This is a genomic window from Nostoc sp., assembly GCF_036917095.1.
Lineage (GTDB): Bacteria > Cyanobacteriota > Cyanobacteriia > Cyanobacteriales > Nostocaceae > Nostoc.
The window spans coordinates 115,343-173,013 of record NZ_JBALFH010000044.1; the positions used below are offsets into that span (position 1 = coordinate 115,343).

The window sequence follows — 57,671 nt, forward strand, 5'->3', positions numbered from 1 at the left end:
GGAACTCTACCTTCCAATTTTTCCGGGCCACGCAGGGAATGAAAGATTCCTCCGAAACCCAAAAAGGCTGAAGAAATGAGATGCAAAGCTCCAATTACAAAGTAGGGATAAGTATCCACGACTGCACCATTTGCGCCAACACCCCAACCTTCAGTAGCTAAATGAGGTAGCAAAATTAAGCCTTGCGAGTACATCGGTTCTGCTGGATTAAAGTGGGCTAGCTCAAATAAAGTCATAGCTCCTGCCCAGAAAACGATCAGACCAGAATGAGCGACGTGAGCGCCTAGTAATTTGCCTGATAAGCTGGTGAGTCTGGCGTTACCAGCCCACCAAGGCGAGTCAGTAAGGTCTTGCTCTACCGACAGCGGACTTGTAGAAGTTGTCATTTTACATCTACCTTCTATTGAGAATATTATTCAATAACTCTTGAAAAAGAGTCTACACTAAAATTTCAATTAATGAAAGTAAATCTCATTAATAATTTTGATGCAAATGAAAAATTACTTACATCTCAATACGTTTGGTGTTGGTGATATTTGACTCTGGGAGATTCCCCTAACCTTATCAGTAACAAATAACATCATGGACAATTTGTCAATAAGTAATAGTGCTTAAACTGCCTATCGGATTATTTATTGGGTTGAGGAAGACAAGAAACAGGTAAGCATTGCAAGGTTCTGGCACACATCAAGATTCAGTCTTGAATTGTAATTGTAAACTTTTACAAAAAAGCGTATTGACATACGTAAATACATCTTGCCTAGACTATGAGGTATGGATGTGTTTTTCGTGCTTAATGGTGTCACCTTCCTTTGGAACGAGGAGAAAGCTCGGATTAATCCCAGCAATCATGACGGCATAACATTTCAGCAAGCCGTAGAAGCTTTCTTCGATCCGTTTCTAGTGGTGGTTGATGCAAGCCGCAATGATGAGGAGCGGGATGCTGTGATTGACTTGGACAGACGATGGAATCTTCTGTACGTCGTCTACATTGAGCGTGAAAACGACATGATTCGGATCGTCTCCGCTCGAAAAGCGACGCGCAAGGAACGTGAATACTATGAAAGCTGAAGACTTAAAAAAGCGGCTCGATAAAAGTCGTCCAATGACCACAATCACAATTCGCATTCCCGAAGATGTGATTGAAGATTTGAAGCGAGTAGCACCATTGTTAGGGTTTTCTGGTTATCAGCCATTAGTTCGCGCTTACATAGGACAAGGACTTAGAGCCGATCTCGATCGACTTGATGGTGATACTGTTTCTACATTGATTGCCAGCCTGAAACGGCATGGTGTGAGTGATGAGATAATTAGTGAAGCACTCAGCGAAGCGACTGGGCGACACAGCAACAGTTAGTAACGGCAGTATCAGGAGTTATCTACTTGTGTTTGAGGTTACTAGCATGGAATAACCTGCGATCTATTATTTAAAAGTGCATTGACCAGATTTGAGTTCATAGTAGATGGGCCACCAGTATCACAACAGGCTCGTAAGCGCGGTAAGGGCAATCGGCTTCAAGATTGGAAAAAGACAGTGCGACAAGAGGCTGAAAAATATTGGTCTTCGGAACAAAAAACAGCTACTGGGTTGGTTATGCTCCAGATAACCTATTTCTATGATTCCGATCAATATAGATGTAGACAATATAGTGAAGCCTATTCAAGATGCAATAAAAGGATTAGCCTACGTCGATGATAATCAAGTAAGCGATCTCCTAGTTAGAAAGAGGAATTTGTCAGGTAACTTTAGAATAGAAAATATGACCTCGACATTGGCGGAAGGTTTTGCCCGTGGCAATGAGTTCTTACATATTGTCGTAATTAATGCTCCTAACCAGGAGGTACTTACTTGATGGAAACTTCAACCGCAAACTTAGAAAGAGAGCGATTGCTAAAACTAGCAGAGGAGTATCGTGAAAAGGGTTACGAAGTTTTTTTTCATCCAAATCCAGAAGACTTGCCTGGCTTCCTTAATAACTATCGCCCTGACATGATAGTACGTCGGGGAGAAGAAAATGTAGTTATTGAAGTTAAGTCACGCTCCTCACTTAACTCTTCTTCTAATCAATACTTAGGTAATTTAGCTCAAGCGGTAGAAAAACATCCCGGTTGGAGATTTGAATTAGTAATGACCAACCCGGAGGATACAACGTATTCTCTGAAAGCAGAGGCTTCTCTTCAAGAGCATGAAATAGAATCACAGTTGCAAGCAGCAAGGCAACTTACAACGCAACATCCAGAATTAGCTATCTTATATTCCTGGTCTTTAGTAGAAGCAACTTTGAGACTTATTGCCCAAAAGGAAGAGCTAAGTTTACAAAGATTTGATCCACGCTACTTAGTAAAGGAATTAGCAACTGAAGGTGTAATTTCAAAATCTGAGTATCAGTTACTAATGAATGCACTCCCATTACGCAATTCTATTGCTCATGGCTTCAAAACTACACAAATTACACAAAATTATGTATCTGAATTAATCGAGCTTACAGAACAGCTATTGAGAACTCTACACACTGGCGATGAAGCAGGCTAACACTGTGTTGGTTGGAGCGGATGGTTAGACAAGCACTGATGGTGAATTTCAGGTCATGCTACCGAGCGATGTCTACGACAGGCTACGCCTACGCACCAACCATAAAATAGGGAGTGGTGAATTTCCTACTCCCTACTCCCTTCCTAAGCTTCGATAACTACCCGCAAATTACCGCGTTTTTTAGCAACGCGACAAGCAGTGGTAGTCCCAGAACGCTCGAATTCCAAATCGAGGATGGTAGGGCCGACTCGCAAATTATGAAATGACAGGCGATTAATCGATTCTGGCAAAGCGGGGTCGATTATTCGCAAGCAGTTATTTTGAGCGTCAGGCACCAAGTTAACCATCATTTGCAGCAGTTGGAAGACACTGCCAGTAGCCCAAGCTTGGGGAGTGCAGGCAACTGGATACTGCACAGGGGCATTATCACCGTTCCGTTCGTAGCCGCAGAAGAGTTCTGGAGGACGTTGATAAGGCTGCTGACTAGTCATATCGAATAAACCTTGGAAAAGTTCCAGGGCTTGATCGATCAGACCCAGCGATCGCAATCCCATTGCAATCAGAGCATTATCATGGGGCCAAACCGAACCAATGTGATACCCCATCGGATTGTAAGCGGGTGACAAACTACTCAGGGTACGAATGCCCCAGCCATTAAACATATCTGGTGCCCGCAAGCGTTCTGCTACACTATAGGCTTTTTCGTGGTTGAAGAGGCCCAATTGCAGACAATGACCGGGATTTGAGGTAATACTATCTACTGGCTTGCCATCTCCATCCAAAGCCAAAGCGCAGAAATCCTGGTCTTCTACCCAAAAATCTCGATTAAAACGAACTTTAAGACTTCTGGCCTCTTCTTGCCAACGATCTGCCAAATCAAGCCGCTTTTTCATCCTAGCTATTTCTGCTAGGCGCATTTTTGCAGCATAGACATAAGCTTGCACCTCACACAAGGCAATTGGGCCGTTGGCTAATTCTCCCTTGTGGTCTACGATACAGTCACCAGAATCTTTCCAACCTTGGTTAACAAGACCGCGTTTGGATTTACGGAAGTAACTGAGGTAGCTGGTTTCTTGCATATTGCGATCGATCCACTCCATTGCTGCTAAAGCATTCGGCCAAAGTTGCTCTAGGAGTTCTTGATCGTGAGTCCAAGCATAGTGTTCGGCATACAGCATCAGCCACAGGGGAGTGGCATCAACTGTACCGTAGTAGGGCGTATGGGGAATTTCTTGACAACGAGCCATTTCTCCCAAACGTAACTCGTGCAAAATCTTACCCGGTTCTTCTTCACGCCATTCGTCGTCGATTTTACCTTGATACGTCACAAGTAGTATTAGGGTTTCTTTGGCGATTTGCGAGTTTAACATCAGGGTTTGAGAAGCTGTAATCAGCGAATCTCGCCCAAATAATGTCGAAAACCACGGCACTCCAGCCGAAACTGTTTTATGCTTCCCAAAAGACTGGCGCAACAAATACATATCTTGCTCGGCCCGCTCAATCACTCGATTGAAGGTACTCTTATCTGAGCTAATGCGTGTAATTTGCTGTACCCAGTTTTGCTCCTCCATCAACTCAGCGGCTTTCGCCTGTCCTAAAGTGAAGGCGGCGCTCACGGTTGAACTAGACTGGTTGTTTTTCAACATGCTCACTCGGTAGCCCAGCTTTTGAGTTTCGTGAGAAGCTAACTCTAGCTGCCAAACCGCAGTGTAACCCTTGAAATAGTCTGGTTGGCGATGCTGGAATAGAATCCGGGATTCCATCACTGAGCTATCCAGACCTTGATAGGCAAGTGTTAAAGATTCTTCCCTAGAGGTGTGTGGCTCTTTGGGTACAGGTGAAACCCCATCGGCGAGAGAAGATGTACCTTCCTCAGCCGTCGGTTCTACTAGGCGTAAAAGCCGACCTCGTTTTTCTCTGTCATAGCCCCGGACTTCAAATAAATCAACAAAATCCGCATCAAAGCTGACGGTTAGTTCAAAATTGACGGTGGTTGTGCTGTAGTTAGATACTTCTATTTCTTCAAATAATGCTCCATTCAGCACCATTTCTCGGCGAATTCCTACAGTTTCGGCTCTTAGGCGTTCGTCGATTCTGGGGTTGGTACACAAAACGGAGAGTGAAAACCCTTTTTCAGCAGTACTACTGAGGAGTACAGGCGATCGCCCTTCAATTTGCAACTCTAAGCGATTGAGAAATCTTGTATCACAACAAAACAGTCCCATGCTGGGATTGCCATCGTTGAGGGAACAGCCAGAAATATTCCCGATAGTATCCGTCACAAAAAATAAATCATCATCTTTAACCGTCAGTGTCGGTTGTGGTCTTTCACTCACAACGCAAGGCCACTCCGGGATAGGTAATTGTTCAGCAGGAATAAAAGTTTTTCCATCCAGAAAAATTTTTTCCGGGGTCATTAGCGTATCCGGTGTCATTAGCCAAAGTTCCGTGTACAGGTCGTAGATTTTTGTGGTATTCCGAGTGGAGGTATTTGACCCTCACAACTTGCAGAAAAAACCCTCTCTAAAACTCGTTTGAGCCATTCAAACCAAAATAATCGTCACATACTGCTGACAAAATAGCAGCGCTCAAATCTATCCATGAATAGCAAATTTTTAGGATTTACGCACTTTACACATTGACCATCATGTAAATAGTAGGCTTTTAAGCTCAAAGTCTTGCCCTGCCTCGTTCCCAAGCAGAGTTAGAAATGCAATTAACAAGGCTTTGCCTCGTGGTTTGACGGGAGGCAGCAGCCCTGCTACAACAGCATTACAAGGCAGCAGCCGAGTAACGATAGGTAATTCACAGTTGGTTGTCTCTGTCAATGCGTAAGTCCTAATCTTGATAAATTTATATTTTAGAAGTATAAAGTCAAGACTGAAAACTGAGGATTTTTAGATAATTCCTTAGTCGTTGAACATTTTAAAGACACATAATTCGGAATTCCCCGTTTTGGTTGGGTAGAGAGCATTTGTTACCTAAACTATTATACGATTTTGTTTTAAATATCTTGGGCGTTTGATTAAACAAATTTATGCTAATTAATTGATTGATTAAAATTAATCACTAATTATGGATTAAATTATGTGAATGTAGCAGTAATGATTTTTGGGTAAAAAAATTTATTTAGTGAGCATCAATCAACGTAGGCAAAGTAGGCGATATCTACAACGGCTTACGCCAAAACGTGGACTATCAATCAATTAACACTGGTAATTAGCGGATGTGAAGATTAAAAATATACAGATAATAGTTGTGTAATACTTAGGATTGAAAGATTTTTAGTTGTACAAGCATATTTCAAAGTTGGTTGAGAATGTATATTGGGCGTAGTAGGTTGTCAATCAACAAATCAAGTTGTACCCACTCCTCCTAATTGGTAACAAAGTGTTGCGCCTGCTTTGGCAGAAAGTGCTTTTTAGCGTTCTTTACATATTGCAACTCTCTATTTAACTTGAGAGTACCTTGGAATTTGTACAATGCAGCTGTGACGTGGATCTTGTCGAGGTTGAGCGTTTAACAATAATTCATGAGCATTTCGACTTCTGTGCTGAGTGATCTGCTAAAGTCCCTACCATACTTGCGGCCCCAGCTATATTTTAAGGCTTCACTAACGGCGCTCTCCCATGCGATGGAAGATCAAGTTTTGGCTGCGACTTTAGCACAACCCCTTGTAATTGCTAGTTTCCAGCGAGAGCGATTCTACCGCCAAGAAGCTCATCGCTACCTGCGACTTGCCTTGCGGAGTAACCAAATATACGTACTATCTGCTCCAGAAACGGATTTTACTAACAGTTCAGAACACTATGAAAAGGTCGCTTTTGAGCCAACGGATGGCTTAAGTCAAGAGTGGCATTTGGTAGTGATTGCTGACAATTATGCGACTTGTCTGGTTTGCCGGGAAAGCCTTGGTTCTATTGCCAAAAATAAGCAAGTACCAGAACTAAGCCCTAATTTGGATATAGACACAGCGCGAAGATTTGAGGGAGTTTGGACATCGGAAAGGGGAGTTAGTCTCAAAGCAGCTGAATTGCTGTTAGATAGGATTTTAGTTTACAGACCAGAACTGGCAAGTAAAATTGAGGAGGCACGTCAGAGGTTTGGCATCGGCGAACCACGAAACAACTCTGGGACAGAACAGATCAACGAATATGCTTGTGACATCGATACAGATCCCTTTGTGCAGCGCTTAGTAACTTATTTGCAAGCTAGCCAGTACAAATTGCACAAAGCCTACCGTTCAATTGCTGCCCAAGCACGAAAAGAACGATTAGTCAACTCCATTAGCACTGCCATTCGGCGATCGCTCGATCCTCACGAAGTTCTCCAAGTGGCGGCACAAGAATTAGGGCAACACCTAGAAGCTTGTCGCTGTTTAATTTACCGCGCTCAAGCCACAGATAGCCAAGCTATAATTGAACACGAGTTTTTGAATCCCGGCGTTTTATCGCTTCGCGGGCAAACCTGGGAGTTAGAGAAAAATTCTCTATTTCTGGACGTAATCCAACAAGGCGAAGGGGTTTGTATTAGCGATACGCTGAGTGACCCTCGCGTTACCAATTCGCCAGCCCTTTCCACGATCGCCAAAAGGTTTGCCATTCGTTCTTGGCTGATGGAACCAGTGTTCTATCAGGGGCGATTATTGGGCATTGTAGAGTTACATTATTGCCGGATGCCACCGCACGAGTGCCAACCAGGGGAATTGGATTTGGTAGAAGCGATCGCTACCCAAGTGGGAGCAGCTCTTATCCAAGCGGAAGCTTACGCTAACTTAGAAGAACTTAACCAGCAGTTAGAAGCCCTAGACCGCACCCGCAGCAACCTTATAGCCATTACCGGACACGAACTGCGTACCCCCCTATCCACAATTCAAGTGTGCCTAGAAAGCCTCGCTAGTGAGCCGGATATGCCTTTGGAGTTGCAGCAAATCATGCTCAACACTGCTCTTTCCGATTCGGAACGGATGCGAAAATTGGTACAAGATTTCCTCACACTTTCCAACTTGGAAAGCGGTCGGGTGGAATGGCATCCAGAATCCCTCACCTTACAAGAGTGTGTGGATTTAGCACTCAGCCGAAATCGGACGCGTTCCTCAACGGAAAAACCGCCCCAAATCAAGACTCAAATTGCCGAAAACCTACCTCTGGTAAGAGCTGATGGTGATTGGCTAGTAGAGGTACTGGCAAAACTCATGGACAATGCTTTTAAATTTACGCCACCCCAAGGAGAAATTACCATTAAAGCGATTTACAACAGTCGTAAAATGGTCGAGGTCACCGTGGCTGACACTGGACGCGGCATTGAACCGAATCGTTTAGAAGTAGTATTTGACCGCTTCTATCAAGAAGAGGGAGCGCTGCGCCGCACTACTGGCGGGACTGGACTTGGTTTAGCAATTTGCCGTCAAATTGTTAATGGCTGGGGTGGGGAAATTTGGGCAGAGTCAACTGGCAAAGACCAGGGTAGTCAGTTTCACTTCACTATCCCAGTTGTTCAGAGTAGCCAAGAGGAAAAGCGGACAAAAGTCAAGAGTAAGTAGGCAGGGGGAGCAGGAGAGGCAGGGGAGGCAGAGGGAGCAGGGGAGGCAGAGGGGGCAGGGGGAGCAGGGGGGCAGAGGAGAATGACTAATGACCAATGACTAATGACCAATGACTAAAAACTGTTACAGTCTATGACGCGATCGCAATATGATCCTGGTTGCGGTGTTAGGATTCCCTAAAAACGTTGAGAGAACAGACTTATGGCAGAAACACTCTCTGGACAAACCCCGCTATACGGTGGCAGCACCGGTGGCTTGCTCACAAAAGCAGACCTAGAAGAAAAGTACGCTATTACTTGGACTAGCCCGAAAGAGCAAGTTTTTGAATTGCCTACAGGTGGTGCTGCTATTATGCGGAAAGGTGAAAACCTACTGTATATAGCTCGTAAAGAATATGGAATCTTTTTGGGCGGTCAGCAACTCCGGAAACTCAAAATTACAGATTACAAAGTTTACCGGATTTTACCCAACGGAGAAACCACTTTACTTCACCCAGCCGATGGTGTATTCCCTGAAAAGGTTAACCCAGGTCGTGACAAAGTGCGTTATGTAGACCGTCGTATCGGACAAAACCCCAGCCCCTCTAAAGTTAAGTTTAGCGGTGTTACTACCTACGACGCTCCGTAACTAGCTATTAGTAGCTAATGGGTAATTAGTAATGGGTAATTGGTAAATAAAAACCCATTACCCATTACCAATTACCAATTACTTTTAAAAAATAATGATGTTTCCGGATTTCTCCCAGTTTTGCACCCTAGCGCAACAAGGCAACTTCGTCCCGGTATATCAAGAATGGGTAGCAGACCTAGATACGCCCGTATCTGCTTGGTATAAAGTCTGTGCAGGTCAGCCCTATAGCTTTTTGTTGGAATCGATCGAAGGCGGGGAAAAACTGGGACGCTATAGTTTAGTGGGTTGCGATCCGCTTTGGGTTTTGGAAGCAAGAGGCAATAACACGATTCAGAAAAACCGTGATGGTTCGCAGGTCGTTTTTGAAGGTGACCCTTTTACAGCTTTAGCCGAATGTTTAGCACCTTTTCACCCAGTCAAGTTACCACAGCTACCGCCAGGAATTGGTGGTTTGTTTGGTTTTTGGGGCTATGAATTAATTCGCTGGATTGAGCCGCGTGTGCCAATTCATCCACAAGATGAGCGAAATATCCCTGATGGGTTGTGGATGCAGGTAGACCACCTATTGATTTTTGACCAGGTGAAGCGGAAAATTTGGGCGATCGCTTATGCTGATTTACGCGATCCGAAAGTAGATTTACACACAGCTTATCAACAAGCGGGCGATCGCGTCACCCAAATGCTCGAAAAGCTATCTCTACCGCTATCGCCGCAAAAAACCAGATTGGAATGGAAACCGCCTGGAAGCACAGTATCTGGAGAAGCAGAGGAATACACCAGCAACTTTACCCGCCCTGATTTTTGTGCCAGCGTCCAAAAGGCCAAAGACTACATTAAAGCAGGCGATATTTTCCAAGTAGTAATTTCCCAGCGACTATCAACAACATACACAGGCGATCCATTTGCCCTTTACCGCTCCCTACGCCAGATAAATCCTTCGCCTTACATGGCTTACTTTAACTTCCAAGATTGGCAAATCATCGGTTCCAGTCCTGAAGTGATGGTGAAAGCCGAAACAGATCCAGATGGTGGAGTAATCGCAACGGTACGACCAATTGCCGGCACGCGTCCACGTGGTAAAACCAGCCAGGAAGATGCAGCTCTGGCTCAGGATTTACTCGAAGATCCTAAAGAAATTGCCGAACATGTAATGCTCGTTGATTTAGGGCGGAATGATTTGGGGCGTGTTTCTCAAAGTGGTAGCGTCAAAGTTGATGAATTAATGGTAGTTGAGCGCTACTCTCATGTGATGCACATTGTTAGCAATGTTGTGGGTAAATTAGCACTTGGTAAAACAGCATGGGATTTACTGAAAGCTTGCTTCCCAGCAGGTACGGTAAGCGGCGCACCCAAGATTAAGGCAATGGAAATTATCCACGAGTTAGAGTCTAGTCGTCGAGGTGTTTATTCCGGTGTGTATGGATATTACGATTTTGAAGGACAATTAAATACTGCGATCGCAATTCGCACAATGGTAGTGCATGATAATACGGTGAGCGTACAAGCTGGTGCAGGTTTGGTAGCTGATTCTGAACCAGAGAAAGAATACGAAGAGACGCTTAATAAAGCTAGAGGTCTATTAGAGGCAATTCGTTGTTTGCGTTGAACTAGGTAACTAGTTGGCGTCAGTTTGCCTACCTTTAACCAGTTACTCAGAGCAACTTGTCTGGTTAATTGAGATAGTAGCTTGATTTATGCTGTGCTGTACTAGTGGTCTGTCCCATTAATTCTGACGACTAGATAAATTCTTCAATTTCTCTTCTTCTTTCTTCAATTTTTCTTCTTCCTTTGCGTACTTCGCGTCTTTGCGGTTCGTTCTCTTATTCCTGAAAATTAATGAGACAGATTGTTAGAAGTCCGTCAAGTTTAAATTGATGGATAAGCAAGTTTGTAGTAAGGAATAAAGTCCCTACTACAAACTCTTAAAACTAGCTTGAAAAATTACTAAAAACTGGAGACAAAAGAGAGACAAACAGAAGACTAATAACTCTTAACTTACCAGTCACCACTCTTTAAAAGAAGGTCTAATATCGTTATTTAATGCCTGTATAGTTCCTTTCACCTATAATTAATTGCACACTGGTTTTTGTTGCTTAATTGTATAACTGGGCTTGATATAAGTACAGTAACAGCTCGATTTGCTGTATGAGAATCCAGACCAGACTTTAAAAGTTGATATACCAATATGCTTCTATTTTGAATTACATAGGTTTTACTTTGAACTGCAAGATATTTGGAAACAATTTGTGCTACTTCTAAGCCTGCGTATCCACAATACCGCGACAAATTGGGAAGCCTTATAAATCCAATCAACATCAGAGTTTTTCCAAAGCTAAACAGAGTTTTTTAGACGTATGAAGTTACCAGGCGCTTGAAAGGAACAAACTTGCTCATCCCAATTGGCTGAAGTAAATTGCCCAAATAATTCCAGTTACCCCGATGGCAATTAAAAGGTTAGTGAAAAATCTACCGAACTCAATTTCTTGTCCCAGTCCCTTGTCGTCTTGACCGACAGTGAAAAACAATGACCAGGCTTGATTTGCATTGATAGTCTCAAAGTTGTTGAAATCAGGTCTAAAAACAACGGGCCCAATCAAATCTTTTTTGGGATAATCAAAATCAGTTTTCATAAGTTTCCCTCTAAATTGCTTTATTCGTCAAGTAAAGAAAATTCGTAAATGTTAAAGTGTCTTCTCTAAAGGCTGGTTAGCCATCCAATCAAACCGTGTCCGGTGAGAACTTCCAAAGCTACGAGTAAGACAAAACCACTCATTGCCAAACCGCTATTGAGTTTTTCGGCATATTCAGTGAAGCCTGTTCGTGGGGTTTCATCAACATAAACCTTGGGTGCAATCGCAAATCTGTTGAGTTAACCGCACGTTACTGGTAAAGCCTCTATTCGTCCTCTTTTACTCCCTATTTTTGTAATCCGTAAATAAATATTAACTATTGTAAATATTTTTTGCAACTACTTGACATAAAGATAGAAGTAGTAAAAGCCGTACTAAACAAGTAGGGTATTTTAGATTTGCGCGTAGCTTGCTTTACGCTATCGGTGACGCAATAACTTCAGTTAAAGATTATGAAAATTTGATGCTTGTAGAGATAGTGCGATCGCTCTTGAAAATGAATATGCACAAAGATACCAATTGTGCGTAATCTATCTTAAGTAAAACTTATGTTTACTATAAGCAGAACCTATGAAAATATAACTGAGAAAGTATTGCTTATTTGTAACGATATTGTTATGTTTCTTTACATAAAGATACAAAGCAGCTTAAATGCGTTGAACCACTGTTGATTAAGGCTTTCTAAATAAATATGCAGTTGAGCCTGCAATGTGCGTTGCCGAGTATCCAAACTCAATGGCAGCAGAATCTCTATGCCTTTGGTAGAGCGATGTCTACGAAGCGCTATCGGTGATGCCAAAACAGCTGAGTGCCTTTGTTAATAGCTAAACGCATTTGTCCTCCGTCTTTGCACATTTGATTTTTCACATTCGATAGAACTGTAATTTTCTTTTTGGAATTTCTGCTATGTCTTTTACCATCCAGTCGGCTCAAAGTATTTTTCCCGGCACCCTAGTTGCTGACGTTGTTCCAACCGTTGTCGAATCATTCTCTAAGCTCAATGCTGAAGATCAACTAGCATTACTTTGGTTTGCCTATACCGAGATGGGTAGAAGTATTACGGTTGCGGCTCCTGGGGCAGCCAACATGATCCTCGCACAAGGCTTACTCGAACAAATTAAGCAGATGCCTTTTGAGGCTCAAACGCAAGTCATGTACGATTTGGCTAACCGTGCTGACACTCCCCTTTGCCGTTCTTATGCATCCTTCACCGTGAACATCAAGTTGGGCTTCTGGTATCAGTTAGGAGAATGGATGGCTCAGGGAATCGTTGCTCCTATCCCAGAAGGCTACAAGCTTTCTCCTAAAGCAGCTGAAGTGTTGCAAGCCATCCGGAATGCTGATTCAGGTCAACAAATTACCATCCTACGCAATACCGTAATTAGCATGGGATTTGACCCGAATGCTCCTGGTAGTTACAAAAAAGTCTCAGAACCTGTGTCTCCTCCTACTGCACCAGCATTTCGGACTAAAGTTACCATCGATGGCGTTGACAATCCTACGGTGCTGGGCTATATCAACAACATGAATGCCAATGACTTTGATGCAGCAGTTGCTCTGTTTACCTCTGAAGGTGGCTTACAACCTCCTTTTGAAAGACCAATTATTGGTCAAGAGGCAATCCGCGCTTATATGCGTGAAGAATGCCAGGGACTAAAGATGATTCCAGAGCGCGGTGTCTCTGAGCCAGTAGAAGATGGCTATACACAAGTTAAAGTCACAGGTAAAGTTCAAACCCCTTGGTTCGGTGCCAGTGTGGGGATGAATATTGCATGGCGGTTTTTGATAGATCCTCAAGGAAAAATCTTCTTTGTAGCGATTGATTTGCTCGCTTCTCCGAAAGAACTGCTGAACCTAGTACGTAAATAGAGGGCTAGATTAGTTGCTGCTTAAGCGTGGATGAGTGAAGGAGCGACGCCGAATAGCCCGTCGTAGACATCGCCACGCTTAAGCAAAAGAAACTGATAGCGCTTTATTTAGTATTTTGATGTTGCGATCGCTATTGAAAACAACCGATTCCATCAGCGATTTTTTAGTTTTTAAAGTCTCAAAATATACTAAATTATAATAAGTAGTATTGACTTCTAGAACCTTTCTCGCTCAAGAACATCTCAACTATTCTTTACTTGTTTATATTTAAATAACAATATATCTTTGGATAGAGTAATAATTTATTCATCTACCAAGGGTAATAGATTATCAATGACTTTGTTCAATTCCTCTGAGCCGCTCCTGCGTGAAAAACAGCAAGAGCTAGATTTTCAAGATATTCAAGGTCTAGTCTGTCTCAACTACCAAATTGGAAATTTCATCCTCTTTTCAAAGTTTTATACTCGTGTCGATCAAGCATTTATTCTCTGGGGACTAATTTCATCTGGAATTTTCGTAACTGCCCAGTTTCTACCCATTAGCTGGAGTAGCCAAGCAATTTTGTGGTCAGTGCTTACCTTATTCGGTGCAGTTGGCATGGTAAGTTTAACTTGGTTTTGGGCAACTGTAGAACAGCTACGCTGGGTTGTTTATAGTTGGGCGATTTTAATCTTAATGGGTTTAATCTTGACCGATTTGAGCATTTTTTTGGGGTGGGGAGAGGTGTTGATCCGTTTGTGTCCACTGTGGTTAGGATTAAGTGCCATCGGCTACTTTTGCACCGGGGTAGGAATGCGTTCGCGCACATTTATTCTGACGGGGTTTATTCATTTGCTGGGAATTTTAGTTTTGCCATACTGCGGTGTTATGCAGTTTCTCTCAACGGGGCTAATTATGACCGTTAGTTTACTGTTACTAGCAGAATTACAATGGGATATGCAATCTTCAAGTGATTACAGCGAATTAACACTACAACAAAAGCAGTTTAACCAAGCACAGTCCCAACGGCGTCAAATGAGTAGCTAAAGTTATAATGAATTAAAATCTTACTTTAGACAAGTTTGTATAAACAATATAGCTATATCTCTTGACTAGGTAGTGTTTATACTTGAGAGAGAGAGTTTTTCACCCAACTGTTAGCTATTCTAGTTTATGAAAACAGACAGCACTGTATGGGTGTTATGCCGCTGTGGCCCAATATCAGACATCGAAGGAGAGCGATCGCAGATGTTTGAACAGTGTAAGTCAATAAAAATCCTTGACGGTGTGGAGTTTTTGTCGCTTCCTCCACTTTATTATCACTTAGGGAAGGTTAAATTCTTCATCAGAGCGGTCTGAGGTGATAGGCGTCTTGCGTTTTTTACATTACAAGTTAATTTTTGATACTCCAATATCCTTGATTCAAACTAAATTAAGGATATTGGAGTTTCACGGCTAATGTAACTATCTGTTAGTTGGCGTTTGTGTGTCAAAATATTCACGCCAACGACTAATTTGACTATCTTTGAAATCTACAACAATTACGTCATCAGCTTTATTACGACGACCTGTTGCCTTTTCTGTATCTTCGTAGTACCACTCTACTGCTGCCTGATTTGCTCCAATGATAATCCGCTGGATGTCTATTTTGACATCTGAATACTGTTGTTTAAAATTGGCAATTCCTTCTCGAATTTCTTCTTGTCCCCGCCAGTATTGACCAGGCACGATTAGTTCTCCATCAATCGTAAACAATTGTGCAAGGGCATCGACATCTTGAGCAACCCATGCATCTTTAGCTTTTTCTATTAATATCTGGATATCTTGTTGGTTCATAGACTGACTGGCAAATAAAGGTGTGCTAAAAGTTAAGCTAACAAATATAGTTCCTAACACTAGCCATTGAGATAACCAAAGCATCTAGATTTTTCTACCCTCTAAAGTATCAAGCTTATAGAGCATTAGTAAAATTTAACCAGAAGTTGTTTGCATTGCGATCGCTCTCCATCATCTCCTGGCAGCGATCGCACCCCACACACCACTAAACTAGAAAGTAAGATGCTCAGGATAGTTTATGGACGCTGTTACAACCACTTTCCCTTCTACACTTAAATTGAAAATCGACTTAACTGACGATCAATTTTTCCAAATATGCCAAAAAAACCGCGATTATCGATTTGAGCGTACAGCATCAGGGGAATTATTAATTATGTCACCGACAGGTACTGATACTGGCAAACGTAATGTTAAAATTACCACTCAATTAGATATTTGGAATTCTGAGACTAATTTAGGCGAAGTTTTTGACTCTTCAACTGGCTTCACGCTACCTAATGGTGCAGAACGTTCTCCCGATGCTTCTTGGGTGAAAATTGAGCGGTGGAATGCTTTAACCCCAGAACAACAAGAAAAATTTGCCCCAATTTGTCCTGATTTTGTAGTAGAGTTGCGTTCTCGTACTGATTCCTTAAAAGAATTGCAGGAGAAAATGCAGGAGTATATCGAGAATGGCGCTCAATTAGGCTGGTTAATTGACCGGAAAAACAAGCGAGTAGAAATTTATCGTCCAGGTAAACATGTAGAGATATTAGACAATCCTGCTAGTTTATCAGGAGAAAATATACTACCTGGATTTGTCTTGCATTTACAGCAAATTATGTAGCTTTATCGATTAGGATAAACATGGCGCATTTCAAAGCGACTTTGTTCCCAAAGTGGTAGCAAAGCCTGTTTAGCAGCATTTAATTGAGCTTGCGAGAAAGAAATTTTACCATTTTCTATAATCCAAATAAATGTCCGAGTTATTAAATCTGCCTTAAAACTATTCTCATATTCACTATTATTTATTCTTGCTACTTGTTCATCTAAACAATCTATAGCGTATTTAAAAGTCAAGTTCTTCCAGTCTTTGAAATTGCTAGAATTTTCTTCTTGCATATTTTTCCACTCGACCCTATGCAAATTTCCTATAATATAGTCTATGCCTGTTATGGATGAATCAGTATTACGCACCAAATTTGTATAGGCTTGGTAATATGGTTTCAAGACTGAAGCAGCAATATTTTCTACATATATATGTAGCCAAGATTGTATATCGCGAAGATAAGGTGCTAAGTCTCTGATATTATCGATTTCTTTAATCAGCACGCGATCGCTTGTATAATTGATTATTTTGGCTAGCAATTCAGCTTCAGATAGTTGAGTCTTTCCTGAATAATAATTAATAACCTTTGGAATATATTTCTCTAATAACCACTGTTTAGTATATCTAGCTGTCCATGTTCCTCGGACTCCAATATCTTGCTGCCATAAGGGAAACTTACCCCTCTCAATAGATTGTAAATTCACATCATTTAGCTCATAGATGATATGAATTTGATTATTAAATAAAAAATCAGAAGTTCTATCAACTCTAGGTAAGATAAATGTATGGTCGCGAATTCCTCTACTTACTCGGATTGATATATCTTTTTTATGGAATAGATGCCATTCTGACTTGCCTTTAGTATAATCAAATTCATTAGCAAACTGCTGCATTAACTCCCATAATTTTTGTTCTACAGAAAAAAGGATAAAACCTCGAACTTCGGAAAATTTTACTAATTCAAAATTCCATGTTTCTAAAGCAGTTTCAAATTCTATTATTGAATTTTTATATTCTTGACAAACCCCATCAATACACAAACACAAGTCTGCTGCTTCTAGCTCCGATAAAATAAGAGTCGTTTGACCTAAATATACCTCAAAAGTATTTTTATCTAACTGTTTAAAAAACCGACGACATCCCCAATTTGCTTGTGTGTGCAATCCAGTCATTAATTGACCTAAAATATCTTGATGATTTAAGTGAATTTTTAGTCCTCTTAAAATCATATTGCTGAACTCTATCTCACAACTACCCTCTCCAAAAGCTTTGGGTAAATTACATGCGATCGCTACTTTTGGTTTTACAACAACTAAATGGTAGCCTTCTCTCGTAGTGGAAGGCTCAAAATCACATTTTTCTAAAATATTCTGTAAATCTGGATAGCGGCTTATAAATTTCTCTATTAAGTTAGATTTAGTATGTATAAAAATACTTGCTGTATTTTTATCGATATCTCTAACCAAACCAAAGTTTAGCTGATTATAAAATTTTGAGGCAATATCATCATTTATAAACGTATCAATATTTATATCAAATATGGACTCTTCTCTATGGTATTGCAGGCGTTTAAAAACCTTTATTTCATATCCGTTAGTAACAACAAATAATAGTGTTTGAAAATGATTACTATAAAATTTAGATTGCTCAACAGCTTCATGTAATTGACTTTTATGCGGTTCTACTGTTTTAATCAAAATAAGTGACGTATCTATATTTTGTTGTTCAATATTATCTGTTGTATAATAAACATGAGCAACTTCTGGATTTATACCGTAATTTCCTGAGTTAGATGTTTCTAGAGGGTATTCACGATGACATTTATCTGGATAACAGAGATAGCGAAACATTGGTAAAATAAACTTTTCTTTGACATCATCTTCATTGCGTAAAAGACGATGGTCAAAACCTTGTATCCATGTGATGAATTGTTTAATTGGCTCTGAAATATTCATCAGATAATCACCTACTAGTATAAATTTGCTGTGCCTTATTTTGTTTGTGTAATTAGCAATTTATCAAGACAGTTCAGATAGTATAGTGATTGTGAATACTATAATGAAACCAGCAGCATCTCATTTTTGTAAAAATATGCCCACCCCTGGCGAATAGAATTTGTACGCCACTTACTTTAAATAGGTGGAGCCGGACGCTAGTCACCAAAAAAGGGAAACCCGTCTTCTAAGGAGACGCACTCGCGTTCATTGCTGGCTCTCTAACGCACTGGCTTGGATAGACAACAAAACCTCTGTTCAGTCTTCTCTTTACCTACGCAGGTTTCAAATTCCTTAAGTCCGCCTATGCTGACTACCTTGGGGGAAAGCTTAATTAATAACCCACGACTTGGATTCCTAACACTAACAATAACTGAATTATTTATATTTTAGCGAGATGCTTTTGCAGTATACATAAGCAATCGGGAAGTAGGTTTAAGGTAAAATTAAGGGCGTTATCAAAATCGAAAGATGATTCAGTAATGCCCTTAATTTAATTTATTAAGCCTCGACAATGTGAAGTCTAGCTACACAATTATGGTTGAAATTAGATCGGGAAAGGAGCCAGAAGGTAGGAAATTAGATGGAACTTTGAGTACTAAACAAAACACTAATTAAGCAAAGGCAAAAATTTGCGAATTAACCCAATTGTGACTGCTGGCAATTCCAACTGCGGTGTTAACCCCACATCTTCCAACTGTTGAAAATATCGAATTGCTTGGGGATTCATTTCGGCAAGGCGGCGACCAATTGAGGGCCCTGTAAATTCCGACTTTTGTCCCCAAATAATGGCGGTGGGAGTAGTCAACTGTTGAATGTAAAGGGATAAATCAAAGCATAAATCGCCACGGACAAAGGACAGTGCTGCATACTCAGCATTAGGCTGTTGAGCAGATTGTAAATAAGCATCTACAATTTCTTGGTAGACTCGATTAGACTGAGCAAATTGCCGTTGCTCTAAGAAACTGCGAATACCTCCACTGGTAGCTACTCCAGTGCTGTAAAGTAAACGGTCAACAAAGGGAACGCTGACTAACTGGGCAAAAAAACTACGAGAGTAGTCTTCGCCAAAGTCGGAAAGTCCAGCAGGGGTAGTGAGAATTAAAGACTTGAATAAATCAGGATAATCGGATGCTACTCGAATTGTAAATGCTGCGGTCAAAGAAGAAGCGATCGCTGTTACAGACCCAGTACAAGTCTGCTCGAAAAACTCCCGAATCCCGATTAAATAATCTTCAATCTTATAGCTCCGTGCTGGATGCTCAGACCTACCCCAACCGATTAAATCTGGCGCAATGACCCGATATTCAGCGGCAAAAGCCGGATAAACTTTCGACCACTCATAAGCAGAAGATCCACCACCAAAGCCGTGCAGGAACACTAAAGTTTCCCGATCGTCTTTGGCAGTCACATTGTCCACCCAAGGTGACCCAGCAGCAGTATAATATACCATTCTACCTAGTGAGGTATTTATGGAGCGTTGTTCAAATCCTAGTGGTTGAAACATAAGTATTTTTTGTTAACACAACTAACAGAATAGTCCTGTGGACGTAAAGAGAAGTCTGTAGCAAGATGCCGCAGGGTGCGCCACCTTCCGGCGATCGCGCAGCTTTTCGTAGAGAAGGGTACAAAACTTTGCCTAAGTATAGACGCGTAAAGGACGGAGCACAGGGAAAGAGGATTTGATAATTTCTTTGCGTCACCGCGTCTTCTTTAGTCACCCTAAAATACTTACCTATTTAGTTCACTCCCCACTGATTATTATCGGCGAACCAATCACTCTAGGACTTCTCGCTACCGTTAGATTAAGTAGATATAAAATTACCAGATTACTTATAAAGATTTGGTGATTTTTTTCACAATAAAAAGTCACTTAACGTTGTAATTACTGTTTTATAAGGGTTTTTTATAGTAGCGAGTATTACTAAAGCCTGAATCAAACATAAGTTTTTATGGTAGTCTATCAAGAAACTCATAAATAATTTTGAGCGTCAAAAATACTTAAAATGCTCATTTTAATAAGCTATTAATTCTACTTCTATATGTAGAAACAATAGTTTTATAAGTATAAATAATTAATTAATATCTAAGTAATAGTAAGGTGAAATGTCATGGTAAAGCAGGCTACTCTTCAATCAAATATACTACCACCGATTGAAGACGCTAAATTTGCGCTTGACAACTTTAATATACAAAACGAAATTACAGCTTCAGCTTGGCAAGGCGAGGTCGAGCCAGCTATTGACGCTGCCAGGGTGAGTGAATCTACTTGTATTTGTTTAGACTTAGGAGACTTGAAGTGTTTTGAAGCAGTAGAGCGCCAGTATGAACGCTGGGGAGTGATTTTTCACAATTGTCTAGCAATACAGCCATCAAACCCAGCATTTCCAACCTACTCAGGGCTAACAGTTTTAATGGGAGCGCCTAAAAGCGGGTTTTTAGAAGCTACTTTCTTGCGTCCGGTTAACTCGGTTAGCGCCTTTGTCACTAGTTCGCAACGGCTTGTGCTTTCCGCCTACGATCGCGATCGGCAACTGCTCGGTCAAACTGCACTACCCAGCGCTAATCTTGCCAATTCAGACTCGGCAATTTCCCCCAATACCTTATTATCTATATCAGTGAATAACATCTACAGCGTTACCTTCTGTGCTTTTGATGGTCAATTCACCCTTGATAACTTTCGTTTTTGTGTTTAAAAAGCCTTTATGCTCTTGCTCTGAGCCATTTAAAATGGTATCTTGATTTCCGCCGTGCTGTACTAATCTACTATACTGTCCTTGAAAACTGGGCATCTTGTGGATTGGGTCTTCACTCTTTTTTCATTCCTAGTAAAACTTATACAATAGTTAATTTCGTAATCAAGTAGGTAAACACTGTGGCACAGGCTTCGTCTTCTTGGCAGCAATTGATTAACCAGATCCCCAACTGGAACTGGCCGCTTCCAAAGTTCAAGACAAAGGGAGCCATAAAGCAGCAAACATTTAAGCGCTTCTCTGGCCCTGGGGGCTTTCTTGGGTTCCTGACAATCGTCGTTGCTATGTTGTTGTGGAACTGGATACTGCTATTGGCTCTCTTAATCGGCGTTGGGGTAATGGTATTGGTTTACTCAATGCAGGAGTGGGACTGGGAATTGCACTGGTCTAAGATACGTAAGTTCTTAAACAGTTCCAATCGTCGGTTAGCTTTAGCAGTCGTCAGTGGTGGTCTTGGTACTGTCAGCACTTACATGGCCGCAGCAATTTGGGTTGACTCTCACAGTCCGTGGATTGCCGCTGGTGCTATTGTGCAAGGTGTGGGAACCCTGTTAACTTTAATTTTATTGGTATGGCAAATTATCAACTTCTATGAAAATCGAGAAGAAGACTACCTCGATCGGTTGTTGGTCAATTTAACAGAAAAAGATCCATTAAAGCGGTTGATTGCCCTACGTCAACTAACTAAAGTTATCAACCGTAAGCGAGTTGATTCTTCAGTGCAACAAGATGTTGTCGAATGCTTGCAACTCCTACTCAGCCGAGAGCAAGAAGTTGTAATTCGAGAGGCAGCTTTTAAGAGTTTACAAGCCTGCGATCGCTTACAAGTTCTACCCCCAAAAACAGCAGCAACTTTCATACCCGTATCAGCAAAAGTCAAACACCACGTTTATTAGTCCTTTGTCCTCTGTCTTTTGCAAATGACCAATGACCAATGACTAATGACCAATGACCAATGACTAATGACTAATGACCAATGACTAATGACCAATGACCAATGACTAATGACCAATGACTAATGACCAATGACTAATGACCAATGACCAATGACTAATTTCGAGACAGATGTCCATTGCGAACTTGCACTACCGGATGATTGCATCGCCGCACCAGTTGTTCATCATGGGTGGTAACAATTACCGTAGCCCCAAAGGAATTTAACTTTTGGAGAATCTGGATCGTTTGCCAGGAATTATCTGGATCGAGATTTCCAGTAGGCTCATCCGCCAACAGCAGCGGTGGTGTACCAACGATCGCACGAGCAATACTTACCCGCTGTTGCTCTCCCCCAGAGAGTTGATCTGGGAAGCAGTCAGCTTTATTTAGCAAACCCACCAGCTTCAAAGTTGGTTCTAGGCGTCGTTGAATTTCTTTACGGGTATACCCTTGAGCTTGCAGTACAAAAGTTACATTTTCCGCTACTGTTCGTTGGGTAATCAATTTGTAGTCTTGAAACACAATGCCAATCCGTCGCCGTAATAATGACAAGCGATCGCCCCGTAAACCCGCTACATTACATTCATCAACAATTACTTCTCCCTGCGTCGCTAACTCCTGACCATACAGCAGTTTCAAGAGCGTTGATTTACCAGAACCACTTGGCCCCGTGATAAACAAAAATTCTCCCTTTTTTACCTCAAGGTTCGCATTCAACAAGGCGTGAGTGCCGTTATTATAGGTCTTGGTTACAGATTGCAATTGCACCTTTGCAATAGTATTGCTACCATGCTGTTGAATTTTATCGTCCTCTTTATGAATAGATTTGTCTGTCTTAACTTGAGTTGTTAATACTGGCATTGTTAAATTTTCCTCATCCCCACAACCAAATATTACGGGCTTAGATTTGATATTCTCCTCAAAATAAGGATTCCCAGGTTTCGCCTGGGAATTTGAAATTCAACAAAGAAAATTTAAAATTTTTTGAAGACTTTAATATTTACTAAGTAATAATACTCAGAAACCTTAACTAATTGCACCCCTTGCAGTCAAACGATAAACAAACGCTTTCACAGCAAACGCTGGCAAAGCCAACATTCGCCGCCAACGCCAAGGTTCTTGATAAAGTCGATACAACCATTCCAAATTATTATTTCCTAACCAGGCAGGAGCACGAGTTTTAGTTCCCGACCAAATATCAAAGCTGCCGCCAACGCCAATCCAAATTGCTTGAGGGCACAAATAGCGGTTTTCGGCAATCCATAACTCTTGACGTGGCACTCCCAAACCGACAAAAATCACTTGTGGCTGCAATTGAGCCAGAGTTTCTCGCAATTGTGCTTCTTCTTCTAGAGAATGGTAGCCTGAGTGAGTGCCAACTATATTCAAATCTGGAATTTGCTGCTGCCAAAAATTTGCTGCAATTGAGGCCACTCCAGGCCCTCCTCCATAGAAAAATACCTTTGCCCCTGTCTTCTGTTGCCCTATTTCTTGCAAAAGTTTTTCTGCTAGTTCAATCCCCGGAAAACGCTGCACTTTTTGCCATAACAGCCACCGCAAATACAGAACAACCCCGGCTCCATCTGGAATCACTAGTTCAGCATTTTTAATTACCTGAGCTAAGATTTGATTTTGCTCTGCCTGCATAGTCATTTCGGCATTGAGCGTTACGACATGAGTTCCTTTGCCTGCGTGCAGGCATTCTAACAACCAGCCTGGATAGTTAGCCATCACATGAACTGGTATTCCTAATACTGAAAATGCTTGATTGTCGTTAGACATAGCCTATTCTTGATTAATCCTCACACCAGATTTTACTTGAATGTTAAGTTTATCAAATTTTTTTATATTAGAACTTAGGCAGGAGAGATTCCCCATTGCCCTGCAACAAGAGAAAGCATAATTAAACTAATTAGTCTTGGGCGCTTGTACTTGGGCTGAACCAGTCCAAATTTTATTCTTAAGGTGTAATATTCACTCAGTAGAAACCGCTCAACTCGCAACTCTGGTTCCGGGAATATAAGCCCCCACTATACTGCTTGCAGTTAGTGTGGGAGTATGTCACGAAACTCCACTTGACGGTTAAGGTAGTGTAACGGGCTGAAGTTGGCTATGAGTAAAATTCGTATCGCTCTGATTGAAGATCATGACCTAACTCGTGTGGGTATTCGGACAGCACTAATGCAAAAGGATGAAATTGAAGTTGTAGGTGAAGCTGCCAATGCTGCTGAGGGATTAAAAATGTTAAAAATGGTACAACCAGATATTGCCATTGTAGATATTGGTTTACCAGATAAGGATGGCATTGAGCTTACACGGGAGGTAAAATCTACTGCTAATGGGCAGCAACTAGTCACAAAGGTGTTAATTTTAACGTTGCGGGATAACAAAGAAGCGGTTTTGGCAGCTTTTGCCGCTGGTGCAGACTCTTACTGTATGAAAGATATCAAATTTGATAATTTGCTGGAAGCAGTGCGAGTAACTTACAATGGCAACGCCTGGATCGATCCGGCGATCGCTCGGATTGTATTACAACAAGCGCAACAAAATCCCCAAAAGTTGGAATCGGCTTTTGGAGATAACAAGACTATTATCACTAACCCTGATTATGTCGAGAATCTGGAAGGAATTCAACCTTACACCCTGACAGAAAGGGAATTAGAAGTGTTACAGTTGATTGTCGAAGGTTGTAGTAATGCAGTAATTGCGGAAAGGCTTTACATCACTGTTGGGACTGTTAAAACTCACGTTCGCAATATTTTGAATAAACTATGTGCCGATGACCGTACTCAAGCAGCAGTCCGCGCCTTGCGTTCTGGGTTGGTTGGATAAAGTTCATTTTGGTGTGGAGCATTAAAGACGATCGAGGGAAACTCATAACTTTGAGAAAATTATATTTTCAAAGTGAATGGCTTTTCTGGTTTTTTGTTACTTATTCGGTGGGATAAACATCACACTATCTCGCTATTCAAATATGTGAAAACTAAAGTCAAATATGGCTGAGATCGGGGTGGACAAACTTAAGCTCATGGTGGTAGATGATGAGCCAGATAACTTAGATTTACTCTACCGCACTTTTAGGCGAGATTATCAAGTATATAAAGCCAATCATGCCTTTGGTGCTCTGGAAATCTTAGATCAATTTGGCGAAATGGCGGTGATTATTTCCGATCAAAGAATGCCAGAAATGAGTGGCACTGATTTTTTGAGTCGCACCGTAGAGCGCTTTCCAGATACGATTCGGATTTTATTAACTGGTTTTACTGATGTCGAAGATTTGGTGGATGCAATTAACTCCGGTCAGGTATTCAAGTACATTACCAAACCCTGGAATCCGGATCGGCTTAGAGCGTTAGTTGAGCAAGCCACTGATACATATCGCCTAGTTAAGAAGCGCACGCAAGAGTTACGTCGGGCCCTACGGCGAGAATCTTTGTTTAACGCGGTAACAACGGCAATTCGGGAATCTTTAGACTACGATAGTATGCTGCAAAAGATTGTAGCAACTCTTGGAGAAACATTTGAAGCTACCAGTTGCTTGCTCAGACCAGTAGAGGGCGATCGCCTTACACAAGACGAGTTCTTCTACCGCGATCCGAAATCTGATGTATTAGATTCCTTCTTCGACTCCAGTGTTTTAATAGAAAAGGTGCTGGAAACCCGTCATTATCAACTCGCTCAAGATGTATATAAGGGTAATCCTTCTCACCACTTGGTTGTGCCACTTAGCTATCAGCAGCATTTATTGGCTGTGCTGGCCCTCCACCAATGGGGACGCGATCGCCCTTGGCAAGACGAAGACATCCAACTGATTGCAGGTGTTGCCGAACAAGCAGCCTTAGCCCTCTCTCAAGCAAAATTCTACCAGCGCCTCCAAGAACAGCAACAGCAGATTCACAATGAGTTGGAGGTGGCTCGCCAAATTCAATACAATTTGCTACGCCAAACTTTACCTGACATCAAAGGTGTGAAGGTGCAAGCCTGCTGTTACCCAGCGCGGGAAGTCGGAGGCGATTTTTTTGAAGTATTTGTCCATCCCAAAGGCGACTTGTGGTTGGCAGTGGGTGACGTTTCTGGCAAGGGCGTCCCGGCTGCTTTATTTATGGCTAGTATTATTTCAGTTTTACGCCGGGAATTATCTCAAGAAACACCAGCCGAGCCAAATGTGGTCATGCAGAACCTCAACCACGCTCTTAGTGAAGACTTAATTAGCAACAATTATTTCATCACCCTTGTGTTAGCTTGTTATACCCCGCTCACAAAGGAACTCGTTTACACGAATGCCGGTCATATCTATCCACTGTTATGGTCACGTCAAGGTGCTTTAGCCGACAATCCCAATTACCTCAAAGTCCGCAGCGTTCCTTTGGGAATCTTGCCTAAGTGGCAGGCACAGTCTGGTCGTTTGGTTCTCGCGGCTGGAGACACACTGTTACTAGCCAGCGATGGAATTACAGAAGCAATGGTATCAAACAATACTGAATCAACAGTAAAAACTGGGACTGGCATTGAGCCAGTTAACCGTTCTATGCTGAATCAAGATGGTCTTTGGCAACTCTTACAACAAGAGCAACAACCGCTTTCTCTTAACCATTTACTAGCTCGCATCCAGGCAGATAACCACGTTCAAGAAGACGATCAAACTATACTTTCACTGGAGATTTTATAAGTAATGAAAAGTGAGCTTCATGTACCAAGTGACTTAAATTTCCTTAATATTGTCGAAAACTGGTTGCTGGGATGTTTGAAAATCCAGCTAGGAGAATCAGTAGATTGGTCGCGGCAATCAAGCCGTTTGAGACTGGCTTTAGTAGAAGCCTACTCAAATGCAGTCCGTCATGCCCACAAGGACAAACCAAATCTACCAATTTTACTGCGTTTGGAAGTGAAAGACCGGGATCTTGCCCTAGAAGTTTGGGACTATGGCGAAGGCTTTGATATGTCTAACTACTACGCTCCAAACCCTATGGAAAAGCAAGAAGGTGGTTATGGTTGGCTAATTATGAATCGTCTCATGGATAAAGTAGATTACCAGTTGCAGGTTAATGGTGCCAACTGTCTCAAGTTACAAGCTACTTTACCTGAATTAGTCCAATAGACAAAAGTTACTACTTTTTAAGTCATGTGATTTATACGAATTTCCAATGCCTAGATTTTGTTTTGGGTACGATCGAACATTGCCTAAGCTTTTATACTTATTTGCTAGTTTTCACGACGTAAAGAAAGTAACTCTTGGGGGGAAGCTAAAAGTTTGATTCTAGTATATGAAATTTGCCGTTCTGGGTTGAGGATAAATAGCCACAAGACATTCACGCTACACCATGAAGTTTCTGCTTTGCCTGTTACGTGGACTTGGATCGTAGCGTTTTCTAAAGTCTCGGCTATTCCGGTGTTGGGGTAAGCTTTAATATTTTGGCCTTCTTGTTTTAAGTAGGTTGCGATCGCATGTGTTCCCACAATATCAGATTCAAATGGTGGGCGCATTACACCATCTCTGGCAAATAAGGCGGCAGTTGCCTCAAATTCTCCTGCATTTAAGGTTTCAAAATAACGCAGTACACTTGTTTCTGTAATTCCCTCAATCTGGAATTCTTGTTTCAACTGCGTTGGGGATATAAATTCGGCAGAGGTCATAAAATTATCTGGATTATGCTAGCTAAATATTAATTTCAATACAAAAATAGATAAAAAGAAACCTGCTGTTGAGATAGATTGCCGCATTTATACAAATCTTCCTCACGATGGTAGTTTTGACTAGACAAATCTCAACGAAAATCGGCGTGAATCCCATCCCAACAACAGGGGTGTCCGAGATAGCCGCCTACCGATTTAGTCATTAGTCATTAGTACTAATGACTTCGGTTTCCCCACACTCCCCTCAATCCCCCAAGCCAATTGTTGCAGCGAGCGTAGGCGTAGCCCGTCGTAGACATAGTTGTTTACAAGGTTATCTTGAGGTAGGTACGGTGAAATCGGTCATAGGTTAATCTAAATCTAGATTTATATGCAGGTTTTGACGTTGAGTCAACCAGATCCCGCCTTGATAGTGATTAACTCATCCCACAGCTACGAAATCATCGCTTTGGTCGTTTTAATAAAAAGCCGTGGGGAAATCTAAGTCATTAGTACTAATGACGGCGGCAAGCTATCCCTCCCACCCTTTAAAGAGATGTGATTACCGCCGATTTTTTTTGAGTTTTGCCCGTAGGCTAAGTAAATTGCTCGGCGGTTTTTAACTCATAGATACTACTAAGCTTACTATATGTAATATAATATGTTACATGACTTTTGCTAGATGTCCTGCATCTGTGAACTTGGTGTTTTGGAGAGATGATGCTGCTCAATGCGATCGCCTACGGTGGGCGGTTACGCCATCGCAAGAAGTATTGCTAAATAATTGTAATAATATTTAATATGAGTCTAGGTTGTGTAATTTAGATTAACTATTGCAAAGAAATTCTCTCAGAGTGAGTAGAATGACAAATACAACGAGGCAACTCTTTTATGGATTAGTTACTCTAGAACTGTAGACGATGTTTTCAGTCCTGAGTTATTACCGTATTTTGCCTCTGAGGCATACCAATCAAGACCACACCAAATCCTTCATTAAGAGCTCCCACAAATCATAATGCCTGTGATTGAGAAGAAAAGAACTCGCGATCTGCCCCAAATTAACGAACGAATTCGCTTCCCGAAAATTCGGGTGATTGACACTGATGGTGCCCAACTGGGAATTATGCCCCCACATGAAGCACTACAAGTAGCAGAAGAAAAAGAGTTAGATTTGGTGCTAATAAGTGACAAAGCTGACCCGCCAGTTTGTCGGGTTATGGACTACGGGAAATACAAATTCGAGCAAGAGAAAAAGGCGCGGGAAGCCCGGAAAAAGCAGCACACGGCTGATGTCAAAGAAGTTAAAATGCGCTACAAAATAGAAGAACACGACTACAACGTGCGTGTTAAGCAAGCAGAGCGCTTTTTGAAAGATGGTGATAAAGTCAAAGCTACTGTGATGTTCCGGGGTCGAGAAATTCAACACAGCGACCTAGCAGAAGATTTGCTCAAGCGAATGGCAACGGATTTGGAGCCATTTGGTGAGCTTCAACAAGCGCCTAAAAAAGAAGGGCGAAACATGATGATGCTCATCTCCCCCAAAAAATAATTCTCTAACTGTATAAATAGACTAAGTTTGAAAATCCCCTGACTTCTAACCAGGGGATTTTTTGATGTTTCGCTTGGATGCAACATGCGCCCAAAGCTCTGAGTTCATTTAAATTTATCAAAAATCGATAGTCCTGAGGGCTGAGTGGGAAACATAATACTCAGTTGCTCAGGACTATTGCTATTTCCAGGGGATGGGGATGAGGGGCACAAGGAAGTATTTTCTTCCCCTACTTCCCCTGCTCCCCATTGCGCGGTGATACTACCAGAAAATAAAACTGCATGGAACTGAAAAATCACTGGTTGGCTGCAAATAAAGTTGCTTTACCACGGCTATTACAGTGGGTGAATCTCCGACCAGAGGAGAGCGAACGAACTCAGCTAATGTTCTTTTTTTACACAACCGTCTCTGTAGGATTGCGGTGGGCAGAGGACAGCACGGTGGCGCTGTTTTTGGATGAATATGGAACTCATCTACTGCCGTGGATGTATATTGCTAGTGCGGTAATGAGTGCCGGACTGGTTTTTTTATACTCTTGGCTGCAAAAGATTTTTCCCTTACGTCGGGTAATTGTGGCGATCGCACCTTGCATGTTGATGCCATTAGTTTTATTAGTTATATTACGTTGGGGATATCATTTTTCCTACCTGGCTGTTATTTCGGCATTTCTGCTGCGGTTGTGGGTAGATGCACTTTATGTGGTCAATGACCTCAACACTTCTATTGTCGCCAACCAAATATTTAATATTCGGGAGATTAAACGAACTTACCCACTGGTGAGTAGTGGTCTTTTGGTAGCAGATGTGATCAGTGGCTTTAGTTTGCCTTGGCTAGTGCAATACACCACGCTGAATAAGATTATCCTCATCGCCTGTATAGTGATTTTATTCGGATCGGCGATTCTATTCTATTTAACTAATCACTATCGAGCAGCTTTCCCTGAAACCCCACAAAGACTAGTTCCTGAACAACAAGCTTCACGAGAGCGTTTCATTAAAAGTCCGCTGAAGCGGTACGTCTGGCAGTTGTTTGCTTTTGTGGGACTGTTGCAAGTTATTGGGTTGTTAATAGATTTTCAGTATCTGCGCGAACTCCAATCCAATTTGAGCGACCGAGAACTTGCGAGCTTTTTGGGTCTTTTTGGTGGGATGTTGGGACTGTGTGAGTTGTTGTTGCAGTGGTTTTTTTCCAGCCGAATCATCGAACGTATGGGGGTATTTTTCACTGCAACGCTTTTACCAATTACCGTCGGCTTGTCACTCCCAGGAGTGCTGGTATTGCTGCATTTAATTCCAGCCATGCAATCGCAAAGCTTTTTCTGGGGTTTGATAATTGTCAAATTCTTTGATGAACTTCTGCGCTACACCTTTGTGATGAGTAGCGGCCCCATCCTGTACCAACCGATTCCAGAGGCAATTCGCAGTCGGATGCAGACTTTATCTGGTGGAACCGCCGAAGCGATCGCCACAGGTTTGACAGGAGCGCTAATTTTTGCGACTCTATTGTTTTGTGGGCGGTTTGTACCCGAATCACTGCAAAAATGGGTGTTGGTAGCAGAAACAATGCTGATAACTGGCACTTGTTTAACAGTAGTTTGGGAATTGCGATCGCGCTATGTGGAACTGTTAGTCTTGAGTGTGGCGCGGGGTCACTTGAGCGCAAGCAATGTCGGCTTACGATTTTTCAAACAGGGTGTAGTCAAAGCTTTAGCAGAAAAAGGCAGTGAGGCTGATAAGCGCTCTTGCATTGAACTTTTAGCCCAAATTGATTCCCAAGGAGCGGCGGAAGTTTTAGCCCCGCTACTAGTGAAGTTAACCCCAGATTTACAGCGCCAAAGTTTGGAAGTGATGCTGATGGGAGGTGTAAATCCGGTTTATTTAGCAGCCATCCGTCCTTTGTTAGAAGAATCTCAAGAAACTAACCCCGAAGTTTTTGCTTTAGCGCTGCGCTACGTTTGGCTGGCGGAACCAAATCCCAATTTAAGCCTCCTAGAAGAATACCTGAACCCCCGGCAAAACTCACTCATCCGCGCCACCGCCGCCGCTTTAGTCTTACGCCAGGGAACGCCCATGCAAAAGGTAGCAGCTACTCAAACCATGCGCCGGATGCTGACTCATAAGCAAGAACGGGAACGGGTAAATGGAGTCAGAGCGCTGAGAGAAGCAGTTTATTTGCAGGCATTGCGGATTCATATCCCGAATTTATTACAAGATGAATCGTTACGGGTGCGCTGTGCCGTATTAGAAATGATTTCAGCAACCCATTTAGAAGAGTACTATTCAGCACTGATTGCAGCACTTTATTACAAATCAACCCGCAGCACAGCCATGTCAGCCCTAGTGCGACTAGAAAATGAAGCTTTAGAAATGCTGTTGCGGTTGGCTACCAATATTTATAAACCAGAAGTAGTGCGGATGTATGCTTGGCGTACCATTGCTCAAGTCGGTACCCAGCAAGCATTGGAGACTTTATGGGAAAACTTGGAAATATCCTGGGGTACTACTAGGGATCATATTCTTCGCAGCTTACTAAAAATCCACAAACAACCAGGAATTAAAGGTTTAGTAGATCGGTTTTATGAAAGTCGGGTAGAAAATTTAATCAAACAGGAATTAAAGTTTTTAGGTGAGATTTACGCCGCATACATAGACTTTCAAACATTAGACCAAAAAGAAAATTATCAATCCAGTGAGAGGATTGTGATTGTCTCTGAGTTACTGCAACGCGCCCTTTTAGAATTAGAATTGGATGTCAAAGAGCGGCTGCTACTGCTACTAAAATTGCTTTACTCGCCAGAAAAGATGCAGGCAGCAGCATTCAATCTGCGATCGCTCTCAGTGGTAAACTTAGCGCGGGGGTTAGAAATCTTAGAGCATACCGTAACTTTGTCTTCAAAGTCTTTATTGCTGAATATTTTAGATAACCGACCACAGGCAGAAAAATTACAATATCTTGTTGAAGCCAAGATCGTAGAATATGAGAACATGATAGTTAGCGATCGCCTCCACAGATTGCTGATGTTGGGTAACTTTCTTTCTGACTGGTGCCTAGCTTGCTGTTTTCATTTTGCTCAAGTGACTCGCATCCGACTGACCAGTTCTGAGATATTAGTGAGTTTGCGTCATCCAACGGGCTTTGTTAGAGAAGCTGCGATCGCATACTTGCATATGGTTTCACATCGCGTTCTCTTGCAAATTTTACCCCAGTTACAAAAAGATCCACACCCTTTGGTGGCCGCTCAAGTTAAAGAGTTACTCGAAAAATACCAGGTTAAAAATTACAATTGAAAATATCTCTGCTGGAATAATTTTATTATTTCCATTGCTGCTAAGTCATACTATTTTCAAAAAGCTTGCAACAAATGAATCGTAGGGACGTACATCTGTACGCCCCTACGATTCATTTGTTTGTTACCCTGTAAATTTAAGTAAAAATTCAAAGAATATCAAGAACAGCTATGTACGTACTCATTGGTGGAGCCGGTTTAGTAGGGCTGAGTTTAGCGCAAAAACTGGTAGAACTGGGGCATACTGTTGCCGTAATTGACATCGATCCTAACGCTTGCCGCTATGCCCGCGAACAAGTGGGAGCAATGGCTTTTGAAGGCAGTGCTGTAAGTACAGAAGTATTGTTAGAAGCTGGGATACGCAAAGCCGGCTCCTTGGCAGCTGTTCTAAGAAGTGATGCCTTAAACTTGGCAATGGTAACTCTTGCGAAACACTACGGCGTCACCCATATTTTGAGCCGGATGCGCCACCCCGATTTTGCCGAACCACTGCGGATAGCTGGGGCCAATCATATCGTTAGTACTGTTGAATTATCAGTTTCAACAATGGTGAATGCGATTGAGTATCCCCAAGTGGAATCAATGATGCATTTTGAGCAAGGACAGATTGAGGTTCTGAAACTTGCCATCCCAAACAATTGCTATGTTGCTGGGCGTAGCGTTGCCGAAATTGCTCAGGATTCCCAATTTCCTACTGGTTCGCTAATTATTGGCTATCAATCCCATCCCCACGAAGATTTGATGATTCCTAACGGCAGTACAATACTGGAACCTCATTCAACTGTGCTGATTGTGACTAAACCAGGAAGTTTACATCAAGTTATTGATTTTATTGAACAAAGATGTTGAGCGCAATCCCTACCTAAAATCTTTATTAGGTGGGGTTAGCTACACATATATAAAATAATTGGTGTAAATAGTTTTGATGAAGCCGTATCTACATATTTATTTAGCGATCGCTGTTATTATTCTTGCATCTTGTGAATCAACACCCAAGTCACAACCCAATGCCATTCCAGCAACCCCATTGCAAAAAACAGTGACGCTGGATAAGAATTTTAAGATAGCCAGCGGTGAAACTCTTTATGTTCCTGTCTACTCTCATATCTATCATCACAATCGCCAAGAGATTTTTGAGTTAGCAGTTACGCTTAGTGTTCGGAATACAGATTTAACCAATCCGATCGTTATTACTTCTGTGCGCTACTATAACTCAGATGGGAAATTAGTTAAACAGTATTTAGAGCGCCCTATTCAAATTGATGCCCTAGCTTCTACAGATTTTTTTATAAATAGAAATGACACCACTGGAGGTTTAGGCGCAAACTTTATTGTCGAGTGGGTAGCTCAAACAGAAATATCTGAACCGATAGTGGAAGCAGTCATGATTGGTACTGACTTTCAACAAGGAATTTCTTTTATTAGTCCTGGTAGGGTAATTAAAAATCAAAATAACGATAAGCGATCGCCTTTAAAATAGGAATCTTAAAAAAGTGCATTTTTATCTGGATATAATTGTAGTAATTTTGCAGTATATATGTATTCAAATTATCTACAATTAATATTAGCAATGCTGCTGTCTATGTATTTGCTCTTTTAGTAGTTGCATTCCTTGCTTTGGAAAGGGTCGTTGCCACTTTTGCTCGAACCCGTGGCGGGTTTCGATATCGCGTAAAGCCCGCCAAAATGGGATAACCAACGATATTCTGGAGCCAGAAAAAGTGAAAACGACTTCCTTTGCGTTTTTAACTCGTAGTTGGTTAGTGTACTCAATTACTCTCAACATTGCTTGCTCATTACTTTCTGAGAAAAGAAACTCATAGTCTATTGGCTCTGCATTCCACCGAACAATTTTTGAATAACCTAATTGAAGAAATAAACTTAATGCCTCCACAAGTTCAGCGAGCGAGTCATAGGGTATATAAGAAGCTATGAATGAGAATTTTTGCTCATTCGTAATCAAGTTAACAGGCATCCATCCGTGATTTATATCACCGAAACGAACACGAAAATTTTCAGACATATTTGCAATAAGTTTTAGCGAAACCTCAACGCCAGAATGGGCACACCAGAGAATAAAAATATCTCTTTCTATCCCCTATGTCCCAATACAGTTTAGTTAAGCTTTTTTCTCTCCCCCTGCTCCCCCTGTCTGCCTTAATAGATAAATGTGCTTAACTGAACCGTATTGCCTTATGTCCCATACCCAACAACTACTTAATCATCTTCAAGTTTTAACAATTGTTCATCAAGAGTTTGTATCCGCCCGCGCACAATTTCTTCTGAGAGAATTCGCTTCCGCATTCCCTCATTGAGCGCTCCTTTTTCTGCCAACAGTAAACGTCGGCGAATGGCTTCAAGCTTACTGCTCTTGCCACTTCCACCTTCCACCCGATCGGGGCGACGATTATATAGTTCCCGCAGTGTTTTTTCTGCACCAGCAATTCGTACCTGATAAGCTGAACGCATCTCTTCATAAACGGCTTTTGGTAATACCCCTGATTTCAACAGGCTATCTAATTCATCTTGTGCCGCCTTACCCGTCATCAACTGGGCTTGCAACTCTTCAACCTGTTGTTGAACTTCGGAAAATTTAGATAACTTTAAGCGTTTTACCACCCAAGGCAAACTTAAACCCTGTCCCACTAACGACACCAGCACACAGCCGAAGACTATAGCTATCAAAACTTCTCGCCCTGGCAGTGTTGTAGGTAAACTTAATGCCAGAGCCATTGAGAGTGAGCCTTTGATGTTGCCTAAAAACAGTAAATGTTGCCAGCGCAGCGGAATTGGGCGGTCAATCCAACGAACTAATGCTAGCAGTGGATACACCGTAAGAACTCGCCCGATTTGATAAGCCAAAACTGCAAGTAGAATTGCAGGTAAAGTTTTCCAGAGTGTTACCAAGTTTATTTCTACACCAATTAACAGAAAAATAAAGGTATTGACAGTGAAACTAGCATATTCCCAGAAACTCAACAAAGTGATGCGGCTAGAAGCAGAAGTATTCTGAGAAAGCCCTAAATTCCCGAAAATTAATCCAGCAACAACTACAGCCACAGGGCCTGATACGCCGAGAAATTGCCCAACCTGAAAAGTTCCTAATGCAACTGCGACTGTTAGCAAAAGACTGCTAAGAGCATCATCTAAACGGGCGAATACAGGTATACTCAAGTAGCCCAAGACTAACCCCACAACGCAGCCTCCTAGAGAGATAAATAGCAGTTGTTGGATTCCCTCTACAAATGTGAGTGAGCCTGTTGAATATACTTGCACGATCAGGTTGAAGGAAACTAGGGCAGCAGCGTCATTGAATAAAGTTTCTCCTTCAACAATGGTGGAAAGCCGTGAGGGTACTGGTATATCCTTAAATACAGCAATCATGGAAACAGTATCAGTGTTTGCCAGAATTACTCCGACAAATAATGCAGGTATCCAATCCAGTCCCAAGACAAATTTCAACAGGACGGCAATAATCGCACTGGAAATCACAGCCCCTGGCCCAGCTAGTAGGGCAATTGGTTTAAAGGTGCTGCGTAGGCGGCTGACATCTGTATTAATACCAGCTTCAAAGATGAGAATTGGCAAGAAAAGATCCAAAACAAGGGTTGGACTTAAACCAATCCGACGAGACAATAGCTCAGTTATGGGCAAACCTGCTAATACTAAACCCGTAACATAAGGGATTCCCAACCGCCGGGACAGCAAAGCTACACCTGTAGCCACAACCAAGAGAATAATTGAAACTTTGACTAATTCGGTAACATCCACTATTGCGTTTTAAAGAGTTAGTTTGACTTGACTGATAGATTCTCTCCTCATTCATGCCAAATTAGCAAGTTCAGCGTGTGGGTTCAGAACTTCTAATTTCCTCCACTTGACCAACTTCAAAAATTAGAGTGAATGTTTGCCCCATCTCTCGCTTGATAAATTCTTCTAATAACTCTACTTGCCGAGGTGTGACAGTTTCTCTTGCCCGGACGCTCAAACGGACTTTGCAAAAATCTTAAAACTCTCTTTCCCTCTGCTTCCCGTCCCCAGCAAGAATTGCGGTCTTAATGATAAGTCTTTTACCTGACATGATATTAATCCCCCTGTGGATGCTCATCCCACAAGGTTGTCAGTTCCCGTAAACTTTGATGATTGCCATTACCTAAAATCAGATGATCTAGTACCGGAATGCCTAAAAGCTGCGCCCCTGCTAACAACTGACGCGTCAATTCTATATCTTCCTGGCTGGGTTCAAGGTTCCCAGAAGGATGGTTGTGGGCAACTATTACCCGCGTTGCGCCTTGGCGAATAACCTCGCGAAAAATATCACGGGGAGAAGCTAAGGTTTCGGTTGCAGTGCCAATGGTAATTACTTGCGTACCCAGCAAACGATTCTTGACATCTAATAGCACCACTGCAAAACGTTCTTGTATCTGCCACATCAAATCTTGGCTGAGGGTAGCAGCAGCAGCAAGTGGGCTATCAATTAATGTGCCATCGTTGGGTCGAGATTGAAAGGCGCGTTTGCCCAATTCAATTGCTGCTAAGATACTTGTCGCCTTCGCCGGGCCAACACCAGAAATTTGCATCAACTCAGCAGGGCTAACTTCTCGCAGAACTACCAAAGGATCGCGTTGGTGTTTGGCTAATTCGCTCAAGATATATTGTCCCAAACCCACAGCAGATAGTTTCCCTGGCCCTTGACCTGTGCCTAGAAGAATTGCAATTAACTCCGCTGTGGCTAAAATTTTGGCACCATGCGTCATTAATCGTTCGCGCGGACGCTCATTTGTAGGTAAGTCGGCAATTCTGAGGCAATAGGTCATATTAAACTAAGAGAATAGCACCACACATAGAACTATCCTTATTTATCCCTTGTTTGCTCTCAAAATCTTCCTTATTTGAGAAAATCTTTAATTTTAGAAAATTTTCTCTATTTCTATATATCTTGCTCTTATTGGAATCATGAACCCTATTCTCCTAAGCCACTGGCTGCCAATCTGCGATCGCGCTGGGCTTGCCTATATTCCAGCAACCTTTGGCCCAGAGGTAATAATCGATGAAATTTTCCGTTTCTTAGAAGGACTGGGAGATACTCCAACACTCGATCGTGCATACGCTTGGTTACGTCAATACTATCAGCCACGGTCTACTATGTGGCGTTGGGATTGTTGTAGTACTGAAATACTGAAGGCGACGATGGCTGAAAGTTATCCAACGGCTCTGCCGCTCTTAGAGTTTGATTTAGATGAACCTCGGTTTATGTCTGTATTAGAAGAGTTGGAGCGATCGCTACGGGGGGTTACGCCTACGCAACAGCCTACTGTCTCTGTTTTGATTAGACCTTGGGTTAATGCCAAAGTAGAGGCAAGTTATCCTGTGGAGTTTAGAGCTTTTACTTTTCCTTCAGGTATTGCTGCAAGCGCCTGTAAAGTAACAATCACTTGCCCGCCTTGCTCTTCGATTAAGTGCGCTGTTTCCTGATTGCCTTGCTCGGCAATGTCGGCGACCACCACCTTCCTGCTCCAGTGACGAACCAATGGATGTGTATTCGCCTCTGGGAGTGCGGTAAAAGTCATAAAACTCACGCTCAATGGCGGTGGAGTTCTCATTCAGTTCATGCACAGTCCCGCCTGTGTATTCGGTCTCGCCGCCCGTGAACTCCACATAGCGTTGTTCAGCCGCCTCTGCGATTGCTTTCTTTCTCTGTTCGAGGGTCGTAGAATGCCTAAGCCCGTTACGGTTAGCCGCACCCATATCGTACATGCTTACCGTCGCAATGGCCTTCATGCGCGGGTCAATCTTGGCGGCGCTGATGACGAAGCTTCCGCTGCCGCAAATCCCAAGAACGCCAATCCGGTTCTTGTCAACGAATGGCCGGGTGCCCAAAAAATCCACCGCAGCACTGAAATCCTCGGCATAAATATCCGGCGAAACAGCGTTGCGGGTCCGCCCCTCACTCTCGCCCCAGAAGGACAGATCGAGGGACAAGGTGACGAATCCCTGGTCTGCCAGTTTCTGGGCATACAGATTCGCGCTTTGTTCTTTCACTGCACCCATTGGGTGTCCCACAATGATTGCGGGATTCTTGGCGGTCTGATTCAAGGTTTTGGGAATGAAGAGAGTCCCGACAACTTGCATGTTGTATTGGTTTTTGAACGTAACCTTTTGCGCGATCGCTTTGTCGCTCTTATAGAAGTTGTCCGCCCCCTCGACCACAGAGGACTTCTGGGCGGGTGCTTGGGAGTTCTTATGCGAGGTGCGCGTTTTGTCGAGCGCAACTGCCGCCGTCGTCGCGCCGATCGCACTAATCAACAGGGGTAGTATAACGAGGTGTTTCATTGAGTTCTCCAAATGTGTGGATTGGTTAGCTGCGGTTCGACGCTTCGATTTCCGCTGTTGCTGTATTTTTCTGCTCCACACCGGCGTTGTTGAAGGCAAAGTCCAGGCGCCCGAAGGTCTCGATGGTCTTGGAAAGAGCTGCCTTCACGTCTTCAGCTTGCGTTACGTTGCACTTGACGGCGATCGCTCGTCCGCCGAGTTCTTCGATCTTGCGTGCCGTTTCTTGATTACCCTGTTCTGAAACGTCGGCGACCACTACATTAGCGCCCTCACGGGCAAATGCCAGTGCCGTAGCTCGACCGATGCCGTTCGCTGCTCCGGTTACAAACGCAACTTTTCCTGTGTACTTTCCATTCTCGTTCGTTGTCATGATTTTTTTCCTTTAATTCTTTACCTAACAAGGTCTTAAAACCACCAGATGCAGAGATCAGTTGGGATACTGCTCGTCGCTGACATGCTCCAGCCAGTCCACAGGCTTACCGTCGAGTTCTTCGTGAATGGCGATGTGCGTCATGGCTGTGGTGGCTGTAGCTCCATGCCAGTGCTTCAGTCCAGGCGCAATTCGGACAACATCACCCGGTCTGATTTCCTGAATTTGTCCGCCCCATTGCTGGACATAACCAGACCCAGCAGTCACAATCAGGGTCTGTCCCAGCGGATGGGTGTGCCATGCTGTACGCGCACCAGGCTCAAACGTGACACTGGCTCCAGATGTGCGTGCTGGATCGTGTGCCTCGAATAGGGGATCAATGCGGACAGTGCCGGTAAAATAATCAGCCTGCCCTTTGGCGGAAGGCTGTGAGCCACTTCTTTTAATGTCCATTTTCTTAATTCCTTCACTTGATGCAATTTTGGTAGCTAGGAGACAAGTCTCTTGCCCAATCAAAACTGAGTTTTCTATTAAATAAAAATCCAGAATGCTTATAAGAAGCCGAAATCATTTTTCATTGCTTTAGCTTCATTCTATGAATCTTGAAGAACAAGTAATAGGACGATCGTCTAAGATCGTTGTACAATTCTGCAAACTTAGAAATGAACGCTGCCAAAACGAGTGAAAAGCCCGATCGCGATTTAATGAACGACCCGCAGGCAAAGCGCGAGGTAGACAGAGCACAAGCCAACAGAGACGAACTCAAAGAGCGTATCGCACACGCGATTCCTCATGATGGGGCGATTGAGCCGCTCAAAGGTTTGCACTTCAACCGCTCCTCCTCGCCTTCGGAATGCGTTCATAGTGTCTCTATCCCTGCGTTTTGTGCGATCGCTCAGGGCAGCAAAGAAGTTCTTTTGGGTAGCGATCGCTATCTGTACGACCCGATGCATTATCTGCTTGCTACGGTCGAACTGCCAATTATCAGCCAAATTCTGGAAGCGTCCAAAGCGCAACCGTACCTTAGTCTTCGCCTCGATCTTGACCCTACCCTCGTTGGCTCAGTGATGGTCGAGGCAGGGTATCCCTCGCGCAGCCGTGCTGATGTGAAAGCGATTGACGTAAGTCCGTTGAATGCAAATCTGTTGGACGCTGTTGTGCGGCTGGTCAGGCTTTTAGATTCCCCTGCTGAAGCTCATGTTCTCGCACCACTGATTAAGCGAGAAATCATTTACCGACTTTTGATGGGAGAGCAAGGTAATCGGCTCCGTCATATTGCAGTTCTGGGTGGCTATACCTACCACATCGCCAGAGCTGTCGAGCGACTTCGTAAAGACTTTAACGAGCCGATCGAGATTGAAAGCATGGCCCGAGAGCTGGGAATGAGTGTATCGGGCTTCCACCATCACTTCAAGTCTGTCACTGCCATGAGTCCCTTGCAGTACCAAAAGCAACTGCGGCTCCAGGAGGCTCGCCGTCTGATGCTGGGTGAAAAGCTTGATGCTACCAGTGCTGCCTACCGCGTGGGTTATGACGATGCCTCGCATTTTAACCGGGAGTACAAGCGGCTTTTTGGTGCGCCACCGATGCGCGATGTGGAGCGGCTGCGAGAAACTGCTAGGGAGACTGCTAGTTCAATATAATCTCCTCAACATGCCCTAATCTTGCCAGAAATCGCTAAAACATTGTGGAGACATCTCTGTGTAGCGCACCGTATGCTGAATGTTCTTGTGTCCTAGATAGTGCTGAATAGATCGCGATCGAGAGCTACGCCAGCCTGGATTTCAGCCTTAACGACCAAAATTTTTCCGTTGCTAAAACTAAGCCACTTCGTAGAAAGCATTAAGACAAAACGTGCTGCCCTACGCTTTTTGAGTATTCGTCCTCAATGGCCAAAACGAGTTTGGAAAAGCAGGAAAAACAGAGGAAGACCCATCAAAATTTCCGTTCCTAGATTTCAGCAGGAGCGATGTTTCGCTTGGTATCAACGCAAATACCGTCGTCTCTTCCTCAGATGGGAGCGTCGAAAGGTTTATTTTTACTTATTACTGATAAATTTGCGTTGCTTTCAGCATGTGGTAGGTAATAATTAGCTGGGTGAGAGCAAGAGGATAACTTTGCAATGTTTCCCCAGTTGTACCAGCAATTTTACCCAGTTCTGGATTACTTTCGCGATCGCAAATACTTCGTAAATGGGGCATATCAGAACAAATAATATGCTCTAGCTTATTCACCTGTTCTAAGGTTGCATGACCATCAACTTCTAAAACATCCACAGGCTTACTCATATCCCTGTCTAGTCCCAGGCGGATTGCTGAGTCAGAATTACCATAGCCAGAGTTGATAATCTGGGTAAAATCTGGGTGGGGAATTGTCGGACGTAGTACCAGACGGACATTCAGGTGTCCATTGGTTTCATCTTCTTCTTCTGTGGGTGGGTAGAAACTAATAACAATATCAGACCATTGCCGCTGCGGACGAATAAATTGTGCTGAGTCTGGTTCGCGCTTTTCTAATTCCGCCAGTACTTGTTCAGCAGTGTAACCCCGCTTTTGCGTATCCCGTTTGACTTTCCATTTAGAGCGTAGTTCTTCTGGTGGTGCAAGGTAAACTTTCACGTCGTAAGAGTCGCGGGCGGCACGAGTAGAATAACCAAGTAATCCCTCAATAATCACGAATTTATTGGGCTTGATATAGTGCGGTGCCTCGAATGTGCCGGTTTTATGGCTGTAAACTGGCTTAAGAATTGGCTGCCCTGTGCGTAGTAACGACAGGTGTTGCTGCATAATATCTAGGTGGTTGCAGTCTGGGTGGAGAGCAGTGATCCCAATATCTGCACGTTCTTTGCGATCGTAACGGTGATAATCATCTGTACAAATGAGCGTGACATTTTCTGGGCCGAGTACCTGAGCGATTCCTCGCGTTAGTGTTGTTTTCCCAGCAGCGCTGTCGCCGACAATACCAAGAATTATTGGACGGCTCATCATACCTCCCAGAATAAAAGCAAGTTTATTAAAAAAATTCCCTACAATAGTTTTTATTTTAGAAGGGTTTAGGCCAGTAACTCAAGCAAAGACTTGGTATGCAATATCTCTACATATAACTAATCTATGCGATCGTTTTTGGCACAATAATTACCAATAACCATCAATGTAAAAGTAGATTGTAATTTTAGACATTTTTTGCTGAATCTACTCTCAGCCTTAGATACTCAATTTTGATACAGGTATCCATCACCACGTTGAGTCCTGCTTCTATTGCTTTTTGTGCTGACGATCGATGCCAGACACCCAATTGCGCCCACACAGTTTTAGCGTCGATCGAAATTGCTTCATCTATAATTTCTGGCAAGTACTCAGAACGGCGAAACACATTAACAATATCCACGGGTTCTGGTAATTCCTGAAGTGCAGCATAACTGGGTTGACCGTCAATTTCTTTAATTAAGGGATTGACCGCATAGACTGTGTAGCCAACTTGCCGCAAAAATTGGGCGATTTGATAGCTAGTACGACCGCGTTTATCAGAGTGACCCACAACAGCGATGGTTTTGGCTTGGGTCAACACCTCGCGTAGGGCGTTATCATCTTCTTTGAGGTTTGGCATGAGCTAAATATCCTGAGTGTAGGCGCAGCCTGTCGTAGACATCGCTTTGCCTATCATACCGAGTCGCATTTCAAGATAATTTTTAATTCTAAAAAATCCTTGGCGAGTATCAAAGACTCGTCCACTAGTCCCCAATCCCCAATCTGATGACAACTCAAACACTAGGACTCGAACAAAACCTTTATGAATATTTACTATCAGTCTCTCTGCGAGAACCGGAAATTTTGACCCAACTGAGACAAGAAACAGCCCAGTATCCAATAGGGAGGATGCAGATTGCTCCCGAAGAAGGGCAATTTCTGGCGTTACTGGTGCAGTTGTTGGGAGCTAAGAAAACTTTGGAAATTGGGGTATTTACAGGTTATAGTTCCCTGGTAGTGGCATTGGCGTTACCGAGCGACGGGAAGGTGGTAGCCTGTGATGTGAGCGAGGAATTTACAGCGATCGCTCGACGCTATTGGCAGCAAGCAGGAGTGGCGGATAAAATTCAACTGCACATTGCCCCAGCTTTGGAAACTTTGGATCGGCTACTCGCAACAGGAGAAGCAGAAACTTTTGATTTTGCCTTCATCGATGCAGATAAGAGCAACTATGATGGCTATTATGAGCGATCGCTGCAATTAGTGCGTCCGGGGGGACTGATTGCGATCGATAATGTCCTCTGGTCAGGCAAGGTTGCCGACCCCCAAGTGCAAGATAATAGAACTAAAAAGATTCGCGCCTTTAATCAAAAGCTGCATCAAGACCAGCGAGTTAGTCTTAGTTTAGTTGCGATCGCAGATGGGTTGACTCTGGCACTCAAAAAGCAATCTCTTTGAATCCCCATTTATCTATTTGTTGCGATCCGAGAAGCGGCTGTAGTGTCGCTTTTATAAAAAATAGTGATTTTACTAAGTTACAAAGAAAGGCAGATGGCAGCTATGTAAGAAGTATGAATAAAAACTTTAGTTTTGGGTTATTGCCCAGTTTCAAAAAAGAATTGTATCAAGACGCATAGCGCAACTTGCATTGCGTCCAATATGAATACCACGTTTTTAAACGTGGGTTCTCTTCTGCCTTCTGAATTTCATCTGTGACTTTTGGGAAAAAGACAATTTCTAGCAGCTGATTTTTTCCACTAAAATCCACTTGGCTACTTTGAAGTGCCACAGTGCTAATTTTCTTTATCTGAAGATTAATCCTAGAGGAAAAAAGTGTACTCGGAAACCTTTCTTTCTTTTTTTAATATTTATTAGGTTGTATATTATGAGAATATCAAAGTAGATAAATACCTCTATTAACTATTTAACCTTTAATATCCGTGGAAGATATTCTGCAAGCAGTAGAAAGAATTCTGCAAGACAAGCCTCTTGCTTCCATTCAGTGGTTTGTGCTCTCTCAATCGTGGTTGGGCAAAACTTACGGTGAAATGGCAGAGGCATCAGGCTACCGCGACAATTACATCAAGGAAGTTGGCTCTGAGTTGTGGCAAGACCTTTCCGTTGCACTTGGAAAAAGAGTAACGAAAAAAAATTTGCATTTAGCCTTGAAGAAACACCTGCAAGACAAGATAGGCGATGGAGAGAATCAAAGCCAACAAAAGTTTGGGGAAGAATCTAGCTTAGAAATGGTTTCTCCAGACCTTTCTTCCACAAAAAAGATAGAATTTCCTAGCGGCCCTGTACCACTGGATTCTCCTCTTTACATCAATCGCCCTCCCTTAGAAGAACTTGTTTATAACGAGATTTTACACCCTGGTTGCTTAATCCGGATCAAAGCACCTAAAAAGATGGGCAAAAGTTCACTGCTCAACCGGATGATTGCTTATGCTAGAGAGCAAGGTTATCAAATTGTCTATTTGGACTTTCAAGAAGCCGATCGAGACGTTTATGCTTGCCTTGATAAATTTTTGCGTTGGTTTTGTATCAATGTCAGCAGGCAGTTAAATCTCTTTCCTTGTCTAGATGATTTTTGGGATACGGAAATGGGGAGCAAGGTAAGCTGCAAAATTTATTTTGAAGCTTATGTGCTGCAATATATCGATCATAATCCTGTGGTTTTGGCTTTAAATGAAGTCCATCGAGTTTTTGAACATCCTAATATTGCCCAAGACTTTCTGCCAATGCTGCGATTTTGGCATGAACAATCAAAGCAGGATCAAATCTGGCAAAAACTGCGGATGGTTGTAGTTCACACAACAGAAATTTATATCCCACTCAACCTAAACCAATCGCCTTTCAATGTAGGGATAACAATTACGCTGCCACCGTTTACTCTCAATCAGGTACAGAATTTAGCATTATGTTACGGGCTACATTGGGCAGCAGACTCCGAAGGAGCAAAACGCCTTGCTCCCCTACAAGCAATGGTAGGAGGACATCCCTATTTAGTGAGTCTGGCGCTTTATCATTTATGTCAGCAGGAAATGACATTAGAGATGTTACTAGAAACCGCATCTACACCAGTAGGAATTTACAGTCAGCATTTACGAGAACTGTTGACTATACTCAAAAAAGAACCAGAATTAATGTCAGCGATGCAACAGGTAATTGCAACAAATGAAAAAGTGGAGTTAGACGCGATCGCTGCTTACAAATTAGAAAGTATGGGTTTGGTTAAACTAAACGGCAATGAAGCTCATGCTATGTGTGAGTTATATCGCCTTTATTTTAGCCAACAGCTTAGAACGCAAAATAGTGTTAATGGTTCTAATTCTTTGTCAAGCGAGTTTTAATGCTTATAAAATAAGGAATAAATTCCTTATCCAACGGGAAAGTTAGTCGCTCTCTAAAAGACGCTGTGGGGAAGCAAGCTACGCATAGCGTCTCGTAGAGAAGACCGCGCCAACTCACTAGTAACTCGCCCTACCCCATCAATTTAAACTTGACAGACCACTAATAAATTGTTGGAAGAAAAATAATAAAAATACTTGAAATTATATGATTTTTATCAAATGCTGTTTGTAATCTCTTATGAGCAAGTGGCGTGAATTTAGGAGGATCTAAAGTTTTGGATACCTTAGCCACCACTTTTAAAATATCCTCTTAACTATGGCAATACAAATTTCTTGATTTAGATACAGAAGGAATTTAAAATCATCAAATGAACAATTATCGATACCAAGTTGGTGGTACACTCACCAATGATGCTCCTAGCTATGTTGAGCGCAGAGCGGATGTGGAACTTTACGAATCCTTGAAGCAGGGTGAATTTTGCTACATCCTAAGCTGTAGACAAATGGGCAAATCCTCACTCATGGTAAAAACAAAGTACCGCTTGCAACAAGAGGGCTTTAGATGCGCCACCGTTGATATGACTAATATTGGTTGTGAAAATATAACTCCAGAGCAGTGGTATAAAGGAGTTGCCGGCGACCTATGGTTGGGTTTTAAACTGTTAGGAAAAGTCAATTTCAAAAGCTGGTGGCAAGAACAAAATGATATTTCTTTGGTTCAGAAACTCAGTCGGTTTATTTCGGAAATTCTTTTAGCTCAGTTTCCTAACGAAAGACTATTTATCTTTATTGATGAAATTGATAGTATTATCGGCCTCGATTTCTCTGTTGATGACTTTTTTAGCTTGATTCGTTTCTGTTATAACCAACGAGCCATCGATCCAGAGTATAATCGGATTACATTTGCAATTTTCGGTGTTGCAACACCTTCAGACTTAATTCTATCTCGAAATCATGCTACCTCGTTTAATCTTGGTAAAGCCATACAAGTAAATGGTTTTACATTTGAAGAAGCTCAACCACTATCTTTGGGATTGGATATTAAAGACAATCATCCCCAGAAAGTTTTGAAAGAAGTATTAGCTTGGACAGAAGGGCAACCATTTCTTACTCAAAAACTGTGTCGGCTACTTGTAAATTTATCTCAAGATGATACGGGTAGAAAGCTCAAAATTCCCCCTGGCACAGAAGAATTTTGGATAGAAAATGTGGTGCGATCGCACGTCATTGAGAAATGGGAATCACAAGATGAACCAGAGCATTTGCGGACAATTCGCGATCGCATCCTCAGAAACGGACAAATCTCCGCCAGACTGCTGGGAATTTATCAGCAAATTCTCCAAGGAATCAAAGTACCAGCCGATGATAGCCGAGAACAGGTAGAACTGTTGCTGTCTGGTTTGGGGATCAAAAAGCAAGGTTTTCTCCAAATCAAAAACCGAATTTATCAAGAAATTTTCAATTTAGAATGGGTTGGAAAAAAATTAGCTTACTTGCGCCCATACTACGAAGCTTTCAATGCATGGGTGGCCTCAAAAGAAAAGGATGAATCTCGCTTATTGCGCGGACAAGCCTTGATTGATGCCCAAACTTGGGCAAATGGTAAAAGCTTGAATAACTTAGATTATCGTTTTTTAGCTGCTAGTGAAGAATTAGATCGGCGAGAAGTGCAGCAAGCATTAGAGGCCGAACGTGCCAAAGAAGTTGAAGCACGACTTGCAGAACAACAAAAAAGGCTGGCTCAACAGAGAAAATTTGCCAGAATAGTAACACTTTTGCTTTTGGGCATGACAATCAAGTTGGCGATTTCTATAGTGTGGGGAATGTCGCTTTTACAAAAGATTGATGCTTTAGAATCACAGGGAAAATGTACCCAGATAGGGCATCAGGGCAAAGTAATAACTGCAAATTCTCGCTTAGGTGGATGCTGAGGCGAATTTGAGATTTTAATTTTTGCATACATAATTAATTAAATGCGATAAGTTAACATGAGTTTGACGAAGCTAAAAAAGCGATGAGGGTAAGACTTATAAGTTTATATCTTACGAATTCTGTTATCAACCCAAATAATTAAGAGGATGAAGCAATTGAGTAACCTAGATAGAGTTTTAGATGCTGCAATGGAGCTTACTTTAGAGCAACAAGAAATACTGGTACAAATTCTCAAAAAACGAATTATTGAAAGTAGGCGAGATGAAATTGCCTCAGATGCAGCAGCTTCCATTGCTGAATTCCAAGCAGGTAGGCTCAAAGTCCAGACTGCTAGTGAAGCAATTCAAGAATTACGGGAATATCTCAATAACCCAAGTGCAGCCGATGTATAAGTTGGTTATCACGAGCAAATTTAAAAGAAGTTTCCGAAAATTTGCTCGTCGTAATGCTGACTTGCAAGGCAGAATAGAAGAAACTATTGCTGCTATGGAAAATGATATATTTGCAGCTAACTTGGGCACTCACAAGCTAGAGGGAAAGCTATCAGGGCTGTTTTCATGCTCTTGTGGATTTGATTGTCGCATTGTTTTCTCACTAAAAACCGATGACGAGAGTGAGGAACAAGTTGTTCTTTTGCTAGACATTGGTACTCATGACGATGTTTATTAGCTCAATCCAAGTAAGATTGCCGATTTTGTAGCAACTGTCTTGAAAATCAAGCGATGTCTACGACGGGCTGCGCCTACGCTTATGTATAATGAATGATTCACTTAGTGCGATGCCTGCGGCGGGCTGCGCCTACGCCCTAAAGAAACGCAGTCTTCCCAATGCTGTCAGTGATGTGAGTTAAAATCCTGATATCTTCAATAACTACTCACGCAGACAGCCCCGGAAAAAAGCGATCGCTATGCTTCAGTATTCCCGTCTCGAACAAGCGCTAAAATATCACTTCGGTTACGACCAATTCCGCCCTGGACAACGGCAAATTATCGAAGATGCGCTGCAAAACCGAGATTTAATGGTTGTGATGCCGACTGGTGGGGGAAAATCTCTGTGCTTTCAGCTACCAGCGTTGTTAAAAAATGGACTAACTGTGGTGGTGTCGCCGTTAATTGCTTTGATGCAAGACCAAGTAGAAGCACTGCGAAATAATAATATTAACGCCACATTTCTCAATAGCAGTTTGAATGCTTATCAGGTGCGATCGCGGGAAGAAGCCATCCTCACTGGTAAGGTAAAATTACTCTATGTCGCCCCTGAACGTCTTTTGAGTGAAAGGTTTCTCCCGTTTCTCGATTTAGTTAAAGAAAAAATCGGTATTTCTAGCTTTGCTATTGATGAAGCGCACTGTGTTTCGGAATGGGGACACGATTTTCGTCCAGAATATCGCCAGTTGAAATCTCTGCGGAAACGCTATCCTGATGTTCCTACTGTCGCCCTCACCGCCACAGCAACCGATCGCGTTCGTAGTGACATCATTCAACAACTAGGACTAAAGCAACCTAGCATCCATCTTGCCAGTTTTAACCGTGAAAATCTTTATTATGAAGTTCGTCCTAAAACTAAATATGCTTACGCTGAATTATTAGAACTAATTCGAGAAACTGAAGGTTCGACAATTATTTATTCTTTAACTCGTAAAAAAGTTGATGAACTCACTTTTAAACTGCAAAATGATAAGGTTGGTGTTCTGCCTTATCACGCCGGATTAACTGATGAGGAACGTAGTAGTAATCAAACGCGATTTATTCGAGATGATGTTCGGGTGATGGTGGCAACAGTCGCCTTTGGGATGGGAATTAATAAACCCGATGTGCGGTTGGTAGTTCACTTTGATATGCCCAGAAATATCGAAAGTTATTATCAAGAATCGGGTAGGGCAGGTAGAGATGGCGAACCATCTCGGTGTACAATATTTTTCAGTTTTGGTGATGTTAAAACAATTGAATGGAGTATCGATCAAAAAACTGACCCTCAAGAACAGTTGATTGCTAAACAACAACTGCGGCAGATGATCGATTACTCTGAAGGTACTGATTGTCGGCGAACAATTCAACTGGGTTATTTTGGCGAAAGGTTTCCTGGGAATTGCGGTAACTGTGACAATTGTCGTCATCCCAAACCGATGCAAGATTGGACGATTGAAGCCATGAAGTTTTTATCTTGTGTGGCGCGTTGCAAAGAAAGGTTTGGGATGGCATACATAATTGATGTGTTGCGGGGGGCGAAAAAAGACAAAATTCTCCAGTACGAACACGATAAACTTTCTACCTATGGTATTGGTAAAGATAGAACTCTAGATGAATGGCGAATGTTGGGGCGATCGCTTTTACATCAAGGGTTAATAGAACAAAGTAGCGATGGTTACTCAGTTTTAAAACTAAATGCCTTAAGTTGGGAAGTGATGCGAAAACAACGCACAGTTTCCCTAGCTGTAACCACAGTCCAAAAGATAACCTGGGAACAGGGGAGCGAAAAAGCAGAAGAAGCAGAAGTATTATTACAGAAGTTGCGATCGCTACGTAAACAATTAGCTGATGAGCAATCTGTACCACCTTACGTAATTTTCCACGATTCCACTTTAAAATTGATGGTACAGGTGCAACCCCAAAACTTAGCTGAATTTGCCAAACTTTCTGGTGTAGGTAGTCACAAACTCGCTCAATATGGTGAAAAGTTTATTACAGAAATTCGCGCCTACCGCCAAGAAAAAGGGTTGCAAAATAAATCTGCTACTTCCGTATCTTCTGCCAAATCATCTTCTTCTTACACAGAATTGCAGACATTACAATTGCATCAACAAGGTTTAAATATTGCTCAAATTGCCCAAAAACGCAATCTTAGTCCAGCAACAGTTAGCAATCATCTAGAAAAACTTATTGAAAAAAATCAGCCAGTTGATTTAAATCAATTAGTACCTTTAGAACATCAACAAAAAATTTGGCAAGTTTTAGAAGTACTCGGTGACATTTCCCTCACTCCTATCAAAGAACAACTAGGCGAAAGCTACACTTTTGATGAAATTCGTTTAGTACGGAGTAAGTGGCGGCGCGAAAATCGCAAATGAAAATTAAATTTTAGAGGATGTTTTCAAAGTATTGGGCGAATAGAATTCGCGGCTACACAAGCAAAGTCCACCTCCGTGGACTAAGAAAAAGTCAAGATTTTAAACCCACGAAGGTGGGTTTTGTCTGTATAGCCGCGAATTCTATTCGCCAGGGCTAGTATGAATTGAGACTTTACAAATATCCTCTTAACTTGTTCCTAATGTACCCCTTATGCCTACAATTGGAGATGAACTAAAACTCCCCGAAAAAAGGCCCGCTTTTGATAGTGCCATCGGGCATAGTGGTATTGTAAACAAAATTCCCATAACTCCAAATAATGTTTGGAGCGATGTAAGCATCTCGGAAGTTAGTTTTAATCAAAATAGCGAACTCAAAACTACTGATGTTTGCTCCACAGAAGACAGCACTACTAGCATTCATCTGAGCCAAATTGGTTCCTCCCAAATCGGCTTCAGTCAAGTTACACCAACTCAAGTTGGCAGAATACAAATTAGCATCCCTGACAACAGCGCGTTTCAACCAAGCGCTTTCCAAGGAAACACCAAACAAATCGGCTCCAGTCAAATCGGCTCTACACAGATCGGCTTGTCTCAAATAGGCTCCGCGCAAGTTGATATCTCTCAAAATAGCACCTTCGAGGTCAATCGAACTGTCAAGGGGAACACCCTCAGATTGAATCAACTCAATCCCAGCGAAGTTTCGCTCTCCATCAGCATACCGAACCAGCAACTCCTCAGCAGTTATTTTCCAAGGCATGATTTAACCTCCAAGTTTTTTTATAATCTCAAATATATGGATGTCTAAGCCTTTATGGGCGGTTTATATCTAGAAAAAAGATAGCCCTGTTGAGTATACTCTGTGAATTTTCAAACATCCTTTTATGATTAAAATACAAGAGCAAGATTAAAGGAGTTAGCCGATGAGTCAGATGCTTAATACAGGAGTACGCTGGACAACTCAGGATGTGGAATTATTACCAGAAAATGAAGGGACGCGCTACGAGATAGTTGATGGAGAATTATTTATGACCAGGGCACCTCATTTTAAACATCAGCAAACTTGTGGCAAGATTTTTCGACAACTTGATGTTTGGTCAGATTCTACTGGTTTAGGAGAAGCTGTGATCAACCCTGGTGTTTTGTTTTCAGAATCAGATAATGTGATTCCTGATGTAGTTTGGGCTACTAAAGAAACCTTGGCGCTAACATTGGATGAAGCGGGACATTTAACTGGCGCACCAGATTTAGTAGTCGAAGTTTTGTCTGCTAGCAACGAAGACCTAAGACGAGATAAGGAAGCAAAACTTAAACTTTATTCTTCCAGAGGAGTAAAAGAATATTGGATTGCTGATTGGCGATCGCGTAAACTAGAGGTCTATCGGCGCGAACAAACTCAACTTAATTTGGTAGCAACCTTATTTAGTAGCGATATTATAATTTCTCCTTTATTGACTGGTTTTAGCTGTACTGTAAACCAGTTTTTTCCTGTATAAATTTTAGGTTTAATGGAAAAACAAATCTCAAGTAACGGATTAACTAAAGTCCAGATACTGATTATGGCGATCGCATCTGGTGTCTGTGTTGCTAACGTTTATTATAATCAGCCAATCCTTCAAGATATTGCATCATCTTTTAAAGTCAGTGAAGGCGAAGCGGGTAGCATATCTGTGCTTACGCAACTTGGTTACGGTTTTGGGCTTTTCTTTTTAATCCCCTTGGGCGATAAAATCAATAAGAGAAAATTAATTCTTTCCCTACTGATATGTTTGTTCTGTTTGTTAATATTCATGACGTTTTCACAAAACATCATCGAAGTTTGGATATTGAGTGTAGCAATTGGGATTGCGACAGTCTCCGCTCAGGTTATTCTTCCTTTAGCAGCAAGTATAGATAGAGTAACTACAGGCCAAACTGTAGGCAATATTTTTACTGGTATATTGATTGGAATTTTAGGAGCAAGGGTTTTTAGTGGATATATTGCTGAATGGTTGAGTTGGCGTTATGTATATGGATTTTCGGCAGTAATGATTTTAATTGTTATTGTCTTGCTAAATATATATTTGCCTAGTGCCGAAAATGATTTTAATGGTTATTATTTGGAATTATTAAAATCAACACTTTACCAATTAAAACGCTTTGCAGTATTAAGAGAAACGTCTTTAATTGGCGGGTTATTGTTTGGTGTCTTTTGCTCATTTTGGACAACACTAACTTTCCATTTAAGCGGAGCGCCTTTTAATTTTCAATCTGATAGAATTGGGATGTATGGCTTTGTAGCGATCGCAGGTGCATTGATGGCACCAGTTTTTGGTAAACTAGCCGATCGAGGTAACTCCCAACGTTCCTTGACTATTGCTGTATCAATGGTGATTGCAAGTTTAGTAATTGCTAAAATCGCTTCTAATTCTGCACTGGCGATCGCTGTTGCTGTATTGTTACTAGATGTAGGTGTACAAGCAATCCAAGTCACCAATGTTGCAAGAATATACTCTCTTGACGCTCAATCGAATAGTCGCATCAACACAGTTTACATGACTACCTATTTTATCGGCGGTTCTGTAGGTACTAGCATTGGTCTATTATGCTGGCATCTTGGTGGCTGGAATTTAGTGACTTGGGAAATGTTAGCTTTTACTTTGCTCGCATTTTTTATTATAGTCAGACCTAAAACAACTACAGGAATAACAAATAAATAATATATGTATAACTTGTCAAATATCGCCTTGCACCAATAACTAAATTTTCTCCTCATCAAGGCGATATCTATAGATAATCAGCTTACATTAAGAAAAGCTGGGGATTTCAGAGTTGGAATCTTGTGATGTAAGAGCAGACCCTGAAGATGCAGTGTTTTGTTTTTTGGCAGCCAAAATTACAGATAGCAGCTTAGGCAGTGCTAGGCAGGCAACAGTATTTAACAGCGTCAGTAATATACCATCAATCAAACTCATATACTAATCTTCTCCGTTTGAAAATTGGTGTTGACTATATTTTTATTTTGAAGCGAAATTAGTACAATTGCTTAAAAACAGAATTTAGATTTCTTTTATTGAATATAAGCTAAATAAATATATTTTTATTCTATATAAATCCAATTTGATTTTTTAAATAATTTAAGTGTATTAAGCAACGTAACGTATTAACAAGCACTTTAATTAAAATAGCATTTACTTAAGCTAGACTCAGATCCCCGACTTGTTGAATAAATCACGGATATGAGCATTAAATAATTGCCTCTTGACAAGCTCAAATTAATTACTATAGGCTATTCATTTATACGCACCTCAGCATAAAAAAAATACAAAATAAACTGATGAACAATCAAGTTAAGATTTTGATAGCAACAGTATTACTTGTAAGTTCTACAGTAATTAAACCTTCCGGTGCGACAGAAAAAAATACTATTTTTTTTGCTAAAAATATTAGCTTTGTAGCTCCAGAGCAAATCAAAATAGCACAAGCTATAGAACCTAAAGTAATTAAACTTCGTCTAGCAGATTCTGGTGTTTCAGTAGGAAGTGTTTTGTCTTGGGGATTTGCTGGTTTGATCCAAAAAAGATCGACTGATTGGGTTCGTTTAGAAATAAGCGATCGCCAAGTAAAAGTAATACATACAACCAGAACAACTAATTGGTTAACTCAGGTCTCCAAATGGTGGGATCATCCTGTCAGAAAAATTGCTTTTAAGCCAGATTCTTGCAAAATAGATAATGTACAAACCCAAGGTGGCTCAGATATAGAAACTCAATTGAGAGAGATAAAAAAGCTGTATGATTCTAAACTAATAACAGAACAACAATATCAAGAATTGCAGCGTAAAGTTATTAATCAAATAAATACCACTCCCAACCAAGCTACTACTACTAATTCAGAATGTATTGTCTTAGGAGAAAATGCTATAGTACCACTTAAAGATATGGCTTTATTAACTAAAGGAGAATTTAAAATTGAATATTTAGAGGGCAATGAATGGAAATATGCAGCTTTTAGAGTACCAGAAAAAGAATATCACTAGTAAGCTGGAAATAATAAATTTTCCACATATATTTTATTTGTGAGAATTGCAACCCGCAGCTCCCCAACTTCATAAAAGTTGTCGGGGAGCTTGTTTCTCTACAAATGATTTACAGGCTAACTATATTTGATAAGCCGTAAACCCTCCAGTCGAACAGCTTCAGGATAGAGAGCTTTGTAAATATTGCAATTTGGAGATTGAATATCATAACGGCCTGTAGCCTTAAACGTTGCCAGAGGACAACCACCTGTACACCAATATTTCCATTCACATGTACGACAGCCTTCTTTTTCCTCAACGGACAAATTTTGAATACCTGCTTTATCTTGTCGTACAACATTTAAAGGATCTTGAGCGTCAACTGAAGATACAGTTTTATGTAGCTGCATCTGGCATTTAGCAATTTGCCCTTGGTAATCAAATACGAGATAGCTTTGTCCAACTCCACAAGTTCGTTTATGAGGAGACGATAAATTAGCACGATCGATCAATGAACCTAGCAAACTTCGATTAGGTAATTTCAATTCGATAACTTTGAATGCTGCCAACATTCCCTCAATCAGCCGAGATTCTTCTAGCTGCAAGTCTTCGTAAGAAGCTGAAAGTTCGTTTTCACGATAGAAATTTAAACTAAAGGGTAAATTATGCTCTAATATCCATTCAATTAAATCGGGCAATCCTTCTGCATTCCGCCCACTAACCGTGATGGAAATATCTGGTATAAGACCCTTTTGTAAAGCAATCTTAATACCTCGCTCGACATCTTGAAACGATCCCTTTCCTCCTGCATAACTTCTTTGGATATTGTGGAAATTTGATAATCCATCTAGTGAAATCATCAGACGCAGATTCAATGTTTGCAGCATCTCAATAATCTCAGGTGTAATCAATGTTCCATTACTGAGAACAACTCCATCTAATATGATGCCTGTCTCTTTGCTAAGGGATTGAGCATACAAATGCAGATACTTAATTAAAGGAGAGCAGAGTAATGCCTCTCCTCCTGCATACTTCAGTTTGACGCGGCGGTAATGATTTAAGGTGGCAGAGCGAAATATAGATTCAAGGGCGGCTCTACCTGTCTCTATTGACATATCCTTTGCTACATGAGGAAGGTAGCAGTAGTCACATCTTAAATTACAGCGATCGGTGATATGCAACCATGCTGTTAAAGTTTCTGGTATTTCATTTAAGTTAAACGAGCAATTATTCTTAGGTGCTATTAAACGTGCTTGATATAGTTCTTGAATAGCTGTGTGTAAGTCTGTCGAGTCAATGTAAGGATGCTCTGTTTCAATGTCATCTAATTTATGTGGAATTGTAAATTTATCTAGTAAATATAGTGCTGATTTATTCAGGATTACTACTTTATGATGAGTCCCATAACAGATAGAATAAGTATCATCTAGATTCATAATCTGCGAGTTGGGAACTCTGATAAACTCTGTTTCCAACATCCCCAGAGACAATCGGATGTCTGAGCTTAATTCTGCTAAAGGGGATAAGTCACAAGCACAATCTCCTCCATCACAGTCGCATTGCCCAGTTGGTACGTAGGTAGAATTGAGAGAAACTAAAATTTGGGGTCGATCAATTTTTTTACTAAACATGAGAAGATGGCTGTTTTGTGGCACGTATTCTAGTCAGGAACATTTGTTGATCGCACCATTCCTTGAGAGCTTTACAATCTTTCCACTGAGATTTAAGTTGCTGGATCAAAGTTTTAGAAAGTTCTATAGGTAATCGTTCGATTTTCTTTTGGATCAAATTTAGCTCATGTTGGATTGAATACGGGCCGAAACCTCCATGCTGAACGATTTTGGGTATTCCTTGAGCATATTTACTAAAAGCAAAATCGTAGTTAGCTTGTTGAAATGCAACATCACCTTCTATCCGTAATATACGGCCAAAATATAGTGTATGGATATTTTCATATGATTGGAAGCGATCGCTAAGTTCTCGTGCATAGTCTGAAATATGCTCGTAGGCTTTTGCATAATAATCAAACTCTGCTTTACCTACAAGGCTATCAATAGCATATCGCGTGTCATTGTACTCTAAACTAGTCTGATAAGAGCGATCGTTGAGTTTTAGAGCTTGTTCTTGTAGAGAGCGATCGCACTTTTGAAACCCAAGATGCCAATAGACACTGGCTGTTTGGTGCAAAATTCTAGGTAATTCCTCTTCAAGTCCATATTTCTCCGCCAGTTTCAGGCTTTTTTCTAAAGCATCTTGAGCTTGACTTAGCAGATTCAGATCCCACTCTACCTGTGTCACATCCCAAACGGCTTCATTTACTACCTCAGCACTAAACCACTGATTTAAGCCTAACTGAAAGTATGCCCTACACAATATTTGATTATCGTTTTCCTCATTGTCGCAACGGCTTAGAGCTTGTTCGAGTAGCTGTTTAGCTTTAACATAGTTACCATTATCTACTGAAATAGTAGCAGAGGCAATTTCGGCATTGGCTATTTCGCGATCGCTCTCAACACTCGACCACATATCAATAGCAGCCTTAAAACACTGTTCAGCCTTTACATAATCTTTTTGTAGTCCGTACAAAAATCCTAAATTATTTTGAATGCTAGCCATAATTTGAGTTAAGCCTTTATTAGGAGCGTCAACTTCCATCGCAGCATCCCAACCTAGTTTGTAATATTTCTCAGCTTCTTGAAAGTTGTTGAGTTGTCGATAAAGATAACCGACTTGGTTAGCTACACCAGGAATAGATGATAGCTTGTTGCCTTGAACTAGGGATAAACACTCTTGCTGATATTTCAAAGCTTCGTCATAAAAATGTAACTTGGCATTCAGCATTCCCAAGACGTTATAAATATCTGCTTGATGAGAAGAATTAGAAGATTGTTCTGATAGTATTCCCTCTAGCTTTTTCACCTCACTTTCTGTTGTACTCTTGTCTTTAAGGGCATAAACAATCTTTGATTCAAAAATCATCAATTTAATCTTTTGATCGGGATCTAGCTCTTTTTCAAACTGCTTCACAATTGCCACTAATTGATTTACAAAGCTAAATTTCTTGGCTTGAGTGCGAATTGTATTAGTAACTTCATACCAAGTTTTAAAGCCTGTAGTCAGATCGGCGTATAAAGCATTCCATAGCCATCGCGTAGTATTGAATTCCCGTAGTTGTTTAACTTCTTCAACCAGAAACTCGATATTAGCAACTTTATGAGAATGATCGGAGTTAAGTTGAAGCTCCAATAACCTTTTTTGTGGCCCTAGCTGATAATCTTTTTTCTCGAAATATTTGGCAGCAATCTGGCTATCTCGTTTTCTCCATTCCCGATCGGGGTCAATATCTACCCATACATATTTCTCAACTAAGTCTCGCACAATATCATGTAATGATATTTGAGAACCACCTATTACTGATTTGATAAAAAAGTAGCTCTGTGCATCAATAAATAATTTCTGAGCTTCTTCTGTAGATAGTTCTAATAAATTAGCAATATCATAGCTATCTAATGGGTAGATACGTGAAAGCAACAGGGTTAGCCGATCCATTGATGTCCGAAGCTGCGTAATATGTCGAACCATCTCAGCTTCAAATCCACCAGTTTTTTCTAACCTACCTGGAATACTTTCTATATCTTCACTCTCTAACCAATCTGGTATAACTTCCCGATAAGCATACTCTACTCCAAATTCAATCA

At 41.7% G+C, this 57,671-nt stretch carries 52 protein-coding genes and 1 pseudogene (2 of these 53 running past the window's edge); 31 read left to right on the plus strand and 22 right to left on the minus strand.

The features are described 5' to 3' along the window. On the minus strand, positions 1-386 hold the 5' end (the start) of the coding sequence (locus V7L01_RS24970) for a chlorophyll a/b binding light-harvesting protein (protein ID WP_335039505.1). It extends 673 nt beyond the left edge of the window; the window shows 386 of its 1,059 coding nt (coding positions 1-386); the start codon lies at positions 384-386; the stop codon falls past the left edge of the window. A gap of 388 nt (positions 387-774) precedes the next feature. Between V7L01_RS24970 and V7L01_RS24975 the strand changes: the two genes are divergently transcribed. From V7L01_RS24975 to V7L01_RS24990, 4 genes are all read left to right on the plus strand, one after another. Beyond that, complete coding sequence (locus V7L01_RS24975) at positions 775-1,071, plus strand: BrnT family toxin (RefSeq protein ID WP_335039508.1); 297 nt, start codon at positions 775-777, stop codon at positions 1,069-1,071. Then, positions 1,061-1,357 (plus strand): hypothetical protein, encoded by a 297-nt coding sequence (locus V7L01_RS24980; RefSeq protein WP_335039510.1) that lies wholly within the window; start codon positions 1,061-1,063, stop codon positions 1,355-1,357. Before V7L01_RS24975 ends, V7L01_RS24980 begins: the two co-directional genes overlap by 11 nt. A 259-nt stretch (positions 1,358-1,616) precedes the next feature. Next, positions 1,617-1,853, plus strand: coding sequence for a RusA family crossover junction endodeoxyribonuclease (locus V7L01_RS24985; RefSeq protein WP_335039512.1), 237 nt, complete (start codon positions 1,617-1,619; stop codon positions 1,851-1,853). Then, positions 1,853-2,533 (plus strand): hypothetical protein, encoded by a 681-nt coding sequence (locus V7L01_RS24990; protein WP_335039514.1) that lies wholly within the window; start codon positions 1,853-1,855, stop codon positions 2,531-2,533. The genes V7L01_RS24985 and V7L01_RS24990 overlap by 1 nt, the downstream gene beginning before the upstream one ends. Positions 2,534-2,676: 143 nt before the next feature. Here V7L01_RS24990 and V7L01_RS24995 read toward each other — a convergent pair whose 3' ends face one another. Next, positions 2,677-4,968 (minus strand): amylo-alpha-1,6-glucosidase, encoded by a 2,292-nt coding sequence (locus V7L01_RS24995; protein ID WP_335039515.1) that lies wholly within the window; start codon positions 4,966-4,968, stop codon positions 2,677-2,679. A gap of 1,097 nt (positions 4,969-6,065) precedes the next feature. Here V7L01_RS24995 and V7L01_RS25000 point away from each other — a divergent pair. From V7L01_RS25000 to trpE, 3 genes are all read left to right on the plus strand, one after another. Then, complete coding sequence (locus V7L01_RS25000) at positions 6,066-8,075, plus strand: DICT sensory domain-containing protein (protein ID WP_335039517.1); 2,010 nt, start codon at positions 6,066-6,068, stop codon at positions 8,073-8,075. A gap of 201 nt (positions 8,076-8,276) precedes the next feature. After that, positions 8,277-8,702: a photosystem I reaction center subunit II PsaD gene (locus tag V7L01_RS25005; protein WP_335039519.1), complete on the plus strand. Its 426-nt coding sequence runs from the start codon at positions 8,277-8,279 to the stop codon at positions 8,700-8,702. A 94-nt stretch (positions 8,703-8,796) separates the two neighbouring features. Beyond that, positions 8,797-10,311: an anthranilate synthase component I gene (trpE, locus tag V7L01_RS25010; RefSeq protein WP_335039521.1), complete on the plus strand. Its 1,515-nt coding sequence runs from the start codon at positions 8,797-8,799 to the stop codon at positions 10,309-10,311. Between the two features lie 784 nt (positions 10,312-11,095). On the opposite strand, the gene V7L01_RS25015 is transcribed toward trpE, so the two are convergent. Next, positions 11,096-11,335 carry a hypothetical protein gene (locus tag V7L01_RS25015; RefSeq protein WP_335039523.1) on the minus strand — a complete coding sequence of 80 codons (240 nt, stop codon included), beginning with the start codon at positions 11,333-11,335 and terminating at the stop codon, positions 11,096-11,098. Between the two features lie 906 nt (positions 11,336-12,241). Between V7L01_RS25015 and V7L01_RS25025 the strand changes: the two genes are divergently transcribed. Beyond that, on the plus strand, positions 12,242-13,204 hold the full coding sequence (locus V7L01_RS25025; protein WP_335039525.1) for an orange carotenoid protein N-terminal domain-containing protein: 963 nt from the start codon (positions 12,242-12,244) through the stop codon (positions 13,202-13,204). A 333-nt stretch (positions 13,205-13,537) separates the two neighbouring features. Continuing rightward, positions 13,538-14,230 (plus strand): hypothetical protein, encoded by a 693-nt coding sequence (locus V7L01_RS25030; RefSeq protein ID WP_335039527.1) that lies wholly within the window; start codon positions 13,538-13,540, stop codon positions 14,228-14,230. Between the two features lie 417 nt (positions 14,231-14,647). Here V7L01_RS25030 and V7L01_RS25035 read toward each other — a convergent pair whose 3' ends face one another. After that, positions 14,648-15,103 (minus strand): nuclear transport factor 2 family protein, encoded by a 456-nt coding sequence (locus V7L01_RS25035; RefSeq protein ID WP_335039529.1) that lies wholly within the window; start codon positions 15,101-15,103, stop codon positions 14,648-14,650. A gap of 154 nt (positions 15,104-15,257) precedes the next feature. Between V7L01_RS25035 and V7L01_RS25040 the strand changes: the two genes are divergently transcribed. Next, positions 15,258-15,845, plus strand: coding sequence for a Uma2 family endonuclease (locus V7L01_RS25040; RefSeq protein WP_335039532.1), 588 nt, complete (start codon positions 15,258-15,260; stop codon positions 15,843-15,845). Between the two features lie 2 nt (positions 15,846-15,847). Here the strand turns inward: V7L01_RS25040 and V7L01_RS25045 are convergent, their stop codons facing one another. Both V7L01_RS25045 and V7L01_RS25050 read right to left on the minus strand, forming a co-directional pair. Continuing rightward, positions 15,848-17,782 (minus strand): hypothetical protein, encoded by a 1,935-nt coding sequence (locus tag V7L01_RS25045; RefSeq protein ID WP_335039534.1) that lies wholly within the window; start codon positions 17,780-17,782, stop codon positions 15,848-15,850. 649 nt (positions 17,783-18,431) lie between these two features. Further along, positions 18,432-19,328, minus strand: coding sequence for an alpha/beta fold hydrolase (locus V7L01_RS25050; RefSeq protein ID WP_335039536.1), 897 nt, complete (start codon positions 19,326-19,328; stop codon positions 18,432-18,434). A 604-nt stretch (positions 19,329-19,932) separates the two neighbouring features. On the opposite strand from V7L01_RS25050, the gene V7L01_RS25055 reads away from it, so the two are divergent. Next, positions 19,933-20,517, plus strand: a complete 585-nt coding sequence (locus tag V7L01_RS25055) for a hypothetical protein (protein WP_335039537.1) — start codon at positions 19,933-19,935, stop codon at positions 20,515-20,517. Between the two features lie 179 nt (positions 20,518-20,696). After that, a complete protein-coding gene (locus tag V7L01_RS25060; protein WP_335039538.1) occupies positions 20,697-21,470 on the plus strand; it encodes an armadillo-type fold-containing protein in 774 nt (257 codons plus the stop codon). A gap of 154 nt (positions 21,471-21,624) precedes the next feature. On the opposite strand, the gene ftsE is transcribed toward V7L01_RS25060, so the two are convergent. Beyond that, positions 21,625-22,371, minus strand: coding sequence for a cell division ATP-binding protein FtsE (ftsE, locus tag V7L01_RS25065; protein ID WP_335039539.1), 747 nt, complete (start codon positions 22,369-22,371; stop codon positions 21,625-21,627). Between the two features lie 165 nt (positions 22,372-22,536). Beyond that, positions 22,537-23,292: a WecB/TagA/CpsF family glycosyltransferase gene (locus V7L01_RS25070; RefSeq protein WP_335039540.1), complete on the minus strand. Its 756-nt coding sequence runs from the start codon at positions 23,290-23,292 to the stop codon at positions 22,537-22,539. Positions 23,293-23,622: 330 nt separating this feature from the next. Between V7L01_RS25070 and V7L01_RS25075 the strand changes: the two genes are divergently transcribed. The 3 genes from V7L01_RS25075 (at position 23,623) to V7L01_RS25085 (ending at position 26,608) form a co-directional block, all read left to right on the plus strand. Then, positions 23,623-24,342 carry a response regulator transcription factor gene (locus tag V7L01_RS25075; RefSeq protein WP_335039542.1) on the plus strand — a complete coding sequence of 240 codons (720 nt, stop codon included), beginning with the start codon at positions 23,623-23,625 and terminating at the stop codon, positions 24,340-24,342. Between the two features lie 163 nt (positions 24,343-24,505). Further along, positions 24,506-26,179 carry a SpoIIE family protein phosphatase gene (locus V7L01_RS25080; protein WP_335039544.1) on the plus strand — a complete coding sequence of 558 codons (1,674 nt, stop codon included), beginning with the start codon at positions 24,506-24,508 and terminating at the stop codon, positions 26,177-26,179. Between the two features lie 3 nt (positions 26,180-26,182). Then, entirely contained in the window at positions 26,183-26,608 is a 426-nt protein-coding gene (locus V7L01_RS25085; protein WP_335039546.1) for an ATP-binding protein, read from the plus strand. Between the two features lie 104 nt (positions 26,609-26,712). On the opposite strand, the gene V7L01_RS25090 is transcribed toward V7L01_RS25085, so the two are convergent. Beyond that, positions 26,713-27,144, minus strand: coding sequence for a ketosteroid isomerase family protein (locus tag V7L01_RS25090; protein ID WP_335039548.1), 432 nt, complete (start codon positions 27,142-27,144; stop codon positions 26,713-26,715). A gap of 647 nt (positions 27,145-27,791) precedes the next feature. Between V7L01_RS25090 and V7L01_RS25095 the strand changes: the two genes are divergently transcribed. The 5 genes from V7L01_RS25095 to V7L01_RS25115 all read left to right on the plus strand — a co-directional run bounded on the left by V7L01_RS25095 (position 27,792) and on the right by V7L01_RS25115 (position 33,438). Continuing rightward, the gene (locus tag V7L01_RS25095) at positions 27,792-27,923 is read left to right on the plus strand and encodes a hypothetical protein (protein WP_335039550.1); all 132 of its coding nucleotides are present in this window, start codon (positions 27,792-27,794) and stop codon (positions 27,921-27,923) included. A 215-nt stretch (positions 27,924-28,138) separates the two neighbouring features. Further along, complete coding sequence (gene infC / locus V7L01_RS25100; protein WP_335039553.1) at positions 28,139-28,672, plus strand: translation initiation factor IF-3; 534 nt, start codon at positions 28,139-28,141, stop codon at positions 28,670-28,672. 281 nt (positions 28,673-28,953) lie between these two features. After that, the gene (locus V7L01_RS25105; protein WP_335039556.1) at positions 28,954-31,959 is read left to right on the plus strand and encodes an MFS transporter; all 3,006 of its coding nucleotides are present in this window, start codon (positions 28,954-28,956) and stop codon (positions 31,957-31,959) included. Between the two features lie 170 nt (positions 31,960-32,129). After that, positions 32,130-32,807 (plus strand): potassium channel family protein, encoded by a 678-nt coding sequence (locus V7L01_RS25110; RefSeq protein WP_335039559.1) that lies wholly within the window; start codon positions 32,130-32,132, stop codon positions 32,805-32,807. Positions 32,808-32,883: 76 nt separating this feature from the next. Further along, positions 32,884-33,438: a DUF3124 domain-containing protein gene (locus tag V7L01_RS25115; protein WP_335039562.1), complete on the plus strand. Its 555-nt coding sequence runs from the start codon at positions 32,884-32,886 to the stop codon at positions 33,436-33,438. Positions 33,439-33,522: 84 nt separating this feature from the next. On the opposite strand, the gene V7L01_RS25120 is transcribed toward V7L01_RS25115, so the two are convergent. The 4 genes and pseudogenes from V7L01_RS25120 to radC all read right to left on the minus strand — a co-directional run bounded on the left by V7L01_RS25120 (position 33,523) and on the right by radC (position 36,775). Next, positions 33,523-33,981 carry a hypothetical protein gene (locus V7L01_RS25120; protein WP_335039564.1) on the minus strand — a complete coding sequence of 153 codons (459 nt, stop codon included), beginning with the start codon at positions 33,979-33,981 and terminating at the stop codon, positions 33,523-33,525. 194 nt (positions 33,982-34,175) lie between these two features. Then, on the minus strand, positions 34,176-35,729 hold the full coding sequence (locus V7L01_RS25125; RefSeq protein ID WP_335039566.1) for a cation:proton antiporter: 1,554 nt from the start codon (positions 35,727-35,729) through the stop codon (positions 34,176-34,178). Positions 35,730-35,799: 70 nt separating this feature from the next. Next, positions 35,800-35,955 (minus strand): annotated as a pseudogene (locus tag V7L01_RS25130) (TIGR00341 family protein); the annotation flags it as partial. Positions 35,956-36,043: 88 nt separating this feature from the next. Beyond that, positions 36,044-36,775, minus strand: coding sequence for a RadC family protein (gene radC, locus V7L01_RS25135; protein WP_181928965.1), 732 nt, complete (start codon positions 36,773-36,775; stop codon positions 36,044-36,046). A 139-nt stretch (positions 36,776-36,914) separates the two neighbouring features. Between radC and V7L01_RS25140 the strand changes: the two genes are divergently transcribed. Further along, positions 36,915-37,433: a hypothetical protein gene (locus tag V7L01_RS25140; RefSeq protein ID WP_335039569.1), complete on the plus strand. Its 519-nt coding sequence runs from the start codon at positions 36,915-36,917 to the stop codon at positions 37,431-37,433. Here V7L01_RS25140 and V7L01_RS25145 read toward each other — a convergent pair. Genes V7L01_RS25145 through V7L01_RS25155 form a run of 3 tightly spaced genes read right to left on the minus strand, consistent with a single transcriptional unit; the run spans position 37,356 to position 39,177 of the window. Then, a complete protein-coding gene (locus V7L01_RS25145; RefSeq protein ID WP_335039572.1) occupies positions 37,356-38,291 on the minus strand; it encodes an alpha/beta hydrolase in 936 nt (311 codons plus the stop codon). The two genes, V7L01_RS25140 and V7L01_RS25145, sit on opposite strands and share 78 nt — an antisense overlap. Positions 38,292-38,316: 25 nt before the next feature. Continuing rightward, positions 38,317-38,661 carry an SDR family NAD(P)-dependent oxidoreductase gene (locus V7L01_RS25150; protein ID WP_335039575.1) on the minus strand — a complete coding sequence of 115 codons (345 nt, stop codon included), beginning with the start codon at positions 38,659-38,661 and terminating at the stop codon, positions 38,317-38,319. A 57-nt stretch (positions 38,662-38,718) separates the two neighbouring features. Then, positions 38,719-39,177, minus strand: a complete 459-nt coding sequence (locus V7L01_RS25155) for a (R)-mandelonitrile lyase (protein ID WP_335039577.1) — start codon at positions 39,175-39,177, stop codon at positions 38,719-38,721. A gap of 146 nt (positions 39,178-39,323) precedes the next feature. Here V7L01_RS25155 and V7L01_RS25160 point away from each other — a divergent pair, with 146 nt between their 5' ends. Next, positions 39,324-40,304 (plus strand): AraC family transcriptional regulator, encoded by a 981-nt coding sequence (locus V7L01_RS25160; RefSeq protein WP_335039579.1) that lies wholly within the window; start codon positions 39,324-39,326, stop codon positions 40,302-40,304. Between the two features lie 402 nt (positions 40,305-40,706). Here V7L01_RS25160 and V7L01_RS25165 read toward each other — a convergent pair whose 3' ends face one another. Next, positions 40,707-41,645 (minus strand): phosphoribulokinase, encoded by a 939-nt coding sequence (locus V7L01_RS25165; RefSeq protein WP_335040820.1) that lies wholly within the window; start codon positions 41,643-41,645, stop codon positions 40,707-40,709. Positions 41,646-41,832: 187 nt separating this feature from the next. Beyond that, a complete protein-coding gene (locus tag V7L01_RS25170; RefSeq protein WP_335039581.1) occupies positions 41,833-42,267 on the minus strand; it encodes a CoA-binding protein in 435 nt (144 codons plus the stop codon). A 146-nt stretch (positions 42,268-42,413) separates the two neighbouring features. On the opposite strand from V7L01_RS25170, the gene V7L01_RS25175 reads away from it, so the two are divergent. From V7L01_RS25175 to recQ, 6 genes are all read left to right on the plus strand, one after another. Next, positions 42,414-43,085 carry a class I SAM-dependent methyltransferase gene (locus tag V7L01_RS25175; protein ID WP_335039583.1) on the plus strand — a complete coding sequence of 224 codons (672 nt, stop codon included), beginning with the start codon at positions 42,414-42,416 and terminating at the stop codon, positions 43,083-43,085. Between the two features lie 482 nt (positions 43,086-43,567). Beyond that, complete coding sequence (locus V7L01_RS25180) at positions 43,568-44,980, plus strand: AAA-like domain-containing protein (RefSeq protein WP_335039585.1); 1,413 nt, start codon at positions 43,568-43,570, stop codon at positions 44,978-44,980. Between the two features lie 368 nt (positions 44,981-45,348). After that, positions 45,349-46,911: an AAA-like domain-containing protein gene (locus tag V7L01_RS25185; RefSeq protein ID WP_335039587.1), complete on the plus strand. Its 1,563-nt coding sequence runs from the start codon at positions 45,349-45,351 to the stop codon at positions 46,909-46,911. A gap of 147 nt (positions 46,912-47,058) precedes the next feature. Continuing rightward, positions 47,059-47,304 carry a hypothetical protein gene (locus tag V7L01_RS25190; protein ID WP_335039589.1) on the plus strand — a complete coding sequence of 82 codons (246 nt, stop codon included), beginning with the start codon at positions 47,059-47,061 and terminating at the stop codon, positions 47,302-47,304. Beyond that, positions 47,297-47,581 carry a type II toxin-antitoxin system RelE/ParE family toxin gene (locus tag V7L01_RS25195; protein WP_335039590.1) on the plus strand — a complete coding sequence of 95 codons (285 nt, stop codon included), beginning with the start codon at positions 47,297-47,299 and terminating at the stop codon, positions 47,579-47,581. Before V7L01_RS25190 ends, V7L01_RS25195 begins: the two co-directional genes overlap by 8 nt. 238 nt (positions 47,582-47,819) lie before the next feature. Next, entirely contained in the window at positions 47,820-49,979 is a 2,160-nt protein-coding gene (recQ, locus tag V7L01_RS25200) for a DNA helicase RecQ (protein WP_335039592.1), read from the plus strand. Between the two features lie 232 nt (positions 49,980-50,211). Here recQ and V7L01_RS25205 read toward each other — a convergent pair whose 3' ends face one another. Continuing rightward, the gene (locus V7L01_RS25205; RefSeq protein ID WP_335039594.1) at positions 50,212-50,736 is read right to left on the minus strand and encodes a pentapeptide repeat-containing protein; all 525 of its coding nucleotides are present in this window, start codon (positions 50,734-50,736) and stop codon (positions 50,212-50,214) included. A gap of 163 nt (positions 50,737-50,899) precedes the next feature. Here V7L01_RS25205 and V7L01_RS25210 point away from each other — a divergent pair, with 163 nt between their 5' ends. After that, positions 50,900-51,472, plus strand: coding sequence for a Uma2 family endonuclease (locus tag V7L01_RS25210; RefSeq protein WP_335039596.1), 573 nt, complete (start codon positions 50,900-50,902; stop codon positions 51,470-51,472). 12 nt (positions 51,473-51,484) lie between these two features. Then, positions 51,485-52,675: an MFS transporter gene (locus tag V7L01_RS25215; protein WP_335039598.1), complete on the plus strand. Its 1,191-nt coding sequence runs from the start codon at positions 51,485-51,487 to the stop codon at positions 52,673-52,675. Between the two features lie 87 nt (positions 52,676-52,762). On the opposite strand, the gene V7L01_RS25220 is transcribed toward V7L01_RS25215, so the two are convergent. Further along, a complete protein-coding gene (locus tag V7L01_RS25220) occupies positions 52,763-52,930 on the minus strand; it encodes a hypothetical protein (protein WP_335039600.1) in 168 nt (55 codons plus the stop codon). A gap of 362 nt (positions 52,931-53,292) precedes the next feature. Here V7L01_RS25220 and V7L01_RS25225 point away from each other — a divergent pair, with 362 nt between their 5' ends. After that, positions 53,293-53,994 carry a hypothetical protein gene (locus V7L01_RS25225; protein ID WP_335039602.1) on the plus strand — a complete coding sequence of 234 codons (702 nt, stop codon included), beginning with the start codon at positions 53,293-53,295 and terminating at the stop codon, positions 53,992-53,994. 116 nt (positions 53,995-54,110) lie between these two features. On the opposite strand, the gene V7L01_RS25230 is transcribed toward V7L01_RS25225, so the two are convergent. Together V7L01_RS25230 and V7L01_RS25235 are read right to left on the minus strand one after the other, a co-directional pair. Then, positions 54,111-55,604: a radical SAM/SPASM domain-containing protein gene (locus V7L01_RS25230; protein ID WP_335039604.1), complete on the minus strand. Its 1,494-nt coding sequence runs from the start codon at positions 55,602-55,604 to the stop codon at positions 54,111-54,113. Further along, positions 55,597-57,671, minus strand: the 3' portion of a protein-coding gene (locus V7L01_RS25235) for a tetratricopeptide repeat protein (protein ID WP_335039606.1). Its footprint extends 712 nt past the window's final position; 2,075 of the gene's 2,787 nt are visible here — the last part of the coding sequence; its start codon lies off the right edge, out of view; its stop codon occupies positions 55,597-55,599. Before V7L01_RS25235 ends, V7L01_RS25230 begins: the two co-directional genes overlap by 8 nt.

What these genes read in the sequence shown, in the direction of transcription:
- V7L01_RS24975 (WP_335039508.1), top strand. Translation starts at nt 775, where the DNA reads ATGGATGTGTTTTTCGTGCTTAATGGTGTCACCTTCCTTTGGAACGAG.
- V7L01_RS24980 (WP_335039510.1), top strand. Translation starts at nt 1,061, where the DNA reads ATGAAAGCTGAAGACTTAAAAAAGCGGCTCGATAAAAGTCGTCCAATG.
- V7L01_RS24985 (WP_335039512.1), top strand. Translation starts at nt 1,617, where the DNA reads ATGATTCCGATCAATATAGATGTAGACAATATAGTGAAGCCTATTCAA.
- V7L01_RS24990 (WP_335039514.1), top strand. Translation starts at nt 1,853, where the DNA reads ATGGAAACTTCAACCGCAAACTTAGAAAGAGAGCGATTGCTAAAACTA.
- V7L01_RS24995 (WP_335039515.1), bottom strand. Translation starts at nt 4,968, where the DNA reads ATGACACCGGATACGCTAATGACCCCGGAAAAAATTTTTCTGGATGGA.
- V7L01_RS25000 (WP_335039517.1), top strand. Translation starts at nt 6,066, where the DNA reads ATGAGCATTTCGACTTCTGTGCTGAGTGATCTGCTAAAGTCCCTACCA.
- V7L01_RS25005 (WP_335039519.1), top strand. Translation starts at nt 8,277, where the DNA reads ATGGCAGAAACACTCTCTGGACAAACCCCGCTATACGGTGGCAGCACC.
- trpE (WP_335039521.1), top strand. Translation starts at nt 8,797, where the DNA reads ATGATGTTTCCGGATTTCTCCCAGTTTTGCACCCTAGCGCAACAAGGC.
- V7L01_RS25015 (WP_335039523.1), bottom strand. Translation starts at nt 11,335, where the DNA reads ATGAAAACTGATTTTGATTATCCCAAAAAAGATTTGATTGGGCCCGTT.
- V7L01_RS25025 (WP_335039525.1), top strand. Translation starts at nt 12,242, where the DNA reads ATGTCTTTTACCATCCAGTCGGCTCAAAGTATTTTTCCCGGCACCCTA.
- V7L01_RS25030 (WP_335039527.1), top strand. Translation starts at nt 13,538, where the DNA reads ATGACTTTGTTCAATTCCTCTGAGCCGCTCCTGCGTGAAAAACAGCAA.
- V7L01_RS25035 (WP_335039529.1), bottom strand. Translation starts at nt 15,103, where the DNA reads ATGCTTTGGTTATCTCAATGGCTAGTGTTAGGAACTATATTTGTTAGC.
- V7L01_RS25040 (WP_335039532.1), top strand. Translation starts at nt 15,258, where the DNA reads ATGGACGCTGTTACAACCACTTTCCCTTCTACACTTAAATTGAAAATC.
- V7L01_RS25045 (WP_335039534.1), bottom strand. Translation starts at nt 17,782, where the DNA reads ATGAATATTTCAGAGCCAATTAAACAATTCATCACATGGATACAAGGT.
- V7L01_RS25050 (WP_335039536.1), bottom strand. Translation starts at nt 19,328, where the DNA reads ATGTTTCAACCACTAGGATTTGAACAACGCTCCATAAATACCTCACTA.
- V7L01_RS25055 (WP_335039537.1), top strand. Translation starts at nt 19,933, where the DNA reads ATGGTAAAGCAGGCTACTCTTCAATCAAATATACTACCACCGATTGAA.
- ftsE (WP_335039539.1), bottom strand. Translation starts at nt 22,371, where the DNA reads ATGCCAGTATTAACAACTCAAGTTAAGACAGACAAATCTATTCATAAA.
- V7L01_RS25070 (WP_335039540.1), bottom strand. Translation starts at nt 23,292, where the DNA reads ATGTCTAACGACAATCAAGCATTTTCAGTATTAGGAATACCAGTTCAT.
- V7L01_RS25075 (WP_335039542.1), top strand. Translation starts at nt 23,623, where the DNA reads ATGAGTAAAATTCGTATCGCTCTGATTGAAGATCATGACCTAACTCGT.
- V7L01_RS25080 (WP_335039544.1), top strand. Translation starts at nt 24,506, where the DNA reads ATGGCTGAGATCGGGGTGGACAAACTTAAGCTCATGGTGGTAGATGAT.
- V7L01_RS25085 (WP_335039546.1), top strand. Translation starts at nt 26,183, where the DNA reads ATGAAAAGTGAGCTTCATGTACCAAGTGACTTAAATTTCCTTAATATT.
- V7L01_RS25090 (WP_335039548.1), bottom strand. Translation starts at nt 27,144, where the DNA reads ATGACCTCTGCCGAATTTATATCCCCAACGCAGTTGAAACAAGAATTC.
- V7L01_RS25095 (WP_335039550.1), top strand. Translation starts at nt 27,792, where the DNA reads ATGACTTTTGCTAGATGTCCTGCATCTGTGAACTTGGTGTTTTGGAGA.
- infC (WP_335039553.1), top strand. Translation starts at nt 28,139, where the DNA reads ATGCCTGTGATTGAGAAGAAAAGAACTCGCGATCTGCCCCAAATTAAC.
- V7L01_RS25105 (WP_335039556.1), top strand. Translation starts at nt 28,954, where the DNA reads ATGGAACTGAAAAATCACTGGTTGGCTGCAAATAAAGTTGCTTTACCA.
- V7L01_RS25110 (WP_335039559.1), top strand. Translation starts at nt 32,130, where the DNA reads ATGTACGTACTCATTGGTGGAGCCGGTTTAGTAGGGCTGAGTTTAGCG.
- V7L01_RS25115 (WP_335039562.1), top strand. Translation starts at nt 32,884, where the DNA reads ATGAAGCCGTATCTACATATTTATTTAGCGATCGCTGTTATTATTCTT.
- V7L01_RS25120 (WP_335039564.1), bottom strand. Translation starts at nt 33,981, where the DNA reads ATGTCTGAAAATTTTCGTGTTCGTTTCGGTGATATAAATCACGGATGG.
- radC (WP_181928965.1), bottom strand. Translation starts at nt 36,775, where the DNA reads ATGACCTATTGCCTCAGAATTGCCGACTTACCTACAAATGAGCGTCCG.
- V7L01_RS25140 (WP_335039569.1), top strand. Translation starts at nt 36,915, where the DNA reads ATGAACCCTATTCTCCTAAGCCACTGGCTGCCAATCTGCGATCGCGCT.
- V7L01_RS25145 (WP_335039572.1), bottom strand. Translation starts at nt 38,291, where the DNA reads ATGAAACACCTCGTTATACTACCCCTGTTGATTAGTGCGATCGGCGCG.
- V7L01_RS25150 (WP_335039575.1), bottom strand. Translation starts at nt 38,661, where the DNA reads ATGACAACGAACGAGAATGGAAAGTACACAGGAAAAGTTGCGTTTGTA.
- V7L01_RS25160 (WP_335039579.1), top strand. Translation starts at nt 39,324, where the DNA reads ATGAACGCTGCCAAAACGAGTGAAAAGCCCGATCGCGATTTAATGAAC.
- V7L01_RS25165 (WP_335040820.1), bottom strand. Translation starts at nt 41,645, where the DNA reads ATGAGCCGTCCAATAATTCTTGGTATTGTCGGCGACAGCGCTGCTGGG.
- V7L01_RS25170 (WP_335039581.1), bottom strand. Translation starts at nt 42,267, where the DNA reads ATGCCAAACCTCAAAGAAGATGATAACGCCCTACGCGAGGTGTTGACC.
- V7L01_RS25175 (WP_335039583.1), top strand. Translation starts at nt 42,414, where the DNA reads ATGACAACTCAAACACTAGGACTCGAACAAAACCTTTATGAATATTTA.
- V7L01_RS25185 (WP_335039587.1), top strand. Translation starts at nt 45,349, where the DNA reads ATGAACAATTATCGATACCAAGTTGGTGGTACACTCACCAATGATGCT.
- V7L01_RS25190 (WP_335039589.1), top strand. Translation starts at nt 47,059, where the DNA reads ATGAAGCAATTGAGTAACCTAGATAGAGTTTTAGATGCTGCAATGGAG.
- V7L01_RS25195 (WP_335039590.1), top strand. Translation starts at nt 47,297, where the DNA reads ATGTATAAGTTGGTTATCACGAGCAAATTTAAAAGAAGTTTCCGAAAA.
- recQ (WP_335039592.1), top strand. Translation starts at nt 47,820, where the DNA reads ATGCTTCAGTATTCCCGTCTCGAACAAGCGCTAAAATATCACTTCGGT.
- V7L01_RS25205 (WP_335039594.1), bottom strand. Translation starts at nt 50,736, where the DNA reads ATGCCTTGGAAAATAACTGCTGAGGAGTTGCTGGTTCGGTATGCTGAT.
- V7L01_RS25210 (WP_335039596.1), top strand. Translation starts at nt 50,900, where the DNA reads ATGAGTCAGATGCTTAATACAGGAGTACGCTGGACAACTCAGGATGTG.
- V7L01_RS25215 (WP_335039598.1), top strand. Translation starts at nt 51,485, where the DNA reads ATGGAAAAACAAATCTCAAGTAACGGATTAACTAAAGTCCAGATACTG.
- V7L01_RS25220 (WP_335039600.1), bottom strand. Translation starts at nt 52,930, where the DNA reads ATGAGTTTGATTGATGGTATATTACTGACGCTGTTAAATACTGTTGCC.
- V7L01_RS25225 (WP_335039602.1), top strand. Translation starts at nt 53,293, where the DNA reads ATGAACAATCAAGTTAAGATTTTGATAGCAACAGTATTACTTGTAAGT.
- V7L01_RS25230 (WP_335039604.1), bottom strand. Translation starts at nt 55,604, where the DNA reads ATGTTTAGTAAAAAAATTGATCGACCCCAAATTTTAGTTTCTCTCAAT.